The 44,072-nt window shown below is 44.4% G+C and carries 55 protein-coding genes, 5 pseudogenes and 1 other annotated feature; all 60 genes and pseudogenes read left to right on the forward strand.

Going from position 1 to position 44,072, the window contains the following annotated elements; all coding sequences use genetic code 11:
* Window positions 1–178: 178 nt before the first annotated feature.
* The 60 genes and pseudogenes from cysE to G4V62_RS20865 all read left to right on the forward strand — a co-directional run bounded on the left by cysE (window position 179) and on the right by G4V62_RS20865 (window position 43,769).
* A pseudogene (cysE, locus tag G4V62_RS13005) lies at window positions 179–825 on the forward strand (serine O-acetyltransferase).
* Complete coding sequence (cysS, locus tag G4V62_RS13010; protein ID WP_165202888.1) at window positions 822–2,225, forward strand: cysteine--tRNA ligase; 1,404 nt, start codon at window positions 822–824, stop codon at window positions 2,223–2,225. The pseudogene cysE and the gene cysS overlap by 4 nt, the downstream one beginning before the upstream one ends.
* Window positions 2,222–2,629: a Mini-ribonuclease 3 gene (locus G4V62_RS13015; protein ID WP_165202890.1), complete on the forward strand. Its 408-nt coding sequence runs from the start codon at window positions 2,222–2,224 to the stop codon at window positions 2,627–2,629. Before cysS ends, G4V62_RS13015 begins: the two co-directional genes overlap by 4 nt.
* 7 nt (window positions 2,630–2,636) lie before the next feature.
* Window positions 2,637–3,380 (forward strand): 23S rRNA (guanosine(2251)-2'-O)-methyltransferase RlmB, encoded by a 744-nt coding sequence (gene rlmB, locus G4V62_RS13020; RefSeq protein ID WP_165202892.1) that lies wholly within the window; start codon window positions 2,637–2,639, stop codon window positions 3,378–3,380.
* Between the two features lie 3 nt (window positions 3,381–3,383).
* Window positions 3,384–3,893, forward strand: coding sequence for an NYN domain-containing protein (locus tag G4V62_RS13025; protein ID WP_165202894.1), 510 nt, complete (start codon window positions 3,384–3,386; stop codon window positions 3,891–3,893).
* Between the two features lie 71 nt (window positions 3,894–3,964).
* Window positions 3,965–4,615: an RNA polymerase sporulation sigma factor SigH gene (sigH, locus tag G4V62_RS13030; RefSeq protein ID WP_165202896.1), complete on the forward strand. Its 651-nt coding sequence runs from the start codon at window positions 3,965–3,967 to the stop codon at window positions 4,613–4,615.
* Window positions 4,616–4,926: 311 nt separating this feature from the next.
* Window positions 4,927–5,112, forward strand: coding sequence for a preprotein translocase subunit SecE (gene secE / locus G4V62_RS13035; RefSeq protein WP_165202898.1), 186 nt, complete (start codon window positions 4,927–4,929; stop codon window positions 5,110–5,112).
* A 171-nt stretch (window positions 5,113–5,283) separates the two neighbouring features.
* Window positions 5,284–5,817, forward strand: coding sequence for a transcription termination/antitermination protein NusG (gene nusG / locus G4V62_RS13040; RefSeq protein ID WP_165202900.1), 534 nt, complete (start codon window positions 5,284–5,286; stop codon window positions 5,815–5,817).
* 113 nt (window positions 5,818–5,930) lie between these two features.
* On the forward strand, window positions 5,931–6,356 hold the full coding sequence (gene rplK / locus G4V62_RS13045; RefSeq protein WP_165202902.1) for a 50S ribosomal protein L11: 426 nt from the start codon (window positions 5,931–5,933) through the stop codon (window positions 6,354–6,356).
* A 92-nt stretch (window positions 6,357–6,448) separates the two neighbouring features.
* Entirely contained in the window at window positions 6,449–7,144 is a 696-nt protein-coding gene (gene rplA, locus G4V62_RS13050; protein WP_165202904.1) for a 50S ribosomal protein L1, read from the forward strand.
* Window positions 7,145–7,179: 35 nt separating this feature from the next.
* Window positions 7,180–7,335, forward strand: a sequence feature (ribosomal protein L10 leader region).
* Window positions 7,336–7,477: 142 nt separating this feature from the next.
* Window positions 7,478–7,978 carry a 50S ribosomal protein L10 gene (rplJ, locus tag G4V62_RS13055; RefSeq protein ID WP_165202906.1) on the forward strand — a complete coding sequence of 167 codons (501 nt, stop codon included), beginning with the start codon at window positions 7,478–7,480 and terminating at the stop codon, window positions 7,976–7,978.
* Window positions 7,979–8,011: 33 nt separating this feature from the next.
* Entirely contained in the window at window positions 8,012–8,377 is a 366-nt protein-coding gene (gene rplL / locus G4V62_RS13060; RefSeq protein WP_165202908.1) for a 50S ribosomal protein L7/L12, read from the forward strand.
* A 108-nt stretch (window positions 8,378–8,485) separates the two neighbouring features.
* Window positions 8,486–9,085, forward strand: coding sequence for a class I SAM-dependent methyltransferase (locus G4V62_RS13065; RefSeq protein WP_165202910.1), 600 nt, complete (start codon window positions 8,486–8,488; stop codon window positions 9,083–9,085).
* Window positions 9,086–9,461: 376 nt separating this feature from the next.
* Window positions 9,462–12,998: a DNA-directed RNA polymerase subunit beta gene (rpoB, locus tag G4V62_RS13070; protein WP_165202912.1), complete on the forward strand. Its 3,537-nt coding sequence runs from the start codon at window positions 9,462–9,464 to the stop codon at window positions 12,996–12,998.
* A 38-nt stretch (window positions 12,999–13,036) separates the two neighbouring features.
* Window positions 13,037–16,662 (forward strand): annotated as a pseudogene (gene rpoC, locus G4V62_RS13075) (DNA-directed RNA polymerase subunit beta').
* A gap of 87 nt (window positions 16,663–16,749) precedes the next feature.
* The gene (locus tag G4V62_RS13080; protein WP_165202914.1) at window positions 16,750–17,004 is read left to right on the forward strand and encodes a 50S ribosomal protein L7ae-like protein; all 255 of its coding nucleotides are present in this window, start codon (window positions 16,750–16,752) and stop codon (window positions 17,002–17,004) included.
* Window positions 17,005–17,120: 116 nt separating this feature from the next.
* The gene (gene rpsL, locus G4V62_RS13085) at window positions 17,121–17,537 is read left to right on the forward strand and encodes a 30S ribosomal protein S12 (RefSeq protein ID WP_165202916.1); all 417 of its coding nucleotides are present in this window, start codon (window positions 17,121–17,123) and stop codon (window positions 17,535–17,537) included.
* 47 nt (window positions 17,538–17,584) lie between these two features.
* Window positions 17,585–18,055, forward strand: coding sequence for a 30S ribosomal protein S7 (gene rpsG / locus G4V62_RS13090; protein ID WP_165202918.1), 471 nt, complete (start codon window positions 17,585–17,587; stop codon window positions 18,053–18,055).
* Between the two features lie 45 nt (window positions 18,056–18,100).
* The gene (gene fusA / locus G4V62_RS13095; RefSeq protein ID WP_165202920.1) at window positions 18,101–20,179 is read left to right on the forward strand and encodes an elongation factor G; all 2,079 of its coding nucleotides are present in this window, start codon (window positions 18,101–18,103) and stop codon (window positions 20,177–20,179) included.
* A gap of 129 nt (window positions 20,180–20,308) precedes the next feature.
* Window positions 20,309–21,496 (forward strand): elongation factor Tu, encoded by a 1,188-nt coding sequence (gene tuf / locus G4V62_RS13100; protein WP_165202922.1) that lies wholly within the window; start codon window positions 20,309–20,311, stop codon window positions 21,494–21,496.
* Window positions 21,497–21,794: 298 nt separating this feature from the next.
* Complete coding sequence (gene rpsJ, locus G4V62_RS13105; protein ID WP_165202924.1) at window positions 21,795–22,103, forward strand: 30S ribosomal protein S10; 309 nt, start codon at window positions 21,795–21,797, stop codon at window positions 22,101–22,103.
* 33 nt (window positions 22,104–22,136) lie between these two features.
* The gene (gene rplC, locus G4V62_RS13110; RefSeq protein WP_165202926.1) at window positions 22,137–22,766 is read left to right on the forward strand and encodes a 50S ribosomal protein L3; all 630 of its coding nucleotides are present in this window, start codon (window positions 22,137–22,139) and stop codon (window positions 22,764–22,766) included.
* A gap of 28 nt (window positions 22,767–22,794) precedes the next feature.
* Window positions 22,795–23,415 (forward strand): 50S ribosomal protein L4, encoded by a 621-nt coding sequence (gene rplD / locus G4V62_RS13115; RefSeq protein ID WP_165202928.1) that lies wholly within the window; start codon window positions 22,795–22,797, stop codon window positions 23,413–23,415.
* On the forward strand, window positions 23,415–23,702 hold the full coding sequence (rplW, locus tag G4V62_RS13120; protein WP_165202930.1) for a 50S ribosomal protein L23: 288 nt from the start codon (window positions 23,415–23,417) through the stop codon (window positions 23,700–23,702). Before rplD ends, rplW begins: the two co-directional genes overlap by 1 nt.
* A gap of 24 nt (window positions 23,703–23,726) precedes the next feature.
* Entirely contained in the window at window positions 23,727–24,557 is an 831-nt protein-coding gene (rplB, locus tag G4V62_RS13125) for a 50S ribosomal protein L2 (RefSeq protein ID WP_165202932.1), read from the forward strand.
* Between the two features lie 132 nt (window positions 24,558–24,689).
* Window positions 24,690–24,967: pseudogene (rpsS, locus tag G4V62_RS13130) on the forward strand (30S ribosomal protein S19).
* Between the two features lie 19 nt (window positions 24,968–24,986).
* Complete coding sequence (gene rplV, locus G4V62_RS13135) at window positions 24,987–25,328, forward strand: 50S ribosomal protein L22 (protein ID WP_165202934.1); 342 nt, start codon at window positions 24,987–24,989, stop codon at window positions 25,326–25,328.
* A 3-nt stretch (window positions 25,329–25,331) separates the two neighbouring features.
* Complete coding sequence (gene rpsC / locus G4V62_RS13140) at window positions 25,332–25,988, forward strand: 30S ribosomal protein S3 (protein WP_165202936.1); 657 nt, start codon at window positions 25,332–25,334, stop codon at window positions 25,986–25,988.
* 3 nt (window positions 25,989–25,991) lie between these two features.
* Window positions 25,992–26,426, forward strand: a complete 435-nt coding sequence (gene rplP / locus G4V62_RS13145; RefSeq protein ID WP_165202938.1) for a 50S ribosomal protein L16 — start codon at window positions 25,992–25,994, stop codon at window positions 26,424–26,426.
* Window positions 26,416–26,619: a 50S ribosomal protein L29 gene (gene rpmC / locus G4V62_RS13150; protein WP_165202940.1), complete on the forward strand. Its 204-nt coding sequence runs from the start codon at window positions 26,416–26,418 to the stop codon at window positions 26,617–26,619. The genes rplP and rpmC overlap by 11 nt, the downstream gene beginning before the upstream one ends.
* A 23-nt stretch (window positions 26,620–26,642) precedes the next feature.
* Entirely contained in the window at window positions 26,643–26,906 is a 264-nt protein-coding gene (gene rpsQ / locus G4V62_RS13155) for a 30S ribosomal protein S17 (RefSeq protein WP_165202942.1), read from the forward strand.
* Between the two features lie 38 nt (window positions 26,907–26,944).
* Window positions 26,945–27,313: a 50S ribosomal protein L14 gene (rplN, locus tag G4V62_RS13160; protein ID WP_165202944.1), complete on the forward strand. Its 369-nt coding sequence runs from the start codon at window positions 26,945–26,947 to the stop codon at window positions 27,311–27,313.
* A 33-nt stretch (window positions 27,314–27,346) separates the two neighbouring features.
* Complete coding sequence (gene rplX / locus G4V62_RS13165; RefSeq protein WP_165202992.1) at window positions 27,347–27,658, forward strand: 50S ribosomal protein L24; 312 nt, start codon at window positions 27,347–27,349, stop codon at window positions 27,656–27,658.
* 22 nt (window positions 27,659–27,680) lie between these two features.
* Complete coding sequence (gene rplE / locus G4V62_RS13170; RefSeq protein ID WP_165202946.1) at window positions 27,681–28,220, forward strand: 50S ribosomal protein L5; 540 nt, start codon at window positions 27,681–27,683, stop codon at window positions 28,218–28,220.
* A 20-nt stretch (window positions 28,221–28,240) separates the two neighbouring features.
* Window positions 28,241–28,426, forward strand: coding sequence for a type Z 30S ribosomal protein S14 (locus tag G4V62_RS13175; RefSeq protein ID WP_165202948.1), 186 nt, complete (start codon window positions 28,241–28,243; stop codon window positions 28,424–28,426).
* A gap of 34 nt (window positions 28,427–28,460) precedes the next feature.
* On the forward strand, window positions 28,461–28,859 hold the full coding sequence (rpsH, locus tag G4V62_RS13180) for a 30S ribosomal protein S8 (RefSeq protein WP_165202950.1): 399 nt from the start codon (window positions 28,461–28,463) through the stop codon (window positions 28,857–28,859).
* Window positions 28,860–28,888: 29 nt separating this feature from the next.
* Window positions 28,889–29,428, forward strand: coding sequence for a 50S ribosomal protein L6 (gene rplF / locus G4V62_RS13185; RefSeq protein ID WP_165202952.1), 540 nt, complete (start codon window positions 28,889–28,891; stop codon window positions 29,426–29,428).
* A gap of 30 nt (window positions 29,429–29,458) precedes the next feature.
* The gene (rplR, locus tag G4V62_RS13190) at window positions 29,459–29,821 is read left to right on the forward strand and encodes a 50S ribosomal protein L18 (RefSeq protein WP_165202954.1); all 363 of its coding nucleotides are present in this window, start codon (window positions 29,459–29,461) and stop codon (window positions 29,819–29,821) included.
* A 21-nt stretch (window positions 29,822–29,842) separates the two neighbouring features.
* The gene (rpsE, locus tag G4V62_RS13195; RefSeq protein WP_165202956.1) at window positions 29,843–30,346 is read left to right on the forward strand and encodes a 30S ribosomal protein S5; all 504 of its coding nucleotides are present in this window, start codon (window positions 29,843–29,845) and stop codon (window positions 30,344–30,346) included.
* A 13-nt stretch (window positions 30,347–30,359) separates the two neighbouring features.
* Window positions 30,360–30,542 (forward strand): 50S ribosomal protein L30, encoded by a 183-nt coding sequence (gene rpmD, locus G4V62_RS13200; RefSeq protein WP_165202958.1) that lies wholly within the window; start codon window positions 30,360–30,362, stop codon window positions 30,540–30,542.
* 32 nt (window positions 30,543–30,574) lie between these two features.
* Entirely contained in the window at window positions 30,575–31,015 is a 441-nt protein-coding gene (rplO, locus tag G4V62_RS13205) for a 50S ribosomal protein L15 (RefSeq protein ID WP_165202994.1), read from the forward strand.
* Entirely contained in the window at window positions 31,015–32,301 is a 1,287-nt protein-coding gene (gene secY / locus G4V62_RS13210; RefSeq protein ID WP_165202960.1) for a preprotein translocase subunit SecY, read from the forward strand. Before rplO ends, secY begins: the two co-directional genes overlap by 1 nt.
* A gap of 43 nt (window positions 32,302–32,344) precedes the next feature.
* Window positions 32,345–32,997 (forward strand): annotated as a pseudogene (locus tag G4V62_RS13215) (adenylate kinase).
* Complete coding sequence (map, locus tag G4V62_RS13220) at window positions 32,994–33,740, forward strand: type I methionyl aminopeptidase (protein ID WP_165202962.1); 747 nt, start codon at window positions 32,994–32,996, stop codon at window positions 33,738–33,740. The pseudogene G4V62_RS13215 and the gene map overlap by 4 nt, the downstream one beginning before the upstream one ends.
* Window positions 33,741–33,745: 5 nt before the next feature.
* Window positions 33,746–34,093, forward strand: a complete 348-nt coding sequence (locus G4V62_RS13225; protein ID WP_165202998.1) for a KOW domain-containing RNA-binding protein — start codon at window positions 33,746–33,748, stop codon at window positions 34,091–34,093.
* The gene (infA, locus tag G4V62_RS13230) at window positions 34,071–34,289 is read left to right on the forward strand and encodes a translation initiation factor IF-1 (protein WP_165202964.1); all 219 of its coding nucleotides are present in this window, start codon (window positions 34,071–34,073) and stop codon (window positions 34,287–34,289) included. Before G4V62_RS13225 ends, infA begins: the two co-directional genes overlap by 23 nt.
* 27 nt (window positions 34,290–34,316) lie before the next feature.
* Window positions 34,317–34,430: a 50S ribosomal protein L36 gene (gene rpmJ, locus G4V62_RS13235; protein WP_165202966.1), complete on the forward strand. Its 114-nt coding sequence runs from the start codon at window positions 34,317–34,319 to the stop codon at window positions 34,428–34,430.
* Between the two features lie 21 nt (window positions 34,431–34,451).
* Window positions 34,452–34,816, forward strand: a pseudogene (rpsM, locus tag G4V62_RS13240) (30S ribosomal protein S13).
* A gap of 16 nt (window positions 34,817–34,832) precedes the next feature.
* Complete coding sequence (gene rpsK, locus G4V62_RS13245; protein ID WP_165202968.1) at window positions 34,833–35,222, forward strand: 30S ribosomal protein S11; 390 nt, start codon at window positions 34,833–34,835, stop codon at window positions 35,220–35,222.
* Window positions 35,223–35,388: 166 nt separating this feature from the next.
* The gene (locus G4V62_RS13250) at window positions 35,389–36,333 is read left to right on the forward strand and encodes a DNA-directed RNA polymerase subunit alpha (protein WP_165202970.1); all 945 of its coding nucleotides are present in this window, start codon (window positions 35,389–35,391) and stop codon (window positions 36,331–36,333) included.
* Window positions 36,334–36,366: 33 nt separating this feature from the next.
* Window positions 36,367–36,732: a 50S ribosomal protein L17 gene (gene rplQ, locus G4V62_RS13255; protein WP_165202972.1), complete on the forward strand. Its 366-nt coding sequence runs from the start codon at window positions 36,367–36,369 to the stop codon at window positions 36,730–36,732.
* Between the two features lie 114 nt (window positions 36,733–36,846).
* Entirely contained in the window at window positions 36,847–37,686 is an 840-nt protein-coding gene (locus G4V62_RS13260) for an ATP-binding cassette domain-containing protein (protein WP_165202974.1), read from the forward strand.
* Window positions 37,662–38,513, forward strand: coding sequence for an ATP-binding cassette domain-containing protein (locus G4V62_RS13265; RefSeq protein ID WP_165202976.1), 852 nt, complete (start codon window positions 37,662–37,664; stop codon window positions 38,511–38,513). The genes G4V62_RS13260 and G4V62_RS13265 overlap by 25 nt, the downstream gene beginning before the upstream one ends.
* Window positions 38,514–38,517: 4 nt before the next feature.
* Complete coding sequence (locus G4V62_RS13270) at window positions 38,518–39,297, forward strand: energy-coupling factor transporter transmembrane component T family protein (protein ID WP_165202978.1); 780 nt, start codon at window positions 38,518–38,520, stop codon at window positions 39,295–39,297.
* 12 nt (window positions 39,298–39,309) lie between these two features.
* Complete coding sequence (gene truA / locus G4V62_RS13275; RefSeq protein WP_165202980.1) at window positions 39,310–40,074, forward strand: tRNA pseudouridine(38-40) synthase TruA; 765 nt, start codon at window positions 39,310–39,312, stop codon at window positions 40,072–40,074.
* Between the two features lie 171 nt (window positions 40,075–40,245).
* Window positions 40,246–40,683 (forward strand): 50S ribosomal protein L13, encoded by a 438-nt coding sequence (gene rplM, locus G4V62_RS13280; RefSeq protein ID WP_165202982.1) that lies wholly within the window; start codon window positions 40,246–40,248, stop codon window positions 40,681–40,683.
* A 16-nt stretch (window positions 40,684–40,699) separates the two neighbouring features.
* Window positions 40,700–41,092, forward strand: coding sequence for a 30S ribosomal protein S9 (gene rpsI, locus G4V62_RS13285; protein WP_165202984.1), 393 nt, complete (start codon window positions 40,700–40,702; stop codon window positions 41,090–41,092).
* Between the two features lie 262 nt (window positions 41,093–41,354).
* Entirely contained in the window at window positions 41,355–42,413 is a 1,059-nt protein-coding gene (locus G4V62_RS13290) for a PTS sugar transporter subunit IIC (RefSeq protein ID WP_165202986.1), read from the forward strand.
* A gap of 3 nt (window positions 42,414–42,416) precedes the next feature.
* The gene (locus G4V62_RS13295) at window positions 42,417–43,412 is read left to right on the forward strand and encodes a D-2-hydroxyacid dehydrogenase (RefSeq protein WP_165202988.1); all 996 of its coding nucleotides are present in this window, start codon (window positions 42,417–42,419) and stop codon (window positions 43,410–43,412) included.
* Window positions 43,413–43,571: 159 nt separating this feature from the next.
* Window positions 43,572–43,769, forward strand: a complete 198-nt coding sequence (locus tag G4V62_RS20865; RefSeq protein ID WP_165202990.1) for a hypothetical protein — start codon at window positions 43,572–43,574, stop codon at window positions 43,767–43,769.
* Window positions 43,770–44,072: the final 303 nt, after the last annotated feature.

Genomic DNA, 44,072 nt, shown 5'->3' on the forward strand with positions numbered 1-44,072 from the left:
TTATTAAGCCAACAATTGAAACACATTCAAGACTTTCAAGTGGGGTAAAGAGTAGGGGCAGGAGCGAAGGGCTCCCACCCCAACTATTGACGTAGAACCATATTTCTCACGATGAACACACGGCTTCTTTGTGCAATGAAAGCAAAGTACACTACAGACCAGCAAGGGAGGAAAAAGCATGTGGGATGTACTGAGGCAGGACATAGAGGTGGTTTTTGATCAGGATCCTGCAGCACGTAATAAATTTGAAGTGATTTTAACGTATTCGGGGTTACACGCCATTTGGCTACACCGAGTAGCTCATGGTCTGTTTAAACGTCGCCTATACTTTTTAGCGAGGTTCATTGCCCAATTTAGTCGTTTTATGACCGGGATCGAAATCCATCCGGGAGCGAAGATTGGCCGCCGTGTCTTTATTGACCATGGCGTAGGGGTCGTCATCGGAGAAACATGTGAAATCGGCGATCATGTCACCATTTCCAAGGGGTTACCCTCGGAGGCACAGGGAAAGAAAAAGGGAAAAGACACCCAACGATTAAAGATAACGTTCTGATCGCTGCTGGCGCGAAGGTGCTTGGATCGATTGTCATTGAAAAAAACTCCAAAATTGGTGCCGGCTCTGTTGTTTTAAAGAATGTACCGGAAAACTCCACGGTGGTCGGTATTCCTGGTCGAATTGTCGCGCAGAATGGGGTGCGTCTGCCGCGTGATTTAGACCATTGTGATTTACCAGACCCTGTTTCTGAAAAGATCAAGCAGTTGGAAAAGGAACTGGACGAAATGCGGTATGCCCTCGATGAAATAAAGAAAGGAGCGTCGTCATGAGTGAACTACAATTGTTTAATACACTAACGAGAAAAAAAGAGGTGTTTGTCCCCTTAGAAAAAGGGAAGGTCAAAATGTATGTTTGTGGACCAACTGTCTACAATTATATTCATATCGGTAACGCTCGTCCGGCGGTCGTATTTGATACATTACGGAGGCATTTAGAGCATCAAGGCTATGATGTTAATTACGTATCCAATTTTACCGATGTTGACGATAAGCTCATCAAAGCAGCCGAAACGCTCGGTGAAGATGTACCTATCGTTGCGGAAAGGTTTATTCAAGCCTATCATGAAGATGTAGGCGCCTTAAATGTCAGAAAAGCTTGCAGTCATCCACGAGTTACGGAAAATATGGACCCCATTATTGCATTCATTCAAACATTAGTCGATCGAGGCTTCGCTTACGAATCTAATGGAGATGTCTATTTCAAGACAAGATCTTTTGAAGATTATGGCAAGCTGTCACATCAATCGATCGATGAGCTACGGCTAGGCTCACGAATTCAAGTCGGGGAACAGAAAGCTGACCCCCTCGATTTTGTGCTCTGGAAAAAAGCGAAACCTGAAGAGATCCATTGGAGCAGCCCATGGGGCGAGGGGCGGCCAGGCTGGCATATTGAATGCTCAGCGATGATTCGCAAATATCTTGGTGATACAATCGATATCCACGCTGGCGGCCAGGATCTCGCTTTTCCGCATCACGAAAATGAGATTGCGCAGTCTGAAAGCTTGACGGGAGAGCCGATGGCCCATTATTGGCTTCATAATGGTTATATTCAAATTGATAATGAAAAAATGTCAAAATCCCTTGGCAACTTTGTTCTCTTGCACGACCTTGTTAAAAAATATGATCCGCAATTGCTTCGTTTTATGTTGTTGTCGGTTCATTATCGTCAGCCAATTAACTTTAACGAAGAGGTGATGGAGAGCACACGGAATGCGATGGAGCGATTGAAGACAACGTATCGTAATCTTTCTTATCGACTTGAGCAAACACCGGACCTTGCTGATGAAGGCAATTGGCTCGACAAGCCAGCGCGTGCATTAGAAAGATTTACTGCAGCAATGAATGATGATCTCAATACAGCAAATGCGATCACTGTGCTTTTTGATGTCGCTCGTGATGCCAATACGTATATTGAAAAAAGCAGCGTTTCTGCACAAGTCATTACGGCCTTCTTAGAGGCAATGGATGAAATGGCTGAAGTGCTCGGTCTCGTTTTACGAGAGGACACATTGCTAGACGAAGACATTACTACGCTGATTGAGGAAAGGATAGCGGCGCGAAAAAGCAAAGATTTTCAACGTGCTGATGAGATTAGAGATCATTTGAAAGCACGAGGAATTGAATTAGAAGATACGCCACAAGGCACGCGCTGGAAGCGGTTGACGACATGAAGAATAAGGTAGATATCCATTCGTTAAACGGGGTAGAGCTAGCATATATGGGAGACGCAGTTTACCACCAGGCGGTCAGGTATCACCTTTTGTTGCTCGGCTATAAAAAAGTAAATGAACTACACGAAAAGGCGACGACCTATGTATCTGCCCACGCGCAAGCGTCTGCCCTTCATCATTTGTTAGACATCGAGGAATTAACGACAGAAGAGTTGGCTGTGACGAGGAGAGGGCGCAATGCAAAGTCCGGTACTCCGCCGAAATCTGCAGATGTGTCGACTTATCGCCATGCCACAGCGTTTGAAGCGCTTCTAGGCTACTTATTTCTCCAAGAAGAATATGAACGACTTAATCAACTGTGCGCAATTGCTTTTGCGCAGATTGAGCAGGAAGGAAAGGAGTGAGTTTTTCGTGGAACAAGAGTGGATTACGGGAAAAAACCCCGTTATTGAAGCGTTAAGAGCGGGTCGTTCTATGGAAAAGATATGGATTCAAAAAGGCGCTCAAAAAGGGCAAATGAAACAAGTATTTTCCCTCGCCAAAGAAGCAGGGCTAGTGATTCAGGAAGTCCCAAAGCAAAAGCTAGATCAACTGACAGATCAAGCTCATCAAGGTGTAGCAGCGCTTGTGGCTGCTTATGTATATAGCTCTATAGATGACATTCTAAAGCGAGCGGCAGATCGAGGTGAGCCGCCTTTTCTTTTACTGTTGGACGAGCTTGAGGATCCGCACAACCTAGGTTCAATCTTGCGGACAGCGGATGCGAGTGGTGTGCATGGTGTCATCATTCCAAAGCGACGAGCGGTTGGCTTAACGCAGACTGTGGCCAAGACAGCAACAGGTGCATTGGAGTATGTGCCTGTTGCGCGAGTGACAAATTTGTCTCGGACGATAGAGGATCTCAAAAAGCAAGGTGTATGGATCGCCGGTACTGCTGCAGAGGCAGAGGCAGACTATCGAACATTGGATGCAGGTTTGCCGCTCGGTCTTGTCATTGGCAATGAAGGCAAAGGGATGAGTAGAATTGTCCGTGAAAAATGCGACTTTCTTATCCGTTTGCCTATGGTCGGTCACGTTTCTTCGTTGAACGCTTCTGTTGCTGCTAGTTTATTGATGTATGAGGTTTATCGTAAGCGCCATCCATTAGGGGAATAACGAATGGATGTACTCCTAGTGGATGGCTACAATATGATTGGTGCCTGGCCAGACTTGCAGAGAATCAAAGAAAAAGACTATGAAGCTGCGCGCCACCGTTTGATTGACATGCTTGCTGAGTATAAAGCATATACCGGCTATCGAGTCATCGTCATCTTTGATGCTTATTTGCAGAGAGGCCTCGAGAAGAAACATCATCAGGCAGGGATTGAAGTCATTTTCACTAAGGAAAAAGAAACCGCTGATGAACGAATAGAAAAATTAGCCATTGCTTTAAAAAATGTAAAAACACGCATTTTTGTAGCTACCTCAGATTACGCTGAACAATGGAGTATATTTGGCCAAGGGGCATTGCGAATTTCTGCTAGAGAATTGCTCAGGGAAATTCAAGAAATTGAACGGAATATCAATCAATCTGTAAAAAAAGACCATCAAAAAAAGCTGTCGAATCGGCTTACATTGTCAGAAGATGTCGCACAAATCTTTGAAAAATGGAGGCGTAAAGACCATTGAAGTATTGACGCTAGTTTTTTAATTGTTGTATAATAATTCTGAAAAAAGAGCGAAGAGTCGGAGGGATTTGATTGAGCCTGCATCTCGACAATTTGGACAAGCCGTCATTGGATAAGCTGGAAGACGAAGACATTGTAGAATTAGTACAGCTCGGAGACGTAGAAGCCCTTGACTATCTCATCAACAAATATAAAAACTTTGTCCGTGCCAAAGCACGATCGTATTTTTTAATTGGAGCAGACCGAGAAGATATTGTCCAAGAAGGAATGATTGGTCTGTTTAAGGCGATTCGTGATTTTAAAGAGGACAAGCTCGCATCCTTTAAGGCTTTTGCGGAGTTATGTATTACGAGACAAATTATTACAGCAATTAAAACCGCCACGCGACAAAAGCACATTCCGTTGAATTCATATGTATCTTTGGACAAGCCTATTTACGATGAAGAGTCCGACCGAACGCTTCTTGATGTGCTGACGGGAACGAGAGCTTCTGACCCTGAGCAGCTGTTAATTACGAGAGAAAAATTTTATGATATCGAGATGAAGATGGCTCAACTCTTAAGTGATCTTGAGCGGAAAGTACTTGCTCTTTATTTGGACGGTCGATCGTATCAGGAGATTTCTGTTGATTTGAATCGCCACGTAAAATCGATTGACAATGCTCTTCAACGAGTGAAACGCAAGTTGGAGCGCTACTTGGAGATTCGAGAAATCACCCTGTAGATCCACGAATGAATGGCATGTCTAGTTGACATGTTGAACAAGCTTATGATAAATTCGTACTGTTGTATACGTGATGATTTTTGAATGCCCGATATAGGTGTTGACCATTTAAACGTCGTTGTGCATCCTTTTGTACTGTTTAGTCATTGGATGTGACGTTGAAGAGCATTGACACTGGGAGCATGTTTGAAATGTCATTTGGCATGCAACGTGTATTCAATACATCGTGAGACGATCTGACGGAAGACGAGGGCTTCGTATGCTATTGTCATTTCCGAAACTCGTCGCATTCATTCGTTGGGGGTTTAATCATGGGAAAAATCATCCGCTTTTTACGCGAAGTTGTCAATGAGATGAAAAAAGTAAGATGGCCAAAACGGAATGAATTGTTTCGTTATACAGTAACCGTTTTAGTGACTGTTATTTTTATGACGTTATTTTTTACAGTGACCGACTTAGCGATAAGTACCGTCATTGATTTTGTTCTTGCTGAATAACAAGCACTGCTCGTGCTATAATGGTAGATATGATGAACGCAAAAAACCCGATGATTCGGGTTTTTTACACTATATGGACAATTTATATGAGTGCAAGCTTTGATGCAGTGAATTTACAAGTATTTAAAGTGCACACTCCAGGGGAGGGACTGGCGGCCTCGGCCGAATAAAATGGAAAAGAATTGGTACGTTGTTCATACGTATTCAGGGTATGAAAATAAAGTGAAGGCAAATCTTGAAAAACGTGTCGAATCGATGGGTATGCAAGATAAAATCTTTAGAGTCGTTGTTCCAGAAGAGGAAGAGACAGAAATTAAAAATGGCAAGCGGAAAGTATCCAAAAAGAAAGTCTTCCCAGGTTATGTCCTTGCCGAAATCGTGATGACGGATGACTCTTGGTATGTCGTGCGAAATACGCCTGGTGTGACAGGCTTCGTCGGTTCAACGGGTTCTGGATCTAAGCCAACACCGTTGCTCCCGGAAGAAGTGGAAGTCATTTTAAAGAGAATGGGTATGGAAGAACAGCGAATGGGCGTGGACTTTGCGATACAGGAAAATGTCCGAGTCAATGACGGGCCGTTTGCTGACTTTACCGGAACGATCGAAGAGATCGATAACGATCGCCAAAAAATTAAAGTGCTTGTTAGTATGTTTGGACGTGAAACACCGGTAGAGCTCGATTTTGATCAAGTAGATAAAATGTAAAAAAAACTTGCGTTGCGTCATATAAGGTGCTAGTATTATAGTGTTTGAATGCGAGTGGGAGGGTATGTAACCTGCCCTGTGACCACATCACGGAACTTAAGGAGGTGTGTCCCGTGGCTAAAAAATTGGCCAAGGTTGTAAAACTGCAAATTCCTGCAGGGAAAGCGAATCCGGCACCACCGGTTGGACCGGCACTCGGTCAGGCTGGTGTAAACATCATGGGATTTTGTAAAGAATTTAACGCGAAAACCCAAGATCAAGCTGGTTTGATTATCCCGGTAGAAATTAGCGTGTATGAAGACCGTTCATTTACGTTTATTACGAAAACTCCGCCGGCCGCTGTATTGCTGAAAAAAGCTGTCGGCATTGAATCCGGTTCTGGAGAGCCAAACCGAAATAAAGTCGGCACTGTGAAGCGTGATCAAGTTCGTGAAATCGCTGAAACAAAAATGCCAGACCTCAATGCTGCTGATATTGATTCAGCTATGCGTATCGTTGAAGGAACAGCGCGCAGTATGGGATTAGTTGTCGAAGACTAAAACAAGCGCTGAGGTTGCGAAGCGAGCATTCGCAACCTTTTTTTCAAGTGGGAGGTCCCAGCCGCTACAACCACATGAAGGAGGATAAGAATATGCCGAAACGAGGCAAACAATACCGTGATGCTGCAAAACTCATTGATTCACAACAAGCCTACAGCGTTGCTGAAGCGATTGAGCTTTTGAAGAAAGCATCCTTTGCAAAATTTGATGAAACCGTTGAAGCAGCTTTTCGTCTAGGAATTGACGTAAAAAAGGCTGATCAGCAAATCCGTGGAGCAACTGTATTGCCCCATGGAACAGGAAAAACCCAGCGTGTGCTTGTTTTCGCTAAAGGTGAAAAAGCAAAAGAAGCAGAAGCAGCAGGCGCAGATTATGTTGGTGAAGGCGACTACATTAACCAAATCAACCAAGGTTGGTTTGAGTTTGATGTCATCGTAGCGACACCAGATATGATGGGTGAAGTCGGTAAATTAGGACGTGTTCTTGGACCGAAAGGGTTAATGCCTAACCCGAAAACAGGAACTGTTACTTTTGACGTGACTAAAGCTGTGCAAGAAATTAAAGCTGGTAAAGTTGAATACCGCGCAGATAAAACAGGAAACGTTCATGTTCCGATTGGTAAGATGTCTTTTGATGAGCAAAAACTTCAAGACAACTTAAATGCCATTGCGGATGTATTAATGAAAGTAAAGCCTGCAGCTGCAAAAGGAACTTATATGAAGAATGCTTCAATTACTTCGACGATGGGTCCTGGTATTAAATTAGATGTATCATCTATTGTAGGTTAAGGTTGACTTTAGACGACTTCGGTCGCTATAATAGTAAAGGTTTTACATTGTAGCCGTAGACAGCAGGTGCTTTATAGGCTTAATCTCCTGCCGAGGTGGACAGCATTGATATCTATCGTGGTGGTCAGTCATCACGTTGAATCGATATGCCCTCCGTGCGTCTTCGCGCTGAGGGCTTTTTATACGTTGTCAACCGTCTCCTTGGAATGAGGTGCAAACCTTGTTCTGACTACGGAAAGGTTTGCTAGAATAAAGGTTCTTCCTTTTGATTCTAGCGTGTCATGCTAGTTGATATAGGTCAACTGGTGGAAATGATATATAGGAGGTGTGCACATGAGTAAAGTACTCGAGCAGAAACAGCAGTTAGTCACAGATATCGCGGAAAAGCTTCGCAACAGTAAAGCGACGATTTTTGTTGATTATCGTGGCCTCAACGTAGCTCAGACAACCGAGCTACGCAAACAACTTCGTGAAGCAAACGTTGAGTATAAAGTGTATAAAAACACGATGACTCGCCGCGCTGCTGAGCAGGCTGAAATTGCTGGTGTAGAACAGGAGCTTGTTGGTCCTACAGCGGTTGCGTTCAGTGAAGATGATGTCATCGCTCCGGCTAAAGTTTTAAATAACTTTGCTAAAGAGAATGAAGCATTGAAAATTAAAATTGGTGTCATTGAGGGCAACGTCACATCAGCAGATGAGCTGAAGGCTTTAGCAGAACTACCTTCTCGCGACGGGCTTCTCTCTATGTTGCTTAGCGTGCTACAAGCACCAATGCGAAACATGGCCTTGGCTACAAAAGCTGTGGCTGATCAAAAAGAAGAAGAGGGCGCGTAACGCCCAAAACCATTATCTAAGGAGGAACATTTCATGAGTAAAGATCAAATCATCGAACAGATCAAAGAAATGACTGTTCTAGAATTAAACGACCTTGTTAAAGCAATCGAAGAAGAATTCGGAGTTACTGCGGCTGCTCCTGTTGCAGTAGCAGGCGGCGCAGCTGAAGGTGCCGGTGCAGCAGAGCAAACTGAATTTGACCTAGTCCTTGAAGATGCAGGTGCTTCAAAAATTAAAGTGATCAAAGTGGTTCGTGAAATCACTGGTCTTGGCTTGAAAGAAGCAAAAGAGCTTGTTGACAACGCTCCTAAGCCTTTGAAAGAAGGCATTGAGAAAGAGGAAGCTGAAGAGCTTAAAGGTAAGCTTGAAGAAGTTGGCGCTAAAGTTGAAGTAAAGTAACTCCAACAACGATGATAGAAAAACCCGCGTGATTTGGCGGGTTTTTCTTATCTCTTTCTTTCGTTCATTTTCAAAGTGACGCCGACATCGGTGAAAGGGGCCGAATGCATGGGAGATCATTATTATACGAATCGTCCGTCCGCAGAAAGTGCACCAAAGCTCATTGAAGCCAGCATAAAAGGAGAGTCTTACTCGTTCTGGACTGACCATGGCGTATTTTCAAAAGAGCAGATTGATTTCGGGACAAAACAGATGCTCGAAGCGTTTGTAATGCCTGAAGTGAAGGGTGCGGTCGCGGATATTGGGTGTGGATATGGGCCTATTGGCATTTATCTCGCAACTCACCATCAAGATCGTACGGTATGGATGGCTGATGTGAATGAACGGGCGGTTGAACTCTCGAAAAAAAATATTGCTCGCTTCGATCTTGAAAACTGTCGTGTACAGCAAGGGGATTTGTTAAGTGGGGTGCCGGATCAATTGGCAGTGGTCATCTCGAACCCCCCTATACGCGCAGGAAAGAAAGTGGTTCATCAGTTATTTGAGGATGCACATGCTGCGTTAGCATCTGGGGGCGAGTTGTGGATTGTGATTCAAAAAAAGCAAGGCGCTCCATCGGCGAAAGATAAATTGGCTGACATGTTCTCTGATGTCACAGTTGTAAGCCGTGAAAAAGGGTATCAAGTGATTGTTGCAAAAAAAATTTGACTCTGACTTGACAATTGTGATAGCATTATATAATGCCGATAAGTCTTTTTATCGTTTGTTTTAGCAGGATATTTCCCGATTTGTCATACGCACGTATAAAAGGTATCGAAACGGGGAAGACTGCAAAAATTAGATAGGTGGACAAATGAAAAATGAGGTTTTCTAGTGAAACCCTTTTTCTTTTTGTTTGCACTCACGCATATTTATAATGCGCGAAATACCCTTTAAAATCAAGCAGTCTTTGTGACTCTTGTTTTTCTACGTCACAGAATGTTGTGACGTTATGAATTGACGTAATGCAAACATAGGTCAAACGTTTCTCGTATAAATGATATGCGAAAAACGATCAAATAGCATGTTCTGAGGGGTGAAGTAGTTGACAGGTCAAACAGTGCAGTTTGGACGCCACCGCCAACGCAGGAGTTATGCGCGCATCAACGAAGTGCTGGATCTGCCGAATCTCATTGAAATCCAAACCGCATCCTATCAATGGTTTCTTGATGAGGGGCTCAAAGAAATGTTTCAGGACATTTCGCCGATTGAAGATTTTACAGGCAATCTATCCCTCGAATTTATCGACTATAGTCTTGGTGAGCCAAAGTATCCAGTCGATGAGTCTAAGGAGAGAGATGTGACCTATTCTGCTCCGTTGCGAGTGAAAGTCCGTCTTTTAAACAAAGAAACCGGAGAAGTCAAAGAGCAGGATGTTTTTATGGGCGATTTCCCTTTGATGACAGATACCGGTACTTTTGTAATTAATGGCGCAGAACGAGTAATTGTTTCTCAGCTTGTTCGATCCCCAAGCGTCTATTATAGCAAAAAGATTGATAAAAACGGCAAGAAAGGGTATACAGCGACCGTGATTCCAAACCGCGGTGCGTGGTTAGAATATGAGACCGATGCCAAGGACGTCATCTATGTGCGGATTGACCGTACAAGAAAGCTACCTGTGACGGTGCTTTTGCGTGCTTTAGGGTTTGGAACTGATCAAGAAATCATCGACTTGCTTGGAGACAATGAGTACATTCGCAATACACTAGAAAAGGACAACACCGAAAATGCAGAAAAAGCGCTCCTTGAAATTTATGAACGCCTGCGCCCAGGAGAGCCTCCTACGGTGGAAAATGCGAAAAGCCTGTTTCAAACAAGATTTTTTGATCCGAAGCGCTATGACCTTGCTAGCGTAGGTCGTTATAAAATCAACAAAAAACTTCACATTAAAAACCGGTTATTTAACCAGCGCCTCGCAGAAACGCTCGCTGATCCTGATACCGGAGAAGTATTAGCAGAAAAAGGTGCGATGTTGGATCGCCGCCTTTTAGACAAGATCTTACCTTACATCGAAAACAATGTAGGTTTCCGTAAATTCCATCCGGCTGGCGGAGTGCTGGATGATGATATTTCCCTTCAGTCCATTAAAATTTATGCACCAGATGATACCGAGGATGAGCAGGTGCTTACGGTTTTAGGCAATGGAATGATTGAAGAGCATGTGAAAAATATTATGCCTGCGGACATCATTTCTTCCATCAGCTACTTCTTCAACCTTTTGTATAAAGTTGGGGAAACAGACGATATCGATCATCTCGGAAATCGCCGGCTGCGTTCGGTCGGAGAATTGCTACAAAACCAGTTTCGTATCGGGCTTTCCCGGATGGAACGCGTTGTGCGTGAAAGAATGTCGATTCAAGATACGAATGCCATTACACCGCAAGCGCTAATTAATATCCGACCCGTCATCGCATCCATTAAAGAGTTTTTCGGAAGTTCACAGCTCTCACAGTTTATGGACCAAACGAACCCACTAGCTGAGTTAACCCATAAACGGAGGCTGTCAGCGCTTGGACCTGGCGGTTTGACGAGAGAGCGTGCAGGGTTTGAAGTGCGAGACGTCCACTATTCCCACTACGGTCGTATGTGTCCAATTGAAACCCCAGAGGGACCAAACATTGGACTAATTAACTCTTTGTCGAGCTTTGCGAAGGTCAACAAGTTTGGCTTTATCGAAACACCATATCGAAGAGTAGATCCAGAAACGAATAAGGTCACCGATCGAATCGACTATTTGACTGCCGACGAAGAGGACAACTATGTCGTTGCGCAAGCAAATGCTCGCTTAAATGATGATGGGTCTTTTACAGATGATAATATCATTTGTCGTTTCCGTGGTGAAAACAACCTCGTTCCACAAGAGCGCGTCGACTATATGGACGTTTCGCCAAAGCAAGTCGTCTCTGCCGCGACGGCGTGTATACCATTCTTAGAGAACGATGACTCGAACCGTGCACTCATGGGAGCAAACATGCAACGTCAAGCAGTTCCATTGTTAACTCCTGATGCACCAACTGTCGGTACTGGAATGGAATACGTCTCTGGTAAAGATTCCGGCGCCGCTGTAATAGCGAAGCACCCGGGAACTGTCGAGAAAGTAGAAGCGAAGCAAGTGTGGGTGCGTCGTACAGAAGAGGTGAATGGTCAGCTCGTTAAGGGTGACCTTGATAAATATCGATTGGCGAAATTTATTCGTTCCAACCATGGTACGTGCTATAACCAGCGTCCGATCGTCTCTGTAGGCGATCAAGTAACACGCGGTGAAATATTGGCTGATGGTCCATCCATGGATATGGGTGAATTGGCATTAGGTCAAAACGTCCTTGTTGCATTCATGACATGGGATGGATATAACTACGAAGACGCGATTATTATGAGTGAGCGACTCGTTAAAGATGACGTCTATACGTCAATTCATATTGAAGAATATGAATCTGAAGCGAGAGATACAAAGCTCGGTCCTGAAGAAATTACGCGTGATATTCCAAATGTGGGCGAAGACGCATTGCGTAATTTAGATGATCGTGGCATCATCCGCGTCGGTGCCGAAGTGCATGACAATGATCTCCTTGTTGGTAAAGTAACACCAAAAGGGGTCACGGAGCTAACAGCTGAAGAACGGCTCCTGCACGCCATTTTTGGAGAGAAGGCTCGCGAAGTTCGTGACACGTCTCTGCGCGTACCTCACGGTGGTGGCGGTATCGTTCTAGACGTAAAGATTTTCAACCGTGAAGACGGTGATGAGCTGCCTCCAGGTGTAAACCAGCTCGTTCGTGTCTATATCGTTCAGAAGAGAAAAATCTCTGAGGGCGATAAAATGGCCGGACGTCACGGAAACAAAGGGGTTATCTCTAAAATTCTTCCTGAAGAAGATATGCCATTCTTGCCTGATGGAACACCGGTTGATATTATGTTGAACCCACTTGGCGTTCCGTCACGAATGAATATCGGACAGGTGCTAGAGCTTCACCTTGGTATGGCTGCAAGAAAGATGAATATCCGTGTCGCGTCTCCAGTTTTTGATGGTGCAACTGAGGAAGATGTTTGGGAGACATTAGAAGAAGCAGGGATGCCACGTGATGCGAAGTCTGTCTTGTACGATGGCCGTACGGGTGAACCGTTTGACAATCGTGTCTCTGTAGGGGTCATGTACATGATTAAGCTTGCACACATGGTTGATGACAAGCTTCATGCCCGTTCAACAGGACCATACTCTCTCGTTACACAGCAACCTTTGGGCGGTAAAGCTCAATTTGGTGGGCAACGTTTTGGTGAGATGGAGGTATGGGCGCTTGAGGCATATGGTGCCGCATATACCCTTCAGGAAATTCTGACGGTGAAGTCGGATGACGTTGTTGGTCGTGTTCGGACATATGAAGCGATCGTCAAAGGGGAAAATGTGCCAGAGCCTGGCATTCCTGAATCCTTTAAAGTATTGATCAAGGAACTTCAGAGCCTCGGTATGGACGTGAAAATGCTCTCAATCGATGAAGAGGAAATTGATTTGCAGGATATTGAGGACGAAGAAGATAGCGCCGCTGATAAATTAAACCTTGATACTGAACCCAGCCAGGAAGTGTGAATGGGAAAAGTTAAAGATCACAAAGGGAGGTAGGCCCCTTGTTAGATGTCAATAACTTTGAGTTTATGAAAATCGGATTGGCCTCGCCCGATAAAATCCGCTCTTGGTCGCATGGTGAAGTCAAAAAGCCGGAAACCATTAACTATCGGACGTTGAAGCCTGAAAAAGATGGTTTGTTTTGCGAACGCATTTTCGGTCCGCAAAAAGACTATGAATGTCATTGCGGAAAGTATAAACGCATTCGCTATAAAGGGGTTGTATGTGACCGATGCGGTGTGAAAGTAACGAAAGCAAAAGTTCGTAGGGAACGCATGGGGCACATTGAGCTAGCTGCTCCTGTTTCCCACATCTGGTACTTTAAAGGAATTCCAAGCCGGATGGGTCTCGTGCTTGACATGTCACCACGTGCTCTAGAGGAAGTTATTTACTTTGCTTCTTATGTAGTGACGGATCCCGGGGAAGCGCCGCTTGAGAAGAAGCAGCTCTTGTCTGAAAAGGAATACCGTAATTACAGAGATAAATATGGCAAAGGATTTCAAGCGAACATGGGCGCTGAAGCGATTCGCAAAATCCTTCAGGACATTGATTTAGATAAAGAGGTTGCGGCATTGAAAGAAGAGCTGAAAACAGCTCAAGGTCAGCGACGTACACGAGCGATTAAACGATTGGAAGTGCTTGAGGCATTCCGTCATTCTGGCAACAAACCAGCGTGGATGATTTTAGATGTCCTCCCAGTGATTCCTCCAGAGCTTCGTCCAATGGTGCAATTGGATGGTGGGCGTTTTGCGACTTCAGACCTAAACGATTTATACCGCCGCGTCATCAACCGGAACAATCGCCTCAAGCGATTGCTAGACCTTGGTGCGCCAAGTATTATCGTTCAGAACGAAAAGCGAATGCTCCAAGAGGCTGTCGATGCATTGATCGATAATGGACGAAGAGGTCGTCCGGTGACAGGACCTGGAAACCGTCCATTGAAGTCACTGTCTCATATGCTAAAGGAAAGCAAGGTCGCTTCCGTCAGAACTTGCTTGGGAAACGTGTCGACTACTCTGGTCGTTCCGTTATTGTTGTAGGGCCAAACTTGAAAATGTATCAGTGCGGTCTCCCGAAAGAAATGGCACTTGAATTGTTCAAGCCATTCGTCATGAGAGAGCTTGTTGATCGAGGCTTAGCGCATAACATTAAAAGTGCCAAGCGTAAGATTGAGCGCGTGCAGCCGGAAGTTTGGGATGTTCTAGAAGAAGTCATTAAAGAGCACCCAGTTCTACTTAACCGTGCACCGACGCTTCACCGCCTAGGTATTCAAGCATTTGAACCGATGCTTGTTGAAGGTCGAGCAATTCGTCTTCATCCACTTGTATGTACTGCATACAACGCAGACTTTGACGGGGATCAGATGGCTGTGCACGTGCCATTGTCCGCCGAAGCACAAGCAGAAGCACGTATTTTAATGCTTGCAGCGCAAAACATTTTGAACCCTAAAGATGGAAAACCTGTTGTTACACCATCACAGGATATGGTTCTTGGTAACTATTACCTCACCCTTGAAAGAGAAGGGGCTGCTGGAGAGGGCATGGCGTTTAAGGATGCAGATGAAGCGTTGATCGCTTATCAAAGTGGTTATGTCCATTTGCATTCTCGGGTTGCTGTTGCCGCGTCGTCACTAAATAACCCGCGGTTTACCGAAGAACAGAAAAACATGTACCTTATTACAACGCCAGGAAAGCTCATTTTCAATGAGATTTTGCCGGACTCGTTCCCGTATATGAACGAGCCGACGCAATATAATTTAGAGCAGGCGACGCCTGATAAATATTTTGTACCAATGGGAACCGATCTCAAGAAAGAAATTGCAAGCCGCGAGTTCGTGTTACCATTTAGTAAAGGCATCCTCGGAGATGTTATTGCAGAAGTGTTCAAGCGATTTAAAATTACAGAGACATCTAGAATGCTGGACCGAATGAAAGACCTCGGCTTCCGTTACTCTACAAAAGCAGGTATTACTGTAGGGATTTCTGATATTGTCGTGTTGCCAGATAAGGAAGATATCTTAAAGGCTTGTGAAGATAAAATTTCGACGGTCTTAAAGCAATTCCGACGTGGCTTGATCACCGAGGAGGAGCGTTACGATCGCGTTATCTCAATCTGGAGTTCAGCAAAAGATCAGATTCAGGAAAAATTGATGGCATCTTTAGATCGCCGAAACCCGATCTTTATGATGAGTGATTCTGGTGCCCGAGGAAACGCCTCAAACTTTACACAGCTTGCCGGAATGCGTGGACTTATGGCCAACCCGGCTGGACGAATCATCGAGCTTCCGATTCGCTCAAGTTTCCGCGAAGGACTCACCGTTCTCGAGTACTTTATTTCTACACACGGTGCTCGTAAAGGTCTGGCAGATACAGCCTTGAAAACGGCCGACTCTGGATACTTGACGAGAAGACTTGTTGACGTAGCCCAAGATGTCATTGTTCGCGAAGACGATTGCGGAACAGATAGAGGCTTAGCTGTTAGTGCGCTTAAAGAGGGCAATGAATTAATTGAACCACTTTATGAGCGTCTAGTTGGCCGAGTGATATTTAAAACAGTGAAGCACCCTAGCACAGGTGAACCGATTGTTAAAAGAAACGAACTCATTAACGAGGAGCAAGCCCGTCTTATTGAAGATTTGGGCATAGAACAGGTCACCATTCGTTCGGCATTTACATGTGACACCCGCCATGGTGTATGTAAAAAATGTTACGGACGCAACCTGGCTACAGGCTCCGATGTAGAAGTCGGCGAAGCGGTAGGTATTATCGCTGCGCAATCAATCGGTGAGCCAGGAACGCAGCTAACGATGCGTACGTTCCACACAGGTGGAGTTGCTGGAGACGACATTACGCAAGGTCTTCCGAGGATTCAAGAGTTGTTTGAAGCCCGTAATCCGAAAGGGCAAGCAGTCATTTCTGAAATCCACGGAAAAGTCATTGCAATTAATGAAGTGAAAGATAAGCAAGAGATCACTGTGCAAGGCGACGCTGAAACGCGTTCATATACAGCTCCGTATGGTGCTCGCCTCAAGGTGTTTGAAGGTGACGAAGTCATCGCAGGTCAAGAGTTAACAGAGGGTTCTGTTGATCCGAAAGAGCTTCTAAAAGTCCAAGGGGTCGACGGCGTTCAAGAATACTTGCTGCATGAAGTTCAGCGAGTATACCGGATGCAAGGGGTTGAAATCGGAGATAAGCACGTTGAGGTTATGGTCCGTCAGATGATGAGAAAAGTATGGGTTATTGACGGCGGGGATACAGACCTTCTCCCAGGCTCATTGATGGACATTCATCAATTCCGTGAAGCCAATCGTGATGTCCTCTTGCGTAAAGAGCAGCCAGCGATTGCCCGCCCACTCTTGCTTGGAATTACGAAAGCATCTCTTGAGACAAATTCATTCTTGTCAGCAGCATCGTTCCAAGAAACCACACGCGTTCTGACCGATGCAGCGATTAAAGGTAAGCGTGATGAGCTGCTCGGGCTGAAAGAAAACGTGATTATTGGTAAACTTGTCCCTGCAGGTACGGGAATGCCTCGTTATCGTCGCTCGGTACCGAAGGCAACTGTAGATGCCATTGCTACGAATAGCACTGAGTCGTCTGCAGAAGAAATTGTCGCACAGGAATCGTGATCAGCAGTTGACAGTATTGTAATGATGGTGATATGATATGCAAGGTGCTTCAAAATACCTGTGTGCTTTGGAGGATATGACGAAAAAATGTCTTATGAAAAAGTAAAGCAGGCCAGTCATAAGCGGATTGGTACGAAGCAAACACTAAAAGCCATTAAAAACGGTGAATTGGTTGACGTAGTTGTCGCGAATGATGCTGACTCGGTTGTAATTGAGCCCATTTTGCAGATGGCTCGCGATCACCAAATAACCGTCTATACGGTAGATTCGATGCTTAGGCTCGGCAAGGTGTGCGGCATTGATGTTGGCGCGACTGCAGTGGCCGTTAAAAAGGTGGAATAAATACGTTTTTGCGGAGGGTGTGTATGCATTCTCTGCAAAGACGTTGTTTTTCGCTCGATATGAATCACCTGGCTGTGTGGGATTGAAAAATACTTTTTTTGGAAGGAGGAAAAACCATGCCAACAATTAACCAGCTCGTTCGTAAAGGACGTTTCAGCAAAGCAAAAACATCTGACTCTCCTGCATTGAACAAAGGGTATAACAGTTTGAAAAAAGCTCAGACGGATTACTCTGCTCCACAAAAGCGTGGTGTGTGTACTCGTGTTGGTACGATCACTCCGAAGAAGCCAAACTCAGCGCTTCGTAAATATGCTCGTGTGCGATTGACGAATGGAATTGAGGTTACAGCGTATATCCCTGGGATCGGTCATAACCTACAAGAGCACAGCGTTGTTTTGATTCGTGGCGGTCGTGTAAAAGACTTGCCAGGGGTACGTTACCACATCGTTCGTGGTGCACTCGATACAGCAGGTGTAGATGGACGCCGTCAAGGACGTTCAAAATACGGAACAAAGAAACCAAAATCAAGCTAACACGAATGTAAGCTCTCGTGATTATAATACGGAAGGAGGTTGGCATTATGCCTCGTAAAGGACCAGTCCCTCGTCGTGATGTTGCGGCGGACCCAATTTATAATTCAAAACTTGTCACTCGTTTGATCAACAAGCTTATGGTGGACGGTAAAAAAGGAAAATCACAATCTATTATCTATGGAGCGTTTAACCTCGTCCAAGAAAAAACAGGATCTGAACCTATGGAAGTGTTTGAAGAAGCACTAAAAAACATTCAGCCTGTTCTTGAAGTAAAAGCTCGTCGTGTTGGTGGTTCCAACTACCAAGTGCCGGTTGAAGTTCGTCCAGAGCGTCGTATTACTCTTGGCCTGCGTTGGTTGGTAAACTATTCACGCTTACGTGGTGAAAAAACTATGGAAGAGCGTCTTGCTTATGAAATCATGGACGCTGCGAACAATACAGGTTCAGCTGTGAAAAAACGTGAAGATACGCATAAAATGGCTGAATCAAACAAAGCGTTTGCGCACTATCGTTGGTAGGATTTTAAAAGGTATAAAACCGACCACAAGAAAGGGGAAGAATGTATGGCCAGAGAGTTCTCATTGCAGAATACTCGTAACATCGGCATTATGGCTCACATCGATGCTGGAAAAACGACGACCACCGAACGCATTCTTTTCTACACCGGGCGTATTCACAAAATCGGTGAAACGCACGAAGGTGCATCACAGATGGACTGGATGGCGCAGGAGCAGGAACGTGGTATTACAATCACGTCTGCTGCTACAACAGCCCAGTGGAAAGGGCACCGCGTAAACATCATTGATACACCAGGGCACGTAGACTTCACAGTTGAAGTAGAACGTTCTTTGCGTGTACTAGATGGCGCAGTTGCTGTTCTGGATGCCCAATCAGGTGTAGAGCCACAAACGGAAACCGTCTGGCGCCAGGCGACTACTTACGGTGTTCCCCGGATCGTATTCATTAACAAAATGGATAAGATCGGAGCAGATTTTCTTTATTCTACTGGTACGCTTCATGAGCGTCTTCAAGCAAATGCTCATCCAATTCAGCTGCCAATTGGTGCCGAGGACAATTTTGAGGGAATCATCGATCTTGTAGAAATGAAAGCTTACTACTATGAAGATGATTTAGGAACTCGCTCCAATGATACTGAGATTCCTGAGGATATGAAAGAACTTGCCGAAGAGCATCATGGTAAGCTCATTGAAGCAGTGGCTGAGTTTGATGAAGAGTTGATGATGAAGTACCTTGAAGGTGAAGAAATTGAAGTGGCTGAACTCAAAGCAGCGATCCGTAAAGCAACATTGAATGTTGAATTCTACCCAGTATGTTGTGGATCAGCCTTTAAAAATAAAGGTGTACAGCTTGTGTTAGACGCAGTCATTGATTACTTGCCGGCTCCTGTAGACGTACCTCCAATTAAAGGGTTCGTTCCAGGTTCTGAAGAGGAAGTGACTCGCGAAGCAAGCGACGAAGGACCTTTCTCTGCTTTAGCCTTTAAAGTAATGACCGACCCTTATGTTGGGAAATTAACATTCTTCCGCGTATACTCTGGTACTCTTGATTCCGGAACTTATATCAAGAACTCTACGAAAGATAAAAGAGAACGTGTCGGTCGAATTCTACAAATGCACGCGAACTCTCGTGAAGAGATCTCGACAGTTTACGCTGGAGATATCGCAGCTGCTGTTGGTTTAAAAGACACAGGGACTGGTGACACGCTTTGTGACGAGAAAAACCTCGTTATCCTAGAGTCTATGCAATTCCCTGAGCCTGTAATCGATGTAGCCATCGAGCCAAAATCTAAAGCTGACCAAGACAAGATGTCGATCGCACTTGTGAAATTGGCTGAGGAAGATCCAACCTTCAGAACTGAAACGAACGCAGAAACAGGACAGACGATTATTTCCGGAATGGGTGAGCTTCACCTAGACATTATCGTTGATCGTCTGAAGCGTGAGTTTAAAGTTGAAGCTACAGTTGGTGCACCTCAAGTTTCATATCGTGAAACCTTCCGCAGCGAAGCTGAGGTTGAAGGTAAGTTTGTCCGTCAGTCCGGTGGACGTGGACAATACGGTCACGTATGGGTTCGTTTCGAACCACTTGAAGAAGGTGCTGGCTTCGAATTTGAAAACAAAATCGTCGGTGGTTCAGTACCACGTGAATACATCCCAGCTGTTCAATCAGGTTTAGAAGATGCGTTAAATAATGGTCCACTTGCCGGATATCCGATGGTTGACATTAAGGCGACGCTCTTCGACGGATCATACCACGATGTTGACTCAAACGAGATGGCGTTTAAAATTGCTGCTTCTATGGCATTGAAAAACGCTAAATCGAAATGTAGCCCAGTTCTTCTTGAGCCGTTGATGAAAGTTGAAGTCATCGTTCCTGAAGAGTATATGGGTGATATTATGGGCGATATTACATCTCGACGTGGCCGCGTTGAAGGTATGGGTGCACGTGGAAACGCACAAGTCATCAATGCTTTCGTACCACTATCTGAAATGTTCGGTTATGCAACAGCACTTCGCTCTAACACGCAAGGCCGCGGTGTTTACACAATGCACTTTGACCACTATGAAGAAGTGCCAAAGAGCGTTGCTGAAGAGATCATTAAAAAAAATACCGGTGAATAATTGATTTTCATGCTGTCATCCAGTATAACTGTAGGTGACTAGCTCGATGGGACTTTCAGGAGAAGCGAGAAGGTGGCTTATCCTGACCACATAATACTATTCTCTGATGTAAATAAGGAGGAAATACGAATGGCTAAAGAAAAATTCGACCGTTCCAAGTCACACTGTAACATTGGAACAATCGGTCACGTTGACCATGGTAAAACTACACTTACAGCTGCAATCTCTTCTGTTCTTCACAAGAAATCTGGTAAAGGGTCAGCAATGGCTTATGACCAAATTGACGGTGCTCCAGAAGAGCGTGAGCGCGGAATTACAATCTCTACAGCTCACGTAGAGTATGAAACAGATAGTCGTCACTATGCACACGTAGATTGCCCAGGACACGCAGACTATGTTAAGAACATGATCACTGGCGCTGCACAAATGGACGGCGGTATCCTTGTCGTATCTGCTGCAGACGGACCTATGCCACAAACACGTGAGCACATTCTTCTTTCTCGTAACGTTGGTGTGCCTGCACTTGTTGTGTTCTTGAACAAGTGTGACATGGTTGACGACGAAGAGCTTCTTGAACTAGTAGAGATGGAAGTTCGTGACCTTCTTTCTGAATACGACTTCCCTGGCGATGACATCCCTGTTATCAAAGGTTCTGCTTTGAAAGCTCTTGAAGGCGAAGCTGAATGGGAAGAAAAAATTGTTGAATTGATGGCTGCTGTTGATGAGTACATCCCAACTCCAGAGCGCGACACTGACAAGCCTTTCATGATGCCTGTTGAGGACGTATTCTCAATCACAGGTCGTGGTACAGTTGCGACTGGACGTGTAGAGCGTGGAGAAGTAAAAGTCGGTGACGAAGTTGAAATTCTTGGTATTAAAGAAGCTAAGAAAACAACAGTTACTGGTGTAGAGATGTTCCGTAAGCTTCTTGACTATGCAGAAGCTGGCGACAACATCGGTGCCCTTCTTCGTGGTGTAGCTCGTGAAGACATTGAGCGTGGGCAAGTACTTGCTAAGCCAGGTTCAATTACACCTCACACAAACTTTAAAGCAGAAGTTTACGTTCTTTCAAAAGAAGAGGGTGGACGTCACACGCCATTCTTCACAAACTACCGTCCACAGTTCTATTTCCGTACAACGGACGTCACTGGCGTTGTTCACCTTCCAGAAGGTGTAGAAATGGTTATGCCTGGAGACAACGTTGAAATGACAGTAGAATTGATTTCACCAATCGCGATCGAGGACGGTACTCGCTTCTCTATCCGTGAGGGTGGACGTACTGTTGGATCTGGTGTTGTATCTACAATCATCAAATAATGAAATAAAGAAAGAAGCGGCCTGATAAGGTCGCTTTTTTGCTGGACTTTTGATTTTGAAAAAAACAATTAATTCCAGGTGTTTTTTTAAAATAAACCTCGGAAATTCCTTGATATTCGATCGTGACATCTGTATAATTGAAAAAGTGTGCATCCCCCTCCTGTGTGGGGGAACACACGGATACGTTGCGATGAAGTGGAAGGTTGCTGGCGTCAGGCCCCTTTGCCATGGCAGGGCGCAAGGGAAATTTCCGCGGAGAAGTGTCTATACTAAATATGGGCGTAAAGGAGGGAATAAAATGGCAAAAGAAAAAATCCGTATCCGTTTGAAAGCATATGATCACAGAATTCTAGATCAATCTGCTGAAAAAATTGTGGATACTGCAAAACGTTCGGGAGCAAATGTATCAGGGCCGATTCCATTGCCAACAGAAAAATCGATTTACACGGTTCTTCGTGCGGTACACAAATATAAAGACTCTCGTGAGCAGTTTGAGATGCGTACACATAAGCGTTTGATTGATATCGTCAGTCCGACACCACAAACTGTTGATTCGTTGATGCGTTTGGATTTACCATCAGGTGTCGATATTGAAATTAAATTATAATAAAACACTTTGAAAAACAGGAGGTGTACACACATGTCTAAAGGAATTTTAGGTAAAAAAGTTGGGATGACACAAGTTTTTGCCGAAAACGGCGATCTCATTCCGGTAACGGTTATTGAAGCAGCTGGAAACGTCGTCCTTCAAAAGAAATCTGAAGAAAAAGATGGCTATACAGCAGTTCAAGTAGGCTATGCCGATCAAAAGCCTTCTCGTCAGAACAAACCGGCGAAGGGCCACGCTGGAAAAGCTGGAGTTTCACCGAAGCGTTTTGTTCGCGAGTTTAAAAGTATCGATGCTGAAGGACTTGAGCTAGGTCAGGAAATTACCGTTGATGCCTTTGCAGCTGGCGATATCGTCAACGTTACAGGCACATCAAAAGGTAAGGGCTTTGCAGGCTCAATTAAACGTCATAATCAATCCCGCGGACCAATGACACACGGTTCTCGTTATCATCGTGGTCCAGGTGCGATGGGACCAATTGACCCAATGCACGTTTTTAAAGGAAAAAATCTACCAGGACAAATGGGTGGAGAAAAGGTTACTGTACAAAACCTTGAAATTGTTCGTGTTGATGCAGAGCGTAACTTGCTTCTTATCAAAGGTAATGTACCAGGACCGAGAAAGAGTTTTGTAAAAGTCACTAGCGCGGCGAATGCGAACTAAAAGCCAGTAGGGAAAGGAGGAAACGTTCATGCCGAAAGTAGTACTTTATAAACAAGATGGTTCCACAGCTGGCGATATTGAATTGTCAGATGCTGTGTTTGGAATCGAACCGAATCAACACGTATTGCATGATGCTGTCGTTATGCAACAAGCTTCACGTCGTCAAGGAACGCATGCGGTGAAAAATCGTTCCGAAGTTAGAGGAGGCGGCAGAAAGCCATGGCGCCAGAAAGGTACTGGCCGTGCACGTCAAGGCTCAATCCGTTCACCACAATGGGTTGGAGGCGGAACAGTGTTTGGTCCAACGCCACGTAGCTATAGCTATAAGCTTCCTAAAAAAGTGCGTCGTCTTGCGATTCGCTCTGCATTGTCTTCACGTGTACTAGAAAATGATGCAGTTGTTGTTGAAGCCCTTGAGTTCAAAGGACCGAAAACAAAAGAAATGGTTGCTGTATTAAACAACCTATCTGCAGCCAAGGCATTGATCGTTACTGCAGATGTTGATGAAACGATTGCTCTGTCAGCGCGTAATATTCCAGGCGTTTCTGTCCTGAAAGCATCGGACATTAATGTACTTGACATCTTGCAGCATGACAAAGTGGTATTCACAAAAGACGCAGTAGCCAAAGTAGAGGAGGTGCTCGGATAATGAACGCAAGGGATGTTCTAAAGCGCCCGGTAATCACCGAGCAGTCTACAGATCTTCTGGCAGACAAAAAATACACCTTCGACGTTGATGTGAAAGCCAACAAAACACAAATCAAGCAAGCCGTTGAATCAATCTTTGATGTAAAGGTTGATAAAGTAAACGTTCTTAATCGCAAAGGAAAGTTTAAGCGTATGGGTCGTTACGGCGGATATACAGCTAGTAAGAAAAGAGCGGTCGTCACGTTGACTGCTGAAAGTAAAGAAATCGACTTTTTCGAAGCCGAATAATGAAGAAAAGGAGGGAACCTTACTATGGCTATTAAAAAGTTTAAGCCAACATCTAACGGTCGTCGTCATATGACTGGAAGTGATTTTTCGGAAATCACAGCGACTGAGCCGGAAAAGAGCTTGCTAAGTGCACTTCCAAAAAAAGCTGGACGTAACAATCAAGGCCGTATTACAGTTCGTCATCAAGGCGGCGGACACAAGAAGAAATACCGTATTATCGACTTTAAGCGTGACAAAGATGGAATACCAGGACGCGTTGCTACGATCGAATACGATCCGAACCGTTCGGCGAACATTGCGCTTATCCATTATGTGGATGGCGAAAAACGTTACATCCTTGCACCTAAAGGAATTAAAGTTGGTACCGAAATTACTTCCGGCGCAGACGCAGACATCAAAATCGGAAACGCCTTGCCTTTGAAGAATATTCCGGTCGGTACAGTTGTACACAACATTGAGCTCAAGCCTGGACATGGTGGTCAGCTCGTTCGTGCTGCAGGTTCTGAAGCACAAGTGCTTGGTAAAGAAGGAAAATACGTACTTGTACGTCTTCGCTCCGGCGAAACACGTATGATCCTAGCAACATGCCGTGCAACTGTAGGTCAAGTTGGAAATGTTGAACACGAATTGATCAACATCGGTAAAGCGGGACGCTCTCGCTGGCTCGGTAAGCGTCCAACGGTTCGTGGTTCCGTAATGAACCCGAACGATCACCCACACGGTGGTGGTGAAGGTCGCGCACCAATCGGACGTAAATCACCAATGTCTCCTTGGGGTAAACCAACACTTGGTTATAAAACACGCAAGAAAAACAAACCGTCTGACAAATATATTGTACGTCGCCGCAAAAAATAAGTGGTCGGTCTTTCCGGCCTATTCTATTTTTAAAGTCGTCAGCGAACGATTGAACACAAAAGGAAAGCATGCGATGTTCTCTAAGAGACAGAGGACGACTTTCCTGAAAATAGGAAGGGAGGTTGCGCATATATGGGACGCAGCTTGAAAAAAGGACCTTTTGCCGATGAGCACTTGATGAAAAAGATCGAGGCCGCTGGAGACAGTGAAAACAAACGCGTCATCAAGACGTGGTCACGTCGCTCTACCATTTCCCTCAATTTATCGGGCACACCATTGCTGTATATGACGGACGCAAACACGTACCTGTCTATGTTACAGAAGATATGGTTGGTCATAAATTAGGTGAATTCGCACCAACACGCACATACCGCGGTCACGACAGTGACGATAAAAAAACTCGCCGTTAATAGAGAGGAGGCCCCCTGAATGGAAGCTAAAGCTATTGCGAAAACCATTCGCATTGCACCGCGTAAAGTTCGCCTTGTGGTCGACTTGATTCGCGGTAAAGAAACAGGTGAAGCACTTGCCATTCTTCGCTTGACGAATAAAGCGTCTTCTCCAGTCGTTGAAAAGCTCCTAAACTCTGCAATTGCAAATGCCGAGCACAACTACGACATGGACGCTGAAAACCTATACGTTTCTAAAGTATTTGTCGATGAAGGACCAACGTTGAAACGGTTCCGCCCGCGTGCCCAGGGCCGTGCAAGTGCAATTAACAAACGCACAAGCCATATTACCTTGATCGTATCAGAAAAGAAGGAGGGATAAATCGTGGGTCAAAAAGTTAACCCAGTCGGTTTGCGAATCGGCGTTATCCGTGATTGGGAATCTAAATGGTTTGCAGGAAAAGATTACGCGGACTTTCTGCATGAAGATATAAAAATTCGCGAATACATTCAAAAGCGTCTAAAAGACTCATCTGTCGCTCAAGTTGAGATTGAACGTGCAGCTAACCGTATCAACATTACGATTCATACGGCAAAGCCAGGTATGGTCATCGGACGTGGTGGTTCAGAGGTTGAAGCACTTCGTAAAAAGCTGAATGCATTGACAGGCAAACGCGTGCATATCAACATCATGGAAATTAAAAAGCCAGACTTGAATGCACAACTTGTAGCAGAAAACATTGCACGTCAGCTTGAAGCACGTATTTCTTTCCGTAGAGCTCAAAAGCAAACAATCCAACGTACAATGCGTTCAGGCGCACAAGGGATTAAAACAGAAACATCTGGACGTCTTGGTGGAGCAGACATTGCTCGCTCAGAATCCTACAGTGAAGGAACAGTTCCTCTTCACACGCTACGCGCGGATATTGACTATGGAACAGCAGAAGCAGACACCACTTACGGAAAAATTGGTGTAAAAGTATGGATCTACCGTGGAGAAGTTCTTCCTACGAAGAAGAAAGCAGAGAAAGGAGGAGAATAAGCCATGTTGATGCCTAAACGTGTAAAGTATCGTCGTGTGCACCGCGGGAAAATGCGTGGTCGTGCGAAAGGCGGAACAGAAGTAGCATTTGGAGAATACGGCTTGCAGGCGGTCGATGCTTCGTGGATCACAAACCGTCAGATCGAAGCAGCTCGTATTGCCATGACACGTTATATGAAACGTGGTGGTAAGGTTTGGATTAAGATTTTTCCATCAAAGCCTTACACAGCAAAACCTCTAGAAGTACGAATGGGTTCTGGTAAAGGTGCGCCTGAAGGATGGGTAGCCGTTGTAAAACCAGGAAAAATTATGTTTGAAATTGCTGGTGTACCTGAAGAAGTGGCTCGTGAAGCATTGCGCCTAGCAGCTCACAAGCTTCCTGTTAAATCGAAATTCGTAAAACGCGAAGAAATTGGTGGTGAATCCAATGAAAGCTAATGAAATCAGAGAATTGACCACTTCAGAGATCGAGCAAAAAGTTCAATCTTTGAAAGAAGAGCTTTTCAACCTTCGTTTTCAGCTGGCAACGGGCCAATTGGAGAATACCGCCAGAGTTCGTGAAGTCAAAAAAAGCATTGCTCGACTAAAAACCGTTGTCCGTGAACGTGAAATCGGCATTGCCAACCGATAAAAGAAAAGGAGGGACGAAGCTCCATGAGTGAACGCAATCAGCGTAAAGTTTACACAGGTCGTGTTGTTTCCGCTAAGATGGATAAAACCATTACAGTCGTCGTTGAGACTTATAAAACCGACAAGCTGTACGGAAAGCGTGTAAAGTACTCTAAGAAATTTAAAGCCCATGATGAAAACAATCAGGCGAAAGATGGAGACATCGTGCGCATTATGGAAACTCGCCCATTGTCTGCGACAAAGCATTTCCGTCTCGTTGAAGTTGTTGAAGAATCAGTGATTATCTAAGTATTTATTGTTGAAGGACTGAAGGGAGGTTAAGTAATATGATCCAGCAGGAATCCCGTTTGAAAGTCGCTGACAATTCTGGTGCTCGTGAAGTATTAGCTATCAAGGTGCTTGGTGGTTCAGGTAGAAAGGTAGCTAATATTGGTGATGTCATTGTTTGTACGGTCAAACAAGCAACACCCGGAGGCGTTGTTAAAAAAGGTGATATTGTCCGCGCAGTAATTGTTCGTACGAAAAGCGGCGTTCGACGCAAAGACGGCTCTTACATCCGTTTCGATGAGAACGCGGCGGTTATTATCCGTGATGATAAAAGCCCGCGTGGGACTCGTATTTTCGGACCTGTTGCACGTGAACTTCGTGACAACAACTTCATGAAAATCGTATCCCTTGCTCCAGAAGTTCTATAAGAAAAACCCAGTGCCAAGGAGGTGCGTATGAAGATGCATATCAAACAAGGTGATAAGGTTCAGGTCATCACTGGAAAAGATAAAGGTAAGCAAGGAACAGTGCTTGAAGCTCTTCCTAAGAAGAGCCGGGTCATCGTAGAAGGCGTTAATGTTGTTAAAAAGCATGCGAAGCCTTCGCAAGAAAACCCACAAGGCGGTATTTTGGATATGGAAGCATCGATCCACGTATCGAATGTGATGGTTCTTGACCCTAAAAACAATGAACCAACTCGAGTTGGTTATGAAGTCAAAAACGGCAAGAAAGTACGCGTCGCCAAAAAAAGTGGCGAAGCACTAGATAAATAATATCTAGAAAGGAGGTCCTATCGTGAATCAGCTAAAGGCATTATATAAAAAAGACATCGTGCCAAGCATGGTGGAGAAGTTTAATTACACTTCAGTTATGGAAGCACCTAAAGTTGAAAAAATCATTATTAACATGGGTGTTGGAGAAGCTGTGCAGAACGCAAAAGTTCTTGACACAGCAGTAGAAGAGCTTACCGCAATTGCTGGTCAAAAGCCAATCGTCACTCGTGCTAAAAAATCTATCGCTGCGTTCCGTCTCCGTGAAGGGATGCCAATCGGAGCCAAAGTAACGCTTCGTGGAGAGCGTATGTATGATTTTCTAAATAAGCTCATCAACGTGTCGTTGCCACGTGTTCGCGACTTCCGTGGTGTGTCAAAGAATGCTTTTGACGGACGTGGGAACTACACTCTTGGTGTCAAAGAACAGTTGATCTTCCCAGAAATCGATTATGATAAAGTCACAAAAGTGCGCGGTATGGACATTGTGATTGTAACAACAGCCAATTCTGATGAAGAGGCTCGTGAACTCTTAACACAAATGGGAATGCCATTTAAAAAATAACTAACAAAGGAGGGACTCCATTGGCTAAAAAATCTATGGTCGCAAAACAGAAAAGGCCACAAAAGTTTGCTGTACGTGAATACACACGCTGTGAACGCTGCGGTCGCCCTCACTCCGTATTACGCAAATTTAAACTTTGCCGTATTTGTTTCCGGGAACTTGCCTATAAAGGACAAATTCCGGGTGTTAAAAAAGCCAGCTGGTAAAACCCCTTATAGAGAGGGAAGGAGGTAACAGATTATGGTCTTGTCAGATCCAATCGCGGATATGCTAACTCGCATCCGCAACGCCAACCTTGTTCGCCACGATAAACTTGAGCTGCCTGCATCGAATCTGAAAAAAGAAATCGCTGAGATTTTAAAGCGTGAAGGGTTTATTCGTGACGTTGAATACATTGAGGACAATAAACAAGGTACAATCCGTATTTTCCTTAAATATGGACCGAACAATGAGCGCGTCATCACTGGATTAAAGCGAATCAGCAAACCAGGACTTCGTGTATACGCAAAATCTAACGAAGTACCAAAAGTGTTAAACGGCCTTGGAATTGCAATCGTATCTACATCTAGCGGTGTATATACAGACAAAGAGGCACGCCAACAAAATGCTGGCGGAGAAGTTCTCGCATACATTTGGTAAAACACATTTGAACGACTGGAGGTGTGATTATGTCACGTATTGGTAATAAGATTCTTGAAATCCCTGAGGGTGTGACCATCGACATCTCTTCGGACAATCAGGTGACCGTCAAAGGCCCTAAAGGCGAACTTTCACGTAAGTTCAGCGAAGACATGAAGATCGTCATTCAAGATAACGTCCTAACTGTTGAGCGTCCTTCTGACATTAATAAGCATAAATCCTTACACGGCACAACTCGTGCCCATATCGGCAACATGGTTGAAGGTGTGACAAAAGGATTTGAGCGTAAGCTTCAGCTAATTGGTGTCGGGTATCGTGCCCAAATGAGTGGCAAGAAATTAGTGTTGAACGTTGGCTACTCTCATCCTGTAGAGATCGTGCCGGAAGATGGCGTCGAAGTTGAAGTTCCAGAGAATACGAAGCTAACTGTCAGAGGCATTGACAAAGAGCGTGTTGGAGCTCTCGCTTCAAACATTCGTCAAGTTCGTCCACCAGAGCCATACAAAGGCAAAGGGATTCGTTATGAAGATGAGTATGTAAGACGTAAAGAAGGTAAAACTGCGAAATAACGCACTTAGAGTAGGAAAGGGGTGACCTTTATGATCACGAAGGTGGATAAAAATAAATCACGCAAAAAGCGTCATGCCCGTGTGCGCACGAAGCTGACCGGTACAGCGGAACGCCCACGCTTGAATGTGTATCGTTCAAATCAGCATATCTACGCACAAGTTATTGATGACGTCAATGCGGTTACATTGGCAAGCGCATCTACATTAGATAAAGAGCTTGGCAGTGATGTAGGCAAAAACGTAGATTCTGCTAAAAAGGTTGGCGAACTAATTGCCACGCGTGCGAAACAAAAAGGTGTAGAAGACGTCATTTTTGATCGTGGCGGATACTTATACCATGGTCGTGTAAAAGCATTGGCTGATGCTGCACGTGAATCTGGACTTTCATTTTAAAAAAATAAAGGAGGGAATCACTTGAGTCACGTAGATGCGAACAAACTTGGCGAATTGACTGAACGTGTCGTTACAGTCAATCGTGTCGCTAAAGTTGTTAAAGGTGGTCGTCGCTTTCGCTTCGCAGCGCTCGTTGTTGTAGGTGACCGAAACGGGCATGTTGGATTCGGTACAGGTAAAGCGCTGGAAGTTCCTGAGGCGATCCGTAAAGCAATTGAAGATGCAAAGAAAAATATGATTCAAGTACCAATCACAGGGACAACAGTTCCTCATATCGTTACTGGCGAATTTGGAGCAGGACGCGTTCTGTTAAAGCCAGCTGCTGAAGGTACTGGAGTTATTGCCGGCGGTCCGGTCCGTGCCGTGTTGGAATTGGCAGGAGTAGGAGACATCCTATCCAAATCCCTCGGGTCAAACACACCAATTAACATGATCCGTGCTACAATTAGCGGATTGTCTGAATTGAAACGTGTAGACGAAGTTGCAAAGCTACGCGGAAAAACCGTCGAAGAGCTGTTAGGATAAGGGGGGCTGACTTATGGCAAAGCAATTAGAAATCACCCTCACTCGCAGTGTGATTGGGCGGTCCAAAGTACAGAAACTCACAGTCGAAACACTTGGGCTAAAGAAAATTCATCAAACAGTGGTACACGAAGACACTCCTGCGGTACGAGGAATGATTAACCGTGTTGCTCACTTAGTCAAAGTGACTGAAAAATAATTTCAATCTCTATTGAATAGGAGGTGCACATGATGAAACTTCATGAGCTTAAGCCCGCAGAAGGTTCCCGCAAAGCACGGAAACGTAAAGGTCGCGGTATGTCTAGCGGAAATGGAAAAACAGCCAGCCGTGGTCATAAAGGACAAAACGCGCGTTCCGGTGGCGGTGTGCGTCTTGGATTCGAAGGGGGACAAAACCCTCTTTATAGACGTCTTCCAAAACGCGGTTTTACGAACATTAACCGTAAGGAATATGCTGTTGTAAATCTTAAGACATTGAATCAACTCGAAGACGGAGCAGAAGTGACACCAGAAACGCTTGTTGCACAAGGTGTTGTAAAAAACACAAAAGACGGCATCAAGATTCTTGGTGAAGGTCAGATCGAAAAAAAGCTTACTGTAAAGGCGCATAAATTTTCTGCTTCCGCGGAAGAAGCAATTAAAGCGGCAGGCGGTCAAACTGAGGTGATCTGATGTTCCGTACATTATCGAACTTCCTGCGTGTGAAAGATATACGAACCAAGATCATATTCACCTTATTGATGTTGCTCGTATTTCGTCTCGGTACATTTATTCCAGTCCCCGGAGTCGATCGAGACGTGATCAACTTCGGGAGCGATACTGTATTTGGTATTTTGAATGTCTTTGGTGGTGGCGCCCTGCAAAACTTCTCGATTTTTGCAATGGGCATTATGCCATACATTACAGCATCCATTATTATGCAGTTATTGCAAATGGATGTCGTGCCGAAGTTTACTGAATGGTCGAAGCAAGGAGACGTTGGCCGTCGTAAGCTTACTCAGTTCACACGTTATGGAACGATTGTACTCGGATTTATTCAGGCTTTGGGCATGTCCTACGGCTTTAATACGATGTTTAGAGGTCTGATTCCTAATCCTTCCATTTTGACGTATTTACTCATTGCCCTCGTGCTTACTGCAGGTACAGCATTTCTTATGTGGCTTGGTGAGCAAATTACAGCTAAAGGCGTTGGGAATGGGATTTCGATCATCATTTTTGCCGGGATTGTCGCATTGATCCCGAACCAAATTAATCAAATTTATATTCAGCAAATCGAAGGCGCTGGTGACCAATTGTTCCTTCGCATTATGGTCGTTCTTATTTTACTGCTTGTTGTTGTCGCCATTGTTGTTGGTGTCATCTTCGTTCAGCAGGCACTTCGTAAAATACCGATCCAATATGCTAAACGGGTAAGCAACAATAAGCCTGTTGGTGGTCAATCAACGCACTTGCCATTGAAAGTAAATGCTGCAGGTGTAATTCCAGTCATCTTTGCGGTGTCATTTATCATTACACCGAGCACCATTGCTTCTTTCTTTCAAGGAAATGGTGTAGCTGATCAAATCATTCAAATTTTTGATTACACGCAGCCGGTCGGTATGACCATTTATGTAGCATTAATCATTGCCTTTACGTACTTTTATACCTTCGTTCAAGTCAATCCTGAACAAATGGCGGATAACTTGAAGAAGCAAGGTGGGTATATCCCTGGCATTCGACCAGGAAAGAGTACACAGCAATATGTGACCAAGATCTTATATCGGTTGACTCTTGTTGGGGCGCTATTCTTGTGTGTCGTTTCTGTCTTACCGATTTTCTTTATCAATATTGCCAACTTGCCGCAATCCGTTCAAATCGGAGGCACAAGCTTGTTAATCGTCGTCGGTGTAGCACTTGAAACGATGAAGCAACTTGAGAGTCAGCTCGTTAAACGTCACTATAAAGGTTTTATTAAATAACAGGTAGGTTCTGTAAAAAAAAGTCACATTTAGGGTTGATACCATGGAATTGATACTCATGGGCCTGCCGGCGCCGGAAAAGGCACACAGGCCGAAAAGATCAAGAAAAAATATGGAATCCCTCATATTTCTACGGGTGATATGTTTCGCTTAGCCATTAAAGAAGAAACCACACTTGGCAAAGAAGCAAAATCCTATATCGATAAAGGGGATCTCGTTCCTGATGAGGTGACCGTTGGGATTGTCAAAGAGCGCCTCGCCAAACAAGATTGTCAAAAAGGCTTTCTGCTGGATGGTTTTCCTCGGACGCTAGCACAAGCAGAAGCCCTTGAGACGATTTTGGAAACTCTGGGAAAAACACTCAATTATGTCTTGCACGTTAATGTTGATGAAGGAAGCCTAATGGAGCGCTTGACAGGACGTCGCATTTGTCCGCAGTGCGGGGCAACGTATCACGTCGTATTTAATCCTCCGAAAGAAGAAGGAGTATGCGACTTGGATGGTGCAACCCTCACACAAAGAGACGATGATAAGCCTGAACAAGTCCGCAATCGTTTGAACGTAAATATTAAGGAAATGGCACCCTTGCTTGATTTTTACGATCAAAAAGGGTATCTTGTCACAATAGATGGCAACCAAGACATTGACCGTGTGTTCGACCAGGTTGAAGAATACCTTGGAGGCATAGATGAATGATCATCTGTAAAACTCCGCGCGAAATCGCAATTATGAAAGAAGCAGGACGTATTGTAGCGTTAACACATCAAAAGTTGAAGAAGCACATACAACCTGGTGTAACAACGAAAGAGCTGGATGACATTGCTGATAATTTTATCCGCCAACACGATGCGACTCCTTCATTTAAAAATTATCAGGGATTCTCAGGGAGCATTTGTGCTTCTGTCAATGAGGAACTTGTGCATGGCATTCCAGGACCACGTCAGTTGAATAATGGAGATATCATCAGTATCGATATCGGTGCTTACTATAATGGGTACCATGGCGATTCGGCTTGGACGTATGCTGTTGGTGATATTGATGAAGAGACTCAACGTTTACTAAAGGTTACGGAAGAATCATTGTACAAGGGACTTGAGCAGGCAAAACCCGGGGATCGATTGTCGAATATTTCCCATGCCATTCAAACGTATGTCGAGAACGAGCAGTTTTCGATCGTACGGGAGTATGTAGGGCACGGTGTTGGGCAAAACTTGCATGAAGACCCTCAAATTCCGCATTATGGCCCGCCTAACAAAGGGCCGCGGTTAAAACCTGGTATGGTTCTTGCCGTAGAGCCCATGGTGAATGCAGGCGAACGTTATGTGAAGACATTGCAAGATAATTGGACGGTGGTTACTGTTGATGGAAAAATGTGTGCTCACTTTGAGCATACGATTGCCATCACAGATACGGGGTATGAAATTTTAACGACACTGTAAAGGTGATGAGGCGTCTGGAAACCGGAAATGATCTACCGCAGCTAGGTCAGTATGTGCGCATACGTCAAGGACGTGATGCTGGCAGCATTGCATTGATCGTAGCGTTTGAGAACGAGCGGTTTATTCTACTGGCAGATGGACATAAACGCCCCAGTGACGCCCCGAAAAAGAAAAATATAAATCACGTAGAAATATTATCGGCCGTGTCGCCTGAAGTCCAACGCAGCTTAAAGGAAACTGGGCGTGTCACCAATGGGAAATTGCGTCATGCAATCGCAACTCTGGATCAGGCGATTCAAAAACGAGTTGAAGAAGGGAGCGCAATCGGAAATGGCAAAAGAGGATGTTATTGAAGTCGAGGGAACCATTACGGAAACCCTCCCGAATGCAATGTTTAAAGTTGAATTAGAAAACGGCCATACGGTATTGGCACACGTCTCTGGGAAAATTCGTATGCACTTTATCCGTATCCTTCCAGGAGATAAAGTGACTGTTGAGCTATCACCATACGATTTAACTAGAGGTCGAATCACGTATCGTTATAAATAACACTCCGACATAAAGGAGGATATACCAATGAAAGTCAGAGCATCGGTCAAACCGATCTGTGAAAGTTGTAAAGTCATTCGTCGTAAAGGTCGAGTGATGGTTATTTGCTCAAATCCAAAGCACAAACAAAAACAAGGTTAAAACCTAAGGAGGTGTCGTCGTTTGGCACGTATTGCTGGTATTGATGTTCCACGCGATAAACGTATCGTGATTTCCTTGACTCGTATTTATGGAGTTGGTAAAACGACTGCCCAAAAATCCTCGCCGAAGCAAACGTTTCAGAGGATACGCGCGTTCGTGACTTAACTGAAGAAGAGCTTGGACGCATTCGTGATGTCGTTAACAACTTAAAGGTAGAAGGGGATCTTCGTCGTGAAGTGTCCTTGAACATTAAACGTTTGATTGAGATCGGTTCTTATCGTGGCATGCGCCACCGTCGTGGTCTACCTGTTCGCGGACAAAATTCTAAAAACAATTCGCGTACTCGAAAAGGCCCTCGCCGAACAGTAGCGAATAAGAAAAAATAAGGAAGGAGGCTAACTCATGGCTCGTAAAACTGTTTCACGGAAAAAACGTGTCAAAAAGAATATTGAGAGCGGTGTGGCTCATATCCGCTCAACCTTCAACAACACCATCGTGACCATTTCAGACACACACGGTAATGTTATATCCTGGTCATCTGCTGGAGCTCTCGGCTTTAAAGGCTCTCGGAAATCAACACCATTTGCTTCACAAATGGCTGCTGAAACAGCTGCAAAAGTGTCTATGGAAAATGGCATGAAAACTCTTGAGGTTAACGTAAAAGGTCCAGGCGCTGGAAGAGAAGCAGCGATTCGTGCATTACAAGCTGCAGGTCTTGAAGTGACAGCTATCAACGATGTCACTCCTGTTCCTCATAATGGTTGCCGTCCGCCAAAACGTCGTCGTGTGTAAGCAAAGCCCCGTATAAAATTCATATCCTTGTCTATAATGGGTTATGATCAATGATTTTACGGCTTATTCGACTTGCTTTAGTGTCGTGAGTAACGGTCAAAAGAAATGTTCGGTTAGGCGCCTCAGTCTGGCCGAGATTTCGACGTTTTGAAGGAGGGTTTAATGAATGATTGAAATCGAAAAGCCACGTATTGAGACAATTGAGCTCAACGAGGATGGCAAGTTCGGTAAGTTTGTCGTGGAACCTCTAGAACGCGGATATGGAACCACGCTCGGAAATTCACTGCGTCGTATTTTGTTATCCTCTCTCCCAGGGGCAGCTATTACTTCTGTTCAATTTGATGGAGTCATGCATGAGTTTTCAACGATTCCTGGGGTGCGTGAGGATGTGACGGCTATCATCCTCAACTTGAAGCGTCTCGCAATGAAAATCTACTCTGATGAAGAGAAGGTTATAGAGCTAGATGTGCAAGGAGAAGGTGTTGTGACGGCCGCTGACATAACTCACGACAGCGACGTGGAAATTTTGAACCCTGATTTGCATATTGCTACACTGTCCGGAGATGCCCATTTACGCATGCGTTTAACAGCAATGCGTGGACGCGGGTATCGGTCTGCAGATTCAAATAAACATGAAGATCAGCCAATTGGTGTCGTTCCGATTGACTCCATCTTTACACCTGTGGCACGTATTACCTATCAGGTAGAAAATACACGTGTCGGTCAAATGACCAACTATGATAAACTAACCCTTGACGTGACGACCGATGGTAGCATTCGACCGGAAGAAGCTGTCTCTCTCGGGGCAAAGATCATGAACGAGCATTTAAATATTTTCATAGGCTTGACCGATGAAGCTCAAAATGCTGAGATTATGGTTGAAAAAGAAGAGGATCAGAAGGAAAAAGTTCTGGAAATGACCATTGAAGAGCTTGATTTATCTGTTCGATCCTATAACTGTTTGAAACGCGCTGGTATCAATACAGTTCAAGAGCTCGCTCATAAAACGGAAGAAGACATGATGAAAGTACGAAATCTAGGACGCAAATCTTTGGAAGAAGTTCGCAATAAGCTCCATGAACTTGGCCTAGGCTTGCGAAAAGATGAGTAGTTTCACTAAAGCAGAGAAAAAGGAGGTTAACTTATGGCATACGCAAAACTAGGTCGTACGAGTGCTCACCGTAAAGGGTTACTTCGTGATCTAACTACAGATCTCATCATCAATGAGCGTATCGAAACCACTCATGCGAAAGCGAAAGAAGTTCGTTCTTTGGCTGAAAAGATGATCACACTTGGCAAGCGTGGAGATTTGCAAGCCCGCCGTCGTGCTGCTGCATTTGTTCGTAGAGAAGTAGCTAATGAAGAAGGGCAAAATGCTGTTCAAAAGCTTTTCTCTGAACTAGCTCCGCGTTTTGAAGATCGCCAAGGCGGCTACACACGCATCTTGAAAGTGGGTCCACGTCGCGGTGATTCAGCACCTATGGTTATTCTCGAATTTCTCGAAGACTAATTCGATACTCAATATGAGGCAAAAGGGCGGAGAAAACCTCTTAGACCAGGGAGGTTGGCATCTATGCCCTTTTTTGCTTCTCTGAAAGTAGCGAGTAGCAAATGGAGGAGCGTTATGGATGCTCTCACCTTATCTAATGTCACATATGCTTATGAGGCGAATCAATCACCAGTATTAAAAAACATCTCATTTTCGATAAAAAAAGGATCCTGGACAGCTATCGGAGGGCCGAATGGTTCGGGAAAATCGACCATTGCCCGTTTGACAAACGGCTTACTCACGCCGCAACAAGGCGGGAATATTCAATTGTTAGACAGACGTTATACAACGACTGATCTACAGGATCTCCGAGTGATTCGTCAGCACGTCGGTTTGCTATTTCAACATCCAGATGATCAGTTTGTAACGTCATCCGTCGAGGAAGACATTGCTTTTGGGCTCGAAAATGATGCCGTGCCATCGAAAGAAATGAGAGCACGTGTTGGTGAGATTTTAAAAAAAACCGAGCTAACCGACTTGCGGTCGCGCGACCCTCATACGTTATCAGGTGGTCAAAAGCAACGATTGGCATTGGCTGGACTCCTCGTAAGAAAACCTTCTCTTCTTGTCCTTGATGAAGCCTTTAGTATGGTTGATCCAGACGGACGCGAAGCTTTGCTGCAGCTCATTAGACAAGAAAATGAGAATGGTATGACGGTGCTGGCGATTACGCATCACTTTGAGCAAATGCTGTATGCTGATCGCTTAATCTGGCTGGAGAATGGTACCATTGTCCGGGATGGACATCCAGTGGATGTGTTATTTTGGCTTTTTGAGCAAAATGAAGCTGACTGGCCTGTTCCGATCGTTTATGACTTAAGTAAGGCACTCGTCAATCAAGGCTGGCTAGAGCGTCCAACGCTCGATCAAGAGGAGCTGTTGACATTCTTATGGACATTACTCTCAAAGAGATAGCGGTTGCTTATACAGACGAATCAGCCGTCCCTCCTGCCCTTTTGCGTGTCACCTACACCTTTCGTAAAGGCGTATGGTATAGCGTGATCGGAAAAGCTGGTGCGGGGAAGAGTACATTATTGCAACTACTGGCAGGCTTGCTGAAAATGAATGAAGGTGACATGGTCATCGGGCAGGCGCACCTTCATAAAGGTACAAAAGAAAAGGCTTGGCGCAAGGCATTTCGTTCGTCTGGATACGTCCTTCAGTTTGCTGAAAAGCAATTTTTTGAGGAGACGGTTGAAAAGGAAATGATGTACGGCCTATTGAATCAAGGTGTCTCACTCAACGATGCGCAAACCGAAGTGCAGAATGTCGCACAAGCACTCGGCATTCAAGAACAGATGCTACGACGCTCTCCCTTTACATTAAGCGGAGGTGAGCAGCGCAAGGTCGCGATCGCGAGCATTCTAGTTATGCAGCCGACCATCCTCCTTTTAGATGAACCAACTGCAGGTTTGGACCCGCTCGCCAGTCGTCATGTGATGGACGTTTTAAAAAAGTATCACCAAGAAACTCAATGTACCGTTGTGCATGTGAGTCACGAGATTGAAGAGGTGTATCATACTGCTGATATCGTCTTACAGTTAGAGCAGGGGACGATCGTCAATTCAGGCGATCCAGGAACGATCTTGCTCGAACAAACATATACAGCACCGCCAGTGCCTCTTAAACTGGCCCAAGACATCGAAGCGCTGACATCTCAACCCATTCGTCAGCCGACGAAGCATGTCACTGCACAAGACCTTTTTGAGGCATTGTATCAAGTGTATGGAAGCTGTAGGTGACGCGATGAAATCAATGTATGTTGCGCAAGACTCAGTCATCCATAAGACAGATCCACGCGCAAAGATTGTGATGATTATTGTAGTTACGATTCTGAGCTTTGTCCTTCACAGCCCGTCGAGCTATATCTTCTTAGGTGTTCTTGTCCTGCTCACCTATATAATGACTCGCCTACCTTGGCGAACAGTGTGGCCGAGCCTTAAACCTGTGCTCTGGCTTGCGGGCTTTGCCTTTTTACTTCATGTCGTATCGGCGACAGGGACAGACCTTTGGGTTCAGTGGGGATGGGTTAAAATCAATGAAGAAAGCGTCCTTCAAGCGGGACGTATCTTGCTACGCTTACTGATTATTTGTGCAGCAGGTTTTCTTTTGCCCTTGACAACGTCCCCCTCAGAACTCGTCGCCGCATTTGCATGGATGTTAAAACCGCTCGCTTGGCTTGGTTTTTCCCCAGCAGATGGCGCACTCGCAATGACGATAACCGTCCGGTACACAACATTGCTGGCAGAAGAGGCACGGCGCATTTTTCATGCCCAAAAAGCTCGAGGCGCTGAATTGACATGGAGACACCCGAGACAAACCTTCCGGCATCTACAGGCGTATATGATTCCGTTGGCTGTCGGAACGATACGCCGAGCGCATGCCTTAGCGGAAGCGATCGATGCTCGCGGATACGATGGGAGCCGCCCACGCAGCGCTTATCGAGATGTACGATGGACATTTTCCGACTCACTAAAGCTAAGTATCTTTCTACTCGCAGCAGGAGGAATCTATTGGATTCAATAAGGAGTGAAGGAAATGCCCCGATGGCGCGGTATCATCCAATACGACGGATCTAAATTTTCAGGTTTTCAACGGCAGAGCAAAGGGCGAACTGTGCAAGGTGTTGTCGAAAAAGCGCTTGGCAAAATGCACAAAACAGCGGACGTCCCGATCTTTGGTTCCGGACGGACAGATGCCGGTGTACATGCATTTGGGCAAGTCATCCATTTCGATTCACCAGTTCAAATCCCCGAAGAGCGGTGGTTGCAGGCATTAAACGGATGGCTGCCCGATGATGTCATTCTCTATGCGATTGCGCCGGTTGAGGAAACGTTCCATGCTAGGTACGATGCGATCGGCAAAGCATATGAATACCGAGTCACCAATGGCCCTATTAAAGATGTATTTCGGCGGTTGTATGTACACCACGAATTCCGACCTCTAAACGAAGAACTGATGCAAGAAGCATTAGCCCTATTTTATGGGACGCATGACTTTCGCGCCTTTTGCTCGACGCGCTCAACAGTGACGTCTCACGTACGGACGGTTACGAAAGCAACGCTCGAAAAAAGCGGTGCAGAGTTTTGCTTTTACATTGAGGGCAACGGGTTTCTACACCATATGGTACGCATGATCGTCGGAACCGTCATTAAGGCAGGGCATGGTGCCATCGCGCCAGAGGACATTCAACACTGCTTGGAGTCAGGGGACAAAGGAAATACAGTCAAAACCGCACCAGCACAAGGGTTGTACCTACTCCGCGTTGATTATCCAGAAGATACAGCCGCAAAAGAGAATTAGGCTAAAGCTGTGAAAAATTAGACAACGACGCCTCGTGTTTATTTTTTCTTGACACGACTGACTGCGTTCGTTATTATTAAGACTAGTGTTCATTTAAAATCCACGAAAAAGCCCCGGAAACTTTCTCGTGATTGAATAAACTTTATGAAAGCACATTGGAGGGACATCGACATGCGTCAGACGTATATGGCGAAGCCGTTAGAACAGAATCGTAAATGGTATGTTGTCGATGCAGAAGGACAAACGCTTGGTCGTCTTGCGACTGAAGTAGCGTCAATTCTGCGCGGTAAACATAAGCCTACGTTCACACCGAACGTAGATACAGGAGATTACATCATCGTCATCAACGCAAGCAAGATCCAATTAACAGGAAACAAGCTTCAAGACAAAATGTACTATCGTCATTCGCAGCACCCAGGCGGATTGAAAGAAACATCAGCATATGAAATGCGTGAAAAACACCCTGACCGTATGATCAAGCTTGCTGTGAAAGGCATGCTTCCAAAAGGTCCATTGGGTCGTCAAATGGCTAAAAAACTAAACGTATACGGTGGCAGTGAGCATCCTCATGCAGCACAATCACCAGAAGTTTACGAACTAAAAGGTTAAAGGAGGGACTACTTAAATGGCTACACTTCAATATTACGGCACAGGCCGTCGTAAAACATCTGTTGCACGCGTACGTCTCGTACCAGGAAATGGTCGCGTCGTCATCAACAACCGTGAATTTGAAGACTTCTTTCCTGTTCCTTCCGTCAGAGAAGTCGTTCAGCGTCCATTAAAAGTCGCTGAAGTGGAAGGCAACTATGACGTCATTGTCAGTGTAAATGGTGGAGGAAGCACTGGTCAGGCAGGCGCTGTACGTCTTGGCATTGCCCGTGCATTGCTTAAAGTCGATCCAGCCAACCGTCCGTCATTGAAAGACCAAGGTCTTCTTACACGTGATGCTCGTGCGAAAGAGCGTAAGAAATACGGTCTTAAAGGCGCGCGTCGTGCACCTCAGTTCTCAAAACGTTAATAAATCAACGTTTCAAGCCTCCGAACCCCACTATGGTTCGGGGCTTTTTTAATGCAAAAATGAACGGAACCACCAGCTGCAAAATGAAGTGTAAAATTTGACTTGATATCTACAGAATTCTCTCCTTTTTTACTGTATTGTTTGATTTTTCTAATAATAAGTTTTGTTGAACATTATGTGAAAATATTCACGTTTTTATTGTGAATAATTTCACAAAGTAGTATGATTTGATTGTAAAAGTTAATGAAGGAGTGAGTCATCAATGGAGAATATCAACGTTAAAAGTTTTGTTAACAAAATACTGGCAGGGGTTGCATTGGGAATTGTTGTTGGCTTAATCCCCAACGCGATATTAGGTGAGTTATTTAAATTCCTTTCACAATATCATGATATATTCGCAACTTTGAACAGTGTAGTCGTCGGTATTCAATTTACAGTACCAGTGATCGTCGGGGTTTTAATAGCAATGCAATTTAAAATGAACTCAATCCAAACAGTTATTGTTGGCACTGCATCCTTTGTTGGAAGTGGTGCAGCTTCCTTCCAAGGGAATATATGGATCTTAACCGGGATCGGTGATTTAATCAACACCATGATCACCGCTTCCATAGCTGTATTAATTATTATGCTTATACAAGATAAACTCAAAAGCCTTACTATTATCCTCTTACCAATTATCGCTGGAGGAATTGCAGGTTTTATAGGAATTATTCTATTGCCTTATGTCCAATTAATTACAGATGGCATCGGTCAAGTGATTAACAGTTTTACAACTTTACAGCCATTATTGATGTATATCCTGATCGCGATTGCCTTCAGTATTATAATCGTTTCTCCAATCTCCACAGTCGCTATAGCAATGGCGATAGGAATTTCAGGTTTGGCGGCTGGTGCTGCGAACATTGGTATTGCTGCAGCAGCGTGCATGCTCGTTATTGGAACTTTTAAAGTAAATAATAGTGGCGTACCAATAGCCATTTTTCTAGGTGCAATGAAAATGATGATGCCGAATCTGCTTAAAAATCCTATTATTGCAGTCCCAATCGGATTAACAGCTGCAGTTACCGGATTTGTCGCAAGCTTCGTTGGGATTGAAGGAACAAAAGAATCTGCAGGGTTTGGCTTTTCTGGCTTAGTTGGCCCAATTAATGCCGTTAAGTTTATGGATGGAAGCATTTTGGTGAATATAGGCATGTTAATTTTAGTGTATTTTATAGTACCATTTATTGCCGCGTATGTTATTCATCATCTATGTACAAGGGTCTTGAAGCTTTATGATCCATCCGTATTTAAATTTATTTCAGAAGAAAGCGGGGAATAAAATATGAATAAAATTATGATGTTTGGTGCTCGGGAAGATGAAAAAGAGGCCGCATTAACATGGGCAAAGGTAAATAATGTTGATATTACCTTTTCCAAAGAAATATTGAAGGTTGAAACAGTAGAACAACTAAAAGGATTTGATGGTGTTACCACACAACAAACAGGAAGGCTTGATGACAGCATTTATGAACGTTTAAGCAAATTGGGAATGAAGCAAATAGCTCAACGCAGTGCAGGGTATGATATGTACAACCTTGAGAAAGCAGCGGAATATAATATCATTATCTCCAATGTGCCAAGCTATTCACCAAATTCAGTCGCTGAGTATGCAGTCACAGCAGCTTTACAGCTTATTCGAAAAACGCATTTAATCAATCAAAAAGTTGAAGAAAAGGATTTCAGATGGCAAAAATCGATAATGGCTAAAGAAGTAAAGACCCTGGAAGTTGCTATTATTGGTACTGGACGTATCGGACAAATAACAGCAAAAATTTTCAAAGGTTTTGGAGCTAAAGTTGTAGGATATGATTTATATCCTAACGAACATGCCGAGCAATACCTTGAATATAAGAATTCTATTGAAGAAACAGTTTCAAATGCAGACATAGTTTCTATTCATATGCCTGCGACAAAAGACAATTACCACTTATTTAACGAAGAATTATTTAATCAGTTTAAAGATGATGCGGTCTTTATCAATACGGCGAGGGGATCTATTGTAGACACTAGGGCCCTGCTCAAAGCACTAGAGAGAGAGAAGATCGCAGGGGCTGCTTTAGATACGTATGAAAATGAAAGCACCTATTATCCAAAGGATTTCCGCGACAAAGAAATCTCTGATTCTATATTAACTGAGTTAGTGACTCGCCCAGATGTCATCTTAACGCCACATATTGCTTTTTATACAGATGTAGCAGTTAAAAACTTAGTAGAAGGTGGGTTGGACGCTGCATTATCAGTGATAGAAACAGGAACTTGTGAGACGAGAATTAATTGAATATAAACATCGAGCCTTCTAAAGTATCTTTGATAAAAGAACTAGTGTAGTCCATAAAAAGACTGTAGACTAAGTGACAATAAAAGGCACCTTCGACATGGTATAAACAAACAAATACTATTCGGAGGTGTTTTTGCCTGGACAAAAGCTTTTTCAAGAATGGTGACGATTATTAGTGAGTCAAACGTTCTTGAAAAAGTTCAAGACACGATTCATTCTCAAGCAATCACGGTAGGTTTCATTTTTGATAATGCAGTGGCTATTGATGCGACACATTTTGAAACGAAAGATCACACCTCAAAAAGAGGACAAACCAAAAACAGAACCCAAGAAGAATGTTTTTTGGCATGGCTTTAAGGCACATTTAGCTGTTGAAACACAAGGCCAATATATTTTTCAATCTCTTTTCTCCTGGAAATTTAAATGATTGAAAAGGCTGTAATTCCTTTATTAAAATGCATAAACGAACGTATTCAACTTTTTCCTCTGCGCTACGAAGGAATGGGTGCCGAAACCTTTAGTTAGGGGTTAAAGTCGATATGATTTGACTTCTTTTACCTTTGTGAATATCGGTGTTAAAATCCTCAATAATAACGGTTTAAAATTCCCCAGTTTTCACTGATAATCTAACTCGACAGAGATAGATTGGAAGTGTTGGAA

The sequence above is a fragment of the Litoribacterium kuwaitense genome, from assembly GCF_011058155.1.
GTDB classification, from domain to species: Bacteria; Bacillota; Bacilli; order Bacillales; family DSM-28697; genus Litoribacterium; species Litoribacterium kuwaitense.

Coding starts and splice junctions, on each gene's coding strand:
- cysS (WP_165202888.1), top strand. CDS start 822: ATGAGTGAACTACAATTGTTTAATACACTAACGAGAAAAAAAGAGGTG.
- G4V62_RS13015 (WP_165202890.1), top strand. CDS start 2,222: ATGAAGAATAAGGTAGATATCCATTCGTTAAACGGGGTAGAGCTAGCA.
- G4V62_RS13025 (WP_165202894.1), top strand. CDS start 3,384: ATGGATGTACTCCTAGTGGATGGCTACAATATGATTGGTGCCTGGCCA.
- secE (WP_165202898.1), top strand. CDS start 4,927: ATGGGAAAAATCATCCGCTTTTTACGCGAAGTTGTCAATGAGATGAAA.
- nusG (WP_165202900.1), top strand. CDS start 5,284: ATGGAAAAGAATTGGTACGTTGTTCATACGTATTCAGGGTATGAAAAT.
- rplA (WP_165202904.1), top strand. CDS start 6,449: ATGCCGAAACGAGGCAAACAATACCGTGATGCTGCAAAACTCATTGAT.
- rplJ (WP_165202906.1), top strand. CDS start 7,478: ATGAGTAAAGTACTCGAGCAGAAACAGCAGTTAGTCACAGATATCGCG.
- rplL (WP_165202908.1), top strand. CDS start 8,012: ATGAGTAAAGATCAAATCATCGAACAGATCAAAGAAATGACTGTTCTA.
- G4V62_RS13065 (WP_165202910.1), top strand. CDS start 8,486: ATGGGAGATCATTATTATACGAATCGTCCGTCCGCAGAAAGTGCACCA.
- G4V62_RS13080 (WP_165202914.1), top strand. CDS start 16,750: ATGTCTTATGAAAAAGTAAAGCAGGCCAGTCATAAGCGGATTGGTACG.
- rpsL (WP_165202916.1), top strand. CDS start 17,121: ATGCCAACAATTAACCAGCTCGTTCGTAAAGGACGTTTCAGCAAAGCA.
- rpsG (WP_165202918.1), top strand. CDS start 17,585: ATGCCTCGTAAAGGACCAGTCCCTCGTCGTGATGTTGCGGCGGACCCA.
- fusA (WP_165202920.1), top strand. CDS start 18,101: ATGGCCAGAGAGTTCTCATTGCAGAATACTCGTAACATCGGCATTATG.
- tuf (WP_165202922.1), top strand. CDS start 20,309: ATGGCTAAAGAAAAATTCGACCGTTCCAAGTCACACTGTAACATTGGA.
- rpsJ (WP_165202924.1), top strand. CDS start 21,795: ATGGCAAAAGAAAAAATCCGTATCCGTTTGAAAGCATATGATCACAGA.
- rplC (WP_165202926.1), top strand. CDS start 22,137: ATGTCTAAAGGAATTTTAGGTAAAAAAGTTGGGATGACACAAGTTTTT.
- rplD (WP_165202928.1), top strand. CDS start 22,795: ATGCCGAAAGTAGTACTTTATAAACAAGATGGTTCCACAGCTGGCGAT.
- rplW (WP_165202930.1), top strand. CDS start 23,415: ATGAACGCAAGGGATGTTCTAAAGCGCCCGGTAATCACCGAGCAGTCT.
- rplB (WP_165202932.1), top strand. CDS start 23,727: ATGGCTATTAAAAAGTTTAAGCCAACATCTAACGGTCGTCGTCATATG.
- rplV (WP_165202934.1), top strand. CDS start 24,987: ATGGAAGCTAAAGCTATTGCGAAAACCATTCGCATTGCACCGCGTAAA.
- rplP (WP_165202938.1), top strand. CDS start 25,992: ATGTTGATGCCTAAACGTGTAAAGTATCGTCGTGTGCACCGCGGGAAA.
- rpmC (WP_165202940.1), top strand. CDS start 26,416: ATGAAAGCTAATGAAATCAGAGAATTGACCACTTCAGAGATCGAGCAA.
- rpsQ (WP_165202942.1), top strand. CDS start 26,643: ATGAGTGAACGCAATCAGCGTAAAGTTTACACAGGTCGTGTTGTTTCC.
- rplN (WP_165202944.1), top strand. CDS start 26,945: ATGATCCAGCAGGAATCCCGTTTGAAAGTCGCTGACAATTCTGGTGCT.
- rplX (WP_165202992.1), top strand. CDS start 27,347: ATGCATATCAAACAAGGTGATAAGGTTCAGGTCATCACTGGAAAAGAT.
- rpsH (WP_165202950.1), top strand. CDS start 28,461: ATGGTCTTGTCAGATCCAATCGCGGATATGCTAACTCGCATCCGCAAC.
- rplF (WP_165202952.1), top strand. CDS start 28,889: ATGTCACGTATTGGTAATAAGATTCTTGAAATCCCTGAGGGTGTGACC.
- rplR (WP_165202954.1), top strand. CDS start 29,459: ATGATCACGAAGGTGGATAAAAATAAATCACGCAAAAAGCGTCATGCC.
- rpmD (WP_165202958.1), top strand. CDS start 30,360: ATGGCAAAGCAATTAGAAATCACCCTCACTCGCAGTGTGATTGGGCGG.
- rplO (WP_165202994.1), top strand. CDS start 30,575: ATGAAACTTCATGAGCTTAAGCCCGCAGAAGGTTCCCGCAAAGCACGG.
- secY (WP_165202960.1), top strand. CDS start 31,015: ATGTTCCGTACATTATCGAACTTCCTGCGTGTGAAAGATATACGAACC.
- map (WP_165202962.1), top strand. CDS start 32,994: ATGATCATCTGTAAAACTCCGCGCGAAATCGCAATTATGAAAGAAGCA.
- G4V62_RS13225 (WP_165202998.1), top strand. CDS start 33,746: ATGAGGCGTCTGGAAACCGGAAATGATCTACCGCAGCTAGGTCAGTAT.
- infA (WP_165202964.1), top strand. CDS start 34,071: ATGGCAAAAGAGGATGTTATTGAAGTCGAGGGAACCATTACGGAAACC.
- rpmJ (WP_165202966.1), top strand. CDS start 34,317: ATGAAAGTCAGAGCATCGGTCAAACCGATCTGTGAAAGTTGTAAAGTC.
- rpsK (WP_165202968.1), top strand. CDS start 34,833: ATGGCTCGTAAAACTGTTTCACGGAAAAAACGTGTCAAAAAGAATATT.
- G4V62_RS13250 (WP_165202970.1), top strand. CDS start 35,389: ATGATTGAAATCGAAAAGCCACGTATTGAGACAATTGAGCTCAACGAG.
- rplQ (WP_165202972.1), top strand. CDS start 36,367: ATGGCATACGCAAAACTAGGTCGTACGAGTGCTCACCGTAAAGGGTTA.
- G4V62_RS13260 (WP_165202974.1), top strand. CDS start 36,847: ATGGATGCTCTCACCTTATCTAATGTCACATATGCTTATGAGGCGAAT.
- G4V62_RS13265 (WP_165202976.1), top strand. CDS start 37,662: ATGGACATTACTCTCAAAGAGATAGCGGTTGCTTATACAGACGAATCA.
- G4V62_RS13270 (WP_165202978.1), top strand. CDS start 38,518: ATGAAATCAATGTATGTTGCGCAAGACTCAGTCATCCATAAGACAGAT.
- truA (WP_165202980.1), top strand. CDS start 39,310: ATGCCCCGATGGCGCGGTATCATCCAATACGACGGATCTAAATTTTCA.
- rplM (WP_165202982.1), top strand. CDS start 40,246: ATGCGTCAGACGTATATGGCGAAGCCGTTAGAACAGAATCGTAAATGG.
- rpsI (WP_165202984.1), top strand. CDS start 40,700: ATGGCTACACTTCAATATTACGGCACAGGCCGTCGTAAAACATCTGTT.
- G4V62_RS13290 (WP_165202986.1), top strand. CDS start 41,355: ATGGAGAATATCAACGTTAAAAGTTTTGTTAACAAAATACTGGCAGGG.
- G4V62_RS13295 (WP_165202988.1), top strand. CDS start 42,417: ATGAATAAAATTATGATGTTTGGTGCTCGGGAAGATGAAAAAGAGGCC.
- G4V62_RS20865 (WP_165202990.1), top strand. CDS start 43,572: ATGGTGACGATTATTAGTGAGTCAAACGTTCTTGAAAAAGTTCAAGAC.